The organism is Mycobacterium sp. 3519A (assembly GCF_900240945.1).
In the GTDB taxonomy this organism is placed as follows: Bacteria; Actinomycetota; Actinomycetes; order Mycobacteriales; family Mycobacteriaceae; genus Mycobacterium.
Genome location: NZ_OESG01000014.1, coordinates 115,344 through 171,539, shown reverse-complemented (window position 1 = coordinate 171,539; position 56,196 = coordinate 115,344). Strand labels below are relative to the sequence as shown.

57 protein-coding genes and 1 riboswitch (2 of these 58 running past the window's edge) are annotated in these 56,196 nt (G+C 66.9%); of the genes, 23 read left to right on the top strand and 34 right to left on the bottom strand.

The annotated features are described in order from the left end of the window. Positions 1–146 carry the 3' portion of an ATP-binding cassette domain-containing protein gene (locus tag C1A30_RS22000; RefSeq protein WP_101950523.1) on the top strand. It extends 631 nt beyond the left edge of the window, so 146 of the gene's 777 nt are visible here — the last part of the coding sequence; the start codon falls outside the window, past its left edge; its stop codon occupies positions 144–146. A gap of 10 nt (positions 147–156) precedes the next feature. After that, on the top strand, positions 157–1,422 hold the full coding sequence (locus C1A30_RS21995; RefSeq protein WP_101950522.1) for a sugar ABC transporter permease: 1,266 nt from the start codon (positions 157–159) through the stop codon (positions 1,420–1,422). On the opposite strand, the gene C1A30_RS21990 is transcribed toward C1A30_RS21995, so the two are convergent. Next, the gene (locus tag C1A30_RS21990; protein ID WP_101950521.1) at positions 1,419–2,621 is read right to left on the bottom strand and encodes an FAD-binding oxidoreductase; all 1,203 of its coding nucleotides are present in this window, start codon (positions 2,619–2,621) and stop codon (positions 1,419–1,421) included. The genes C1A30_RS21995 and C1A30_RS21990 overlap by 4 nt on opposite strands. A gap of 52 nt (positions 2,622–2,673) precedes the next feature. On the opposite strand from C1A30_RS21990, the gene C1A30_RS21985 reads away from it, so the two are divergent. Continuing rightward, entirely contained in the window at positions 2,674–3,834 is a 1,161-nt protein-coding gene (locus tag C1A30_RS21985; protein ID WP_101950520.1) for an acyl-CoA dehydrogenase family protein, read from the top strand. Positions 3,835–3,986: 152 nt separating this feature from the next. Beyond that, on the top strand, positions 3,987–4,988 hold the full coding sequence (locus C1A30_RS35415) for a hypothetical protein (RefSeq protein WP_142392645.1): 1,002 nt from the start codon (positions 3,987–3,989) through the stop codon (positions 4,986–4,988). Here C1A30_RS35415 and C1A30_RS36120 read toward each other — a convergent pair whose 3' ends face one another. The 3 genes from C1A30_RS36120 to C1A30_RS21960 form a co-directional block, all read right to left on the bottom strand. Beyond that, a complete protein-coding gene (locus C1A30_RS36120; RefSeq protein WP_235010141.1) occupies positions 4,989–5,534 on the bottom strand; it encodes a hypothetical protein in 546 nt (181 codons plus the stop codon). It abuts the gene before it with no gap. 10 nt (positions 5,535–5,544) lie between these two features. Beyond that, entirely contained in the window at positions 5,545–6,789 is a 1,245-nt protein-coding gene (locus tag C1A30_RS21965) for a peptide synthetase (RefSeq protein ID WP_142392644.1), read from the bottom strand. A 130-nt stretch (positions 6,790–6,919) separates the two neighbouring features. Next, positions 6,920–8,185, bottom strand: a complete 1,266-nt coding sequence (locus C1A30_RS21960) for a uracil-xanthine permease family protein (protein WP_101950517.1) — start codon at positions 8,183–8,185, stop codon at positions 6,920–6,922. Position 8,186: 1 nt separating this feature from the next. On the opposite strand from C1A30_RS21960, the gene C1A30_RS21955 reads away from it, so the two are divergent. Next, on the top strand, positions 8,187–9,857 hold the full coding sequence (locus C1A30_RS21955; protein WP_101950516.1) for a SulP family inorganic anion transporter: 1,671 nt from the start codon (positions 8,187–8,189) through the stop codon (positions 9,855–9,857). Here C1A30_RS21955 and C1A30_RS21950 read toward each other — a convergent pair. The 3 genes from C1A30_RS21950 to C1A30_RS21940 are packed head-to-tail and all read right to left on the bottom strand — an operon-like array spanning position 9,833 to position 11,648. Continuing rightward, positions 9,833–11,059: an APC family permease gene (locus tag C1A30_RS21950; protein WP_101950515.1), complete on the bottom strand. Its 1,227-nt coding sequence runs from the start codon at positions 11,057–11,059 to the stop codon at positions 9,833–9,835. The genes C1A30_RS21955 and C1A30_RS21950 overlap by 25 nt on opposite strands. A gap of 17 nt (positions 11,060–11,076) precedes the next feature. Further along, positions 11,077–11,412: a hypothetical protein gene (locus C1A30_RS21945; protein ID WP_101950514.1), complete on the bottom strand. Its 336-nt coding sequence runs from the start codon at positions 11,410–11,412 to the stop codon at positions 11,077–11,079. Positions 11,413–11,423: 11 nt separating this feature from the next. Continuing rightward, positions 11,424–11,648, bottom strand: coding sequence for a hypothetical protein (locus C1A30_RS21940; protein WP_101950513.1), 225 nt, complete (start codon positions 11,646–11,648; stop codon positions 11,424–11,426). Positions 11,649–11,729: 81 nt separating this feature from the next. Here C1A30_RS21940 and C1A30_RS21935 point away from each other — a divergent pair, with 81 nt between their 5' ends. Continuing rightward, positions 11,730–12,992: a TetR/AcrR family transcriptional regulator gene (locus C1A30_RS21935; protein WP_369974169.1), complete on the top strand. Its 1,263-nt coding sequence runs from the start codon at positions 11,730–11,732 to the stop codon at positions 12,990–12,992. On the opposite strand, the gene C1A30_RS21930 is transcribed toward C1A30_RS21935, so the two are convergent. The 7 genes from C1A30_RS21930 to thiC all read right to left on the bottom strand — a co-directional run bounded on the left by C1A30_RS21930 (position 12,959) and on the right by thiC (position 18,981). After that, entirely contained in the window at positions 12,959–13,225 is a 267-nt protein-coding gene (locus C1A30_RS21930; protein WP_101950511.1) for a hypothetical protein, read from the bottom strand. The genes C1A30_RS21935 and C1A30_RS21930 overlap by 34 nt on opposite strands. Positions 13,226–13,240: 15 nt before the next feature. Beyond that, complete coding sequence (locus C1A30_RS21925; RefSeq protein ID WP_101950510.1) at positions 13,241–14,725, bottom strand: NAD(P)/FAD-dependent oxidoreductase; 1,485 nt, start codon at positions 14,723–14,725, stop codon at positions 13,241–13,243. A gap of 43 nt (positions 14,726–14,768) precedes the next feature. Then, a complete protein-coding gene (locus C1A30_RS21920) occupies positions 14,769–15,281 on the bottom strand; it encodes a septum formation family protein (protein ID WP_369974168.1) in 513 nt (170 codons plus the stop codon). A 160-nt stretch (positions 15,282–15,441) separates the two neighbouring features. Next, on the bottom strand, positions 15,442–15,978 hold the full coding sequence (locus C1A30_RS21915; protein ID WP_101950508.1) for a DUF4190 domain-containing protein: 537 nt from the start codon (positions 15,976–15,978) through the stop codon (positions 15,442–15,444). Next, positions 15,975–16,592 carry an alpha/beta family hydrolase gene (locus C1A30_RS21910; protein ID WP_101950507.1) on the bottom strand — a complete coding sequence of 206 codons (618 nt, stop codon included), beginning with the start codon at positions 16,590–16,592 and terminating at the stop codon, positions 15,975–15,977. The genes C1A30_RS21915 and C1A30_RS21910 overlap by 4 nt, the downstream gene beginning before the upstream one ends. Next, complete coding sequence (gene thiD, locus C1A30_RS21905; RefSeq protein ID WP_101950506.1) at positions 16,589–17,425, bottom strand: bifunctional hydroxymethylpyrimidine kinase/phosphomethylpyrimidine kinase; 837 nt, start codon at positions 17,423–17,425, stop codon at positions 16,589–16,591. The genes C1A30_RS21910 and thiD overlap by 4 nt, the downstream gene beginning before the upstream one ends. Continuing rightward, a complete protein-coding gene (gene thiC, locus C1A30_RS21900; RefSeq protein WP_101950505.1) occupies positions 17,422–18,981 on the bottom strand; it encodes a phosphomethylpyrimidine synthase ThiC in 1,560 nt (519 codons plus the stop codon). Before thiC ends, thiD begins: the two co-directional genes overlap by 4 nt. Next, positions 18,970–19,084, bottom strand: a riboswitch (TPP riboswitch). (Overlaps the previous gene by 12 nt.) Positions 19,085–19,209: 125 nt before the next feature. On the opposite strand from thiC, the gene C1A30_RS21895 reads away from it, so the two are divergent. From C1A30_RS21895 to C1A30_RS21885, 3 genes are all read left to right on the top strand, one after another. Continuing rightward, complete coding sequence (locus tag C1A30_RS21895; protein WP_369974167.1) at positions 19,210–20,979, top strand: MFS transporter; 1,770 nt, start codon at positions 19,210–19,212, stop codon at positions 20,977–20,979. A gap of 75 nt (positions 20,980–21,054) precedes the next feature. Continuing rightward, the gene (locus C1A30_RS21890; RefSeq protein ID WP_101950504.1) at positions 21,055–22,893 is read left to right on the top strand and encodes a long-chain fatty acid--CoA ligase; all 1,839 of its coding nucleotides are present in this window, start codon (positions 21,055–21,057) and stop codon (positions 22,891–22,893) included. A 43-nt stretch (positions 22,894–22,936) separates the two neighbouring features. Then, positions 22,937–23,875 (top strand): lysophospholipid acyltransferase family protein, encoded by a 939-nt coding sequence (locus tag C1A30_RS21885; protein WP_101950503.1) that lies wholly within the window; start codon positions 22,937–22,939, stop codon positions 23,873–23,875. Between the two features lie 501 nt (positions 23,876–24,376). Here C1A30_RS21885 and C1A30_RS21875 read toward each other — a convergent pair. From C1A30_RS21875 to C1A30_RS21865, 3 genes are read right to left on the bottom strand one after another with little or no spacing between them, the layout of a single operon-like run. Continuing rightward, positions 24,377–25,177, bottom strand: coding sequence for an exodeoxyribonuclease III (locus C1A30_RS21875; RefSeq protein ID WP_101950502.1), 801 nt, complete (start codon positions 25,175–25,177; stop codon positions 24,377–24,379). Positions 25,178–25,180: 3 nt separating this feature from the next. Next, positions 25,181–26,056 (bottom strand): N-acetyltransferase, encoded by an 876-nt coding sequence (locus C1A30_RS21870; RefSeq protein ID WP_101950501.1) that lies wholly within the window; start codon positions 26,054–26,056, stop codon positions 25,181–25,183. A 3-nt stretch (positions 26,057–26,059) separates the two neighbouring features. Continuing rightward, the gene (locus tag C1A30_RS21865; protein ID WP_101950500.1) at positions 26,060–26,653 is read right to left on the bottom strand and encodes a peptide deformylase; all 594 of its coding nucleotides are present in this window, start codon (positions 26,651–26,653) and stop codon (positions 26,060–26,062) included. A 137-nt stretch (positions 26,654–26,790) separates the two neighbouring features. Here C1A30_RS21865 and C1A30_RS21860 point away from each other — a divergent pair, with 137 nt between their 5' ends. From C1A30_RS21860 to C1A30_RS21840, 5 genes are read left to right on the top strand one after another with little or no spacing between them, the layout of a single operon-like run. Continuing rightward, entirely contained in the window at positions 26,791–27,099 is a 309-nt protein-coding gene (locus tag C1A30_RS21860; protein WP_101950499.1) for a DUF3263 domain-containing protein, read from the top strand. 42 nt (positions 27,100–27,141) lie between these two features. After that, entirely contained in the window at positions 27,142–27,609 is a 468-nt protein-coding gene (locus C1A30_RS21855) for a LytR C-terminal domain-containing protein (protein WP_101950498.1), read from the top strand. A 10-nt stretch (positions 27,610–27,619) separates the two neighbouring features. Next, a complete protein-coding gene (locus C1A30_RS21850; RefSeq protein WP_101950497.1) occupies positions 27,620–28,330 on the top strand; it encodes a superoxide dismutase family protein in 711 nt (236 codons plus the stop codon). Continuing rightward, positions 28,311–29,450, top strand: coding sequence for a glutamate--cysteine ligase (locus tag C1A30_RS21845; RefSeq protein WP_101950496.1), 1,140 nt, complete (start codon positions 28,311–28,313; stop codon positions 29,448–29,450). The genes C1A30_RS21850 and C1A30_RS21845 overlap by 20 nt, the downstream gene beginning before the upstream one ends. A gap of 2 nt (positions 29,451–29,452) precedes the next feature. Continuing rightward, a complete protein-coding gene (locus tag C1A30_RS21840; RefSeq protein WP_101950495.1) occupies positions 29,453–30,085 on the top strand; it encodes an LON peptidase substrate-binding domain-containing protein in 633 nt (210 codons plus the stop codon). On the opposite strand, the gene C1A30_RS21835 is transcribed toward C1A30_RS21840, so the two are convergent. The 8 genes from C1A30_RS21835 to C1A30_RS21800 all read right to left on the bottom strand — a co-directional run bounded on the left by C1A30_RS21835 (position 30,086) and on the right by C1A30_RS21800 (position 37,842). Beyond that, a complete protein-coding gene (locus C1A30_RS21835) occupies positions 30,086–30,991 on the bottom strand; it encodes an SAM-dependent methyltransferase (protein ID WP_101950494.1) in 906 nt (301 codons plus the stop codon). Continuing rightward, positions 30,978–31,340, bottom strand: a complete 363-nt coding sequence (gene mnhG / locus C1A30_RS21830; RefSeq protein ID WP_101950493.1) for a monovalent cation/H(+) antiporter subunit G — start codon at positions 31,338–31,340, stop codon at positions 30,978–30,980. The genes C1A30_RS21835 and mnhG overlap by 14 nt, the downstream gene beginning before the upstream one ends. Then, positions 31,337–31,624 carry a monovalent cation/H+ antiporter complex subunit F gene (locus C1A30_RS21825; RefSeq protein WP_101950492.1) on the bottom strand — a complete coding sequence of 96 codons (288 nt, stop codon included), beginning with the start codon at positions 31,622–31,624 and terminating at the stop codon, positions 31,337–31,339. Before C1A30_RS21825 ends, mnhG begins: the two co-directional genes overlap by 4 nt. A 31-nt stretch (positions 31,625–31,655) precedes the next feature. Beyond that, positions 31,656–32,189 (bottom strand): Na+/H+ antiporter subunit E, encoded by a 534-nt coding sequence (locus tag C1A30_RS21820; RefSeq protein WP_101950491.1) that lies wholly within the window; start codon positions 32,187–32,189, stop codon positions 31,656–31,658. Further along, on the bottom strand, positions 32,186–33,781 hold the full coding sequence (locus C1A30_RS21815; protein WP_101950490.1) for a Na+/H+ antiporter subunit D: 1,596 nt from the start codon (positions 33,779–33,781) through the stop codon (positions 32,186–32,188). Before C1A30_RS21815 ends, C1A30_RS21820 begins: the two co-directional genes overlap by 4 nt. After that, positions 33,778–34,248, bottom strand: a complete 471-nt coding sequence (locus C1A30_RS21810; protein WP_101950489.1) for a Na(+)/H(+) antiporter subunit C — start codon at positions 34,246–34,248, stop codon at positions 33,778–33,780. Before C1A30_RS21810 ends, C1A30_RS21815 begins: the two co-directional genes overlap by 4 nt. Continuing rightward, positions 34,245–37,121, bottom strand: a complete 2,877-nt coding sequence (locus C1A30_RS21805; protein WP_101950488.1) for a Na+/H+ antiporter subunit A — start codon at positions 37,119–37,121, stop codon at positions 34,245–34,247. The genes C1A30_RS21810 and C1A30_RS21805 overlap by 4 nt, the downstream gene beginning before the upstream one ends. Positions 37,122–37,182: 61 nt before the next feature. Then, positions 37,183–37,842 carry a TrkA family potassium uptake protein gene (locus C1A30_RS21800; RefSeq protein ID WP_101952789.1) on the bottom strand — a complete coding sequence of 220 codons (660 nt, stop codon included), beginning with the start codon at positions 37,840–37,842 and terminating at the stop codon, positions 37,183–37,185. A 105-nt stretch (positions 37,843–37,947) separates the two neighbouring features. Here C1A30_RS21800 and C1A30_RS21795 point away from each other — a divergent pair, with 105 nt between their 5' ends. From C1A30_RS21795 to C1A30_RS21785, 3 genes are all read left to right on the top strand, one after another. Beyond that, a complete protein-coding gene (locus tag C1A30_RS21795) occupies positions 37,948–39,444 on the top strand; it encodes a potassium/proton antiporter (protein WP_101950487.1) in 1,497 nt (498 codons plus the stop codon). Positions 39,445–39,463: 19 nt separating this feature from the next. Continuing rightward, positions 39,464–40,888, top strand: coding sequence for an FAD-dependent monooxygenase (locus C1A30_RS21790; RefSeq protein ID WP_101950486.1), 1,425 nt, complete (start codon positions 39,464–39,466; stop codon positions 40,886–40,888). A gap of 346 nt (positions 40,889–41,234) precedes the next feature. Next, on the top strand, positions 41,235–42,629 hold the full coding sequence (locus C1A30_RS21785) for a hypothetical protein (RefSeq protein ID WP_142392643.1): 1,395 nt from the start codon (positions 41,235–41,237) through the stop codon (positions 42,627–42,629). A 67-nt stretch (positions 42,630–42,696) separates the two neighbouring features. Here the strand turns inward: C1A30_RS21785 and C1A30_RS21780 are convergent, their stop codons facing one another. Continuing rightward, a complete protein-coding gene (locus tag C1A30_RS21780; protein ID WP_101950484.1) occupies positions 42,697–43,983 on the bottom strand; it encodes an SLC13 family permease in 1,287 nt (428 codons plus the stop codon). 12 nt (positions 43,984–43,995) lie between these two features. Then, a complete protein-coding gene (locus C1A30_RS21775) occupies positions 43,996–44,490 on the bottom strand; it encodes a CBS domain-containing protein (protein WP_235010140.1) in 495 nt (164 codons plus the stop codon). Between the two features lie 132 nt (positions 44,491–44,622). On the opposite strand from C1A30_RS21775, the gene C1A30_RS21770 reads away from it, so the two are divergent. Together C1A30_RS21770 and C1A30_RS21765 are read left to right on the top strand one after the other, a co-directional pair. Beyond that, entirely contained in the window at positions 44,623–45,477 is an 855-nt protein-coding gene (locus C1A30_RS21770) for a sensor histidine kinase (RefSeq protein ID WP_101950483.1), read from the top strand. Next, positions 45,477–46,133 (top strand): response regulator transcription factor, encoded by a 657-nt coding sequence (locus C1A30_RS21765; protein ID WP_101950482.1) that lies wholly within the window; start codon positions 45,477–45,479, stop codon positions 46,131–46,133. The genes C1A30_RS21770 and C1A30_RS21765 overlap by 1 nt, the downstream gene beginning before the upstream one ends. Here the strand turns inward: C1A30_RS21765 and C1A30_RS21760 are convergent. Then, positions 46,100–46,564: a DUF1707 domain-containing protein gene (locus C1A30_RS21760; protein ID WP_101950481.1), complete on the bottom strand. Its 465-nt coding sequence runs from the start codon at positions 46,562–46,564 to the stop codon at positions 46,100–46,102. The two genes, C1A30_RS21765 and C1A30_RS21760, sit on opposite strands and share 34 nt — an antisense overlap. 43 nt (positions 46,565–46,607) lie before the next feature. On the opposite strand from C1A30_RS21760, the gene C1A30_RS21755 reads away from it, so the two are divergent. Continuing rightward, the gene (locus C1A30_RS21755; protein ID WP_101950480.1) at positions 46,608–47,093 is read left to right on the top strand and encodes an SRPBCC family protein; all 486 of its coding nucleotides are present in this window, start codon (positions 46,608–46,610) and stop codon (positions 47,091–47,093) included. A 73-nt stretch (positions 47,094–47,166) separates the two neighbouring features. Here C1A30_RS21755 and C1A30_RS21750 read toward each other — a convergent pair whose 3' ends face one another. The 5 genes from C1A30_RS21750 to C1A30_RS21730 are packed head-to-tail and all read right to left on the bottom strand — an operon-like array spanning position 47,167 to position 53,104. Next, entirely contained in the window at positions 47,167–49,368 is a 2,202-nt protein-coding gene (locus C1A30_RS21750) for an AAA family ATPase (protein ID WP_200828396.1), read from the bottom strand. 1 nt (position 49,369) lies between these two features. Further along, entirely contained in the window at positions 49,370–50,224 is an 855-nt protein-coding gene (pssA, locus tag C1A30_RS21745) for a CDP-diacylglycerol--serine O-phosphatidyltransferase (RefSeq protein WP_101950479.1), read from the bottom strand. Next, complete coding sequence (locus C1A30_RS21740) at positions 50,221–50,919, bottom strand: phosphatidylserine decarboxylase (RefSeq protein ID WP_101950478.1); 699 nt, start codon at positions 50,917–50,919, stop codon at positions 50,221–50,223. Before C1A30_RS21740 ends, pssA begins: the two co-directional genes overlap by 4 nt. Positions 50,920–50,960: 41 nt before the next feature. Then, a complete protein-coding gene (glp, locus tag C1A30_RS21735; protein ID WP_101950477.1) occupies positions 50,961–52,184 on the bottom strand; it encodes a gephyrin-like molybdotransferase Glp in 1,224 nt (407 codons plus the stop codon). Beyond that, entirely contained in the window at positions 52,184–53,104 is a 921-nt protein-coding gene (locus C1A30_RS21730) for an SDR family NAD(P)-dependent oxidoreductase (protein ID WP_101950476.1), read from the bottom strand. Before C1A30_RS21730 ends, glp begins: the two co-directional genes overlap by 1 nt. A 47-nt stretch (positions 53,105–53,151) precedes the next feature. Here C1A30_RS21730 and C1A30_RS21725 point away from each other — a divergent pair, with 47 nt between their 5' ends. The 3 genes from C1A30_RS21725 to C1A30_RS21715 are packed head-to-tail and all read left to right on the top strand — an operon-like array spanning position 53,152 to position 55,531. Further along, positions 53,152–53,625 carry a nitroreductase family deazaflavin-dependent oxidoreductase gene (locus C1A30_RS21725; protein WP_101950475.1) on the top strand — a complete coding sequence of 158 codons (474 nt, stop codon included), beginning with the start codon at positions 53,152–53,154 and terminating at the stop codon, positions 53,623–53,625. Continuing rightward, positions 53,622–54,104, top strand: coding sequence for a PH domain-containing protein (locus tag C1A30_RS21720; RefSeq protein ID WP_101950474.1), 483 nt, complete (start codon positions 53,622–53,624; stop codon positions 54,102–54,104). The genes C1A30_RS21725 and C1A30_RS21720 overlap by 4 nt, the downstream gene beginning before the upstream one ends. 32 nt (positions 54,105–54,136) lie before the next feature. Then, a complete protein-coding gene (locus C1A30_RS21715) occupies positions 54,137–55,531 on the top strand; it encodes a PH domain-containing protein (protein WP_101952786.1) in 1,395 nt (464 codons plus the stop codon). Here C1A30_RS21715 and C1A30_RS21710 read toward each other — a convergent pair. Then, positions 55,441–56,196 carry the 3' portion of an NAD(P)/FAD-dependent oxidoreductase gene (locus C1A30_RS21710; RefSeq protein WP_142392642.1) on the bottom strand. The gene runs 672 nt beyond the window's last position, so the window shows 756 of its 1,428 coding nt (coding positions 673–1,428); its start codon lies off the right edge, out of view — the gene reads right to left on this strand; it ends in the stop codon at positions 55,441–55,443. The two genes, C1A30_RS21715 and C1A30_RS21710, sit on opposite strands and share 91 nt — an antisense overlap.

Genomic DNA, 56,196 nt, shown 5'->3' with positions numbered 1-56,196 from the left:
ACCGGATATGCGCGCTCTACCTCGGCCGGGTGGCCGCTGAAGTGAAAGCCGCCGAGGTCAGCCACAGCCAGGTGGTGGAACTGATCACCGCAGGCCGCTCCGGTGACCTCGGCCTGGCGCAGGCCGAGGCCGCACAGTCGATGTGAGGACCGCCAAATGACAACTCTGAACGCGAAACTCGCCGACGCCGACTTCGCCGCCGACACCCGTGCCGACGAAACGTTTGCCGAGGCGGTGCGCAGTTATCTGCGGCGGGGGCGGGGCGGCGACATGGGTTCGTTGCCTGCGATCCTCGGCCTCGTCGTGCTGTTCGTCGTGTTCGGGCTCGCCAACGAGCGATTCACCTCGCCGCTCAACCTAGCCAACCTCGTCACCCAGGCCGGTTCGATCTGCGTGCTGGCAATGGGATTGGTGTTCGTGCTGTTGCTCGGCGACATCGACCTGTCCGCGGGGGTGGCGGGGGGTGTCTCGGCGTGCGTGATGGGCTTGACCATCGTCAACCTCGGCTGGTCGTGGTGGGCCGCGATGCTCGCGGGCATTCTGTGCGGTGCGCTGATCGGGCTGGCGATCGGCGTGCTGCGTGCCAAGTTGGGCATCCCGTCATTCGTCGTGACGCTGGCGTTTTTCCTTGGGCTGCAAGGCGTGACGTTGAAGCTCATCGGCGAGGGCGGATCGATCCGGGTGGACAACCCCGTCATCCGCGGCATCACGATCGACAACATGTCGGTCACGGCGGGTTGGTTGTTCGCCCTTCTCATCGTCGCCGGTTTCACGTGTTTGGAGTTGTATCGGCATCGCACCAAGGTGGCCCGAGGGCTGGTGCACCCGCCGTTCGGTGTGGTGATCGCGCGCATCGTCGGTGTGGCGGTGGTGGCCCTCGGGGTGGCCTACGTGCTGAACCTCAACCGCAGCGTGAACCCGAACATCGAGATCCGCGGCATCCCTTACGTTCTGCCGCTCGTCGGGGTGCTGCTGATCGTGTTGACGCTGGTGCTCAACCGCACCTCCTACGGTCGGCACATCTACGCGGTGGGCGGCAACGCGGAGGCCGCGCGGCGGGCCGGTATCAAAGTCGCCCGCATCAGGATGTCGGTCTTCGTGGTGTGCTCGTCGCTGGCGGCGGTCAGCGGCATCATCGCGGCGTCCTACGGCGGCAAGGTGTCAGCCTCGTCGGGTGGCGGCAACGTGTTGCTGTACGCCGTCGGCGCGGCGGTGATCGGCGGCACCAGCCTGTTCGGCGGTAAGGGCCGCGCCATCGACGCGGTGGTCGGCGGGGTGGTGGTGGCCACCATCGCCAACGGGCTCGGATTGCTGAACCAGGCGTCGTACATCAACTTCCTGGTCACCGGCGGGGTCTTGCTGCTCGCGGCGAGTGTGGACGCGATCTCCCGCAGGCGCCGATCGGCGACCGGCTTGTCCTAGTGCGCGGCCTTCTCCGGAAACGGCAGTGAAATCGGTTCTGGCGCAACGCGACTGTTGCCCTCTGCGTCGAAGCGGTCCAGCCCGAGGTCGGTGAGATCCAGCCACGTGCACTCACCGGTGGTGGTGAGGTCGGCAGCCACCTGTGCGACGGCGGGGCCCCACATCATGCCGTGACCGGCGGGGCTGGCCACCACGGTGCCGTCGACGGGACCGTCGTCGGTCAGCAGCGGGCCGAGGATCGGCAGATGGTCGGGGGTGTAGTCGATGGTGGCCGCCCACATCCGCCGAAGGCCCAAACCCTTGACGCCGGGCAGCAATTCCTCGATGCGGTCACGGGCCTTGAGGTAGTACACCTCGTCGAAGTCGGCGGCCACCCCCGGCGGCTCGTCGGGATTGCTCATCCCCCACAGTAGGCCGCCGGCTTCGCCTGGCCGCCAATAGATTCCGGAGGTGATGTCGAACACCATCGGCACGTCGTGCACGTCGAATGCGGACACGGGCGCGGTGACCACCACCTGGTGGCGGGTGCCGCCCGCGGGCACCCGCGCGCCCGCCGCCGCGCCGACATCGGCGAGCTTGGGCCCGCCGGTGAGCACCACGCGGTCGGTGTCGATAGGCACGTCGGAGGTGTCGACGCCGACCACGCGGCCGCCCGCGGTCCGCAGCCCGGTGAACCGGCACCGCTCCCGGACGTCGACGCGATGTGCGGTCAGCGCCGCGGTGTAGGCCAGCACATTGCGCGGCGCGTCGATGTAACCATCGCCCGGCGCGTAGGACGCGCCCAGCGTGACACCTGGTGCCAGACCGGTGTTTCGGTCGTCGATCTCGGCGCTGGACAGCCACTGCACCGTGAGGCCGAGTCGCTGTTGCAGCGCGATGCGGTCATGGGCCTGCGCGACCTCCGCGTTGGTGAAACACGGCATCAGGTAGCCCTGCGGCACGAAGCCGCAGTCCAGCGGGAAGCGGTCGCCGCTGGCGGCATAGAACTCCTGGCTACGAAGGCCGAGCTTGATCGCGGTCTCGGTGCCGCCCTGCGCGCGGACCATGCCCGCGGCCCGGCTGCTCGCGCCGTCACCCAACGTCGATTTCTCCAGTAGGACGACTCTTTCGACGCCGCTCTCGGCGAGCAGCACGGCCGTCCACGCGCCGACCGTTCCGCCGCCCACCACCACGACATCGGCGCTGCGGGAGCTGGTCATACCACGAAACGCTGGCATAGACTGAACGCTCAGTCAAGAGGCGGAGGCGCGGATGTATGGACTGACCGAGGACGACCTTCGGATCCGGAACACGGCGCGCGACTTCGTCGAGACGCTGATGCCGCACGAGGTGGAGGCCGAACTCGCCGAAGGGACTCTGCCCAAGGAGTTGACGGCCGAACATCAGGCCCGCGCCATCGAATTGGGCTTGTACGCAACGAATATGCCGACATCTGTCGGCGGTCCTGGTTGCACCGCCCTGCAACAGGTGCTCGTGCAGGAGCAGTGCGGGCGGGTGACCAATGGCCTCGGCTGGGTGATGGCCACCCCGCCGCAGTGGTGGGTGGGGGTGGCGACCGACTATCAGCGGGAGCGCTGGTTGCTGCCGTCGGTGCGGGGTGAGAAGCACGAGGCATATGCGATCACCGAGGAGTTCGCCGGTTCCGACGTGTCCGCGCTGCAGACGACCGCGCGGCGGGACGGCGACGAGTACGTGGTCAACGGTGTCAAATGGCACGTCACATCGTTCAATCTCGCCGATTACGTCTTCGTCGAAGCGGTGCTCGACAGTGGCGAGCACGTGCTGCTCGTGGTCGATCTCCCGTGGCCCGGGGTGGAAGTGGTTCGCACACCGCAGTATTCGCACAACATCGCCGACGAGCACCCGATCGTGGCGTTCAACGACGTCCGCGTGCCCGCAGTCAACCGCGTCGGGACCGAAGGTGATCCGATGACCTTCACCCAGGACTGGTTCCGGTTCGAGCGGATGATGGTGGCCGCGAGATGTGTTGGTGCCGCCCAACGTCTGCTGGACGAGGCCACCGCGTTCGCGCAGACGCGGGTGGTCGCTGGGCGACCGCTGGGCGAACACCAGTTGGTCGCCGGCATGCTGGCCGACAGCGCGACCGAGTTGTTCGCCGCCAGGACGATGCTCTACGAGGTGGCCCGGTCGATCGACGCGGGCCACGATCGCAAGACGGTGCACGGCCAGGCGTCGATGGCAAAGCTGTACTGCTCGGAGATGGCGGGCCGGGTGGCCGACCGTGCCGTGCAGATCTTCGGCGGCCGCGGCTACATGCGCGAGAACGTCGCCGAGCGGATGTTCCGCGAATTGCGGGTGGAGCGAATCTGGGAAGGGGCGAGCGAGATCCAGCGGATCATCGTCGGCCGTCAGCTGATGAATCGGGGGCCGGGGGCGCTGCTCGACGCCTGACGCGAGTAACCTTGATGCAGGTCGGGGTGACAATCGAAAGATCGCATCGGACCGGGCACACCATGTTGACAAAGCCACAAGTTGCTGTAGCGACCGTCGCCGCTGTTCTCGCCGTATCGGCAGGTTTACCACTGGGCCAATCGGCTACCGGTATGGGCGTCGGGGTCGCGGCCGCGTCGCCGTGCCCGCCGTTCCTTCCGTGTCAGGGACCACCGAAGCCACCCAAGCTGCCTGGCTTTGGTGGCGGTGGTGGCGGTCCAAAGGGGCCCAAGCTGCCTGACTTCGGTGGTGGTGGCGGGCCGAAGGGGCCCAAGCTGCCTGACTTCGGTGGTGGAGGCGGGCCGAAGGGGCCCAAGCTGCCTGACTTCGGTGGTGGAGGCGGGCCGAAGGGGCCCAAGCTGCCCGACTTCGGCGGTGGTGGCGGGCCGAAGGGTCCGAACCTGCCCGGCCTGGGTGGTGGCGGTCCGAAGGGTCCGAACCTGCCCGGCTTTGGTGGTGGGCCGAAAGGGGTGAAGCTGCCCGGGCCTGCCGACGTTCGGCATGCTTTCACAGTCGGCGGCCCACACGGCGCAGTAAACCTCAATGTGCCCGGCGCCCTTCGTATTCCAAAGAATCTGCGGCCAGATTTCCGGGTCCATGTGCCCGGGCTGGGCCGTCTCGGTCCGGACGCGCGCTTCGACGTGCGGTGGCCGGGTGGTCCTGCCGCACGGCTGCGTGGGGACTGGAAGGCCGGTTGGCCATGGCTGGCGCGACCACACGTCGACCTCGGTCCGAACTTCCGCTGGCTATGGCCGGGTCGGGTGCCTGGCGATTTCCGCAGGGGCTTCCACTGGCTGGCGTCGCCGAGGGATCTGCGCGTCGATTTCCGGGTAGGCCCTCTGCTCGACTTCAGCGCCGACTGGCGCGGACTGCGGCTGCGACTCGGCGTGCCGCCGTGGCACGGCGGGGTCGCGCCGTGGGGCCTCGGGCCTGCGCCGTGGGGCTGGGGCCCGCCGCCGCCGCCGAATTGGGCAGGCTGGATCCCGCCGCCGTGGGGTCCAGCCCCGGCGCCGTTCGACTACTGGGGCATCACCGTGATCCCGGTGTGGGATCCGTATTTCCAGCAGTGGGGCTTCTGGGAATTCGGCATCTGGGTGCCGTTGCCCGGCCAGTAGCTACCACTGGACGCCGAGCGCCTGGCAGATCGCCAACGGTCCGCCGTAGGCGACGATGCTGTCGGTCCACGCGGCCTCGTCGTACTTCGTCCCGGGGCCGGGACGGACGCTGGCCACGAACAACTGCATGTCGTCGATGTAGCGTTGCAGCGACCGCGTCAACAGTCGCGGCGGATTGGCGTTCGCATCCAACACCTGCTGCGTGCGCCGCGCCCAATCCTGGGTGTCGGTAACGAATTTGGGCAGCGCTGCATCCTGCTCCGGTGACCCCGGCTGGCCTGTCGCAAGAAACGCGTTGCTGCGGTCGTCGTTCTCCTTCATCAGCGGGGCAATGGCCTCGCACAGCTTGCGATCCGCGTCGGGATTCGGTGCTTGCTGATTGGGAGATGCCGCGGGCGGCGCAGGCGGTGGTGGTGGCGGTTCTTTGTTCAACGCGATGATCGCGACGATCAAAGCAGCGATGGCAACGAGGATGGCCAGTACCGCTGGAAGGGTTCCGGCAATCCCGCGTCTGCCCGGCTGCGCCGGCGGGCCGTATGTGCTCATGGCCTCCAGGTTAGGACGGGCGGTACCCACTGAAGTGGACCAGTGTCTCTTTGACTGCTGCAGTGAACGCAGTGCTCGGGAGGTAACCGGTCACGACCATCCGCATTTGTCCGCCGTAGGTGGTGACACCGATGACATGGTCGTCGATCTGAGATTGCAGAATCGGCCCCCACACCGTCGTCGGCCTGATCGGTCCGCAGACGTCGAGCTCTTGCACGCCGAGATTGGTGATCAACAAGTCGAACGGAAACGCCTCGGTGAAAAGCTGTTCTGCGACCGCGGATTCCGCGTCAACGGTCATCGCCTGCTCGATCGCCGCCGAGACCTCCGCAACGCCGGAAGCAGATCTCGCGATCGTGAGGTCGCCGGTCACCGCCCTGGCCTGATCCCAGAACGCGGTGCCGTCCCAGGGTGTCATCCCCGTCACCGTGCACACGAAATAGTCCGCGCAATCTCCGACACCGCCGAGCAGCGGCCGAGTGTTGATCGGACTCAGCGTGCGGACGAACTGCGTGCCGAACATCTTCGCGTGCGCGCGCGAAGCCGCGGCCACCAGCGCGGCATGCACGGTGGTCCGCTCGGCTCGACACCGCTGCAGCAAGCGGGCGGTCTGGTTGGTGTCCAACGTCGCGGTTCGGACATCGGGGTGGGTGCCGTCGAACGGCCTGATCGAAGCGGGCTGCGCCATGCGCGGATCACGGCTGTCACCGGCCGCTGGGGTCTCGCTGTAGGGAACGGTGCAGGCGACCAACTCTTCCATCGACGGCGGCACGTCGCGGCGCGCCAACGGTTGTCCGTTGAGCGCTTTGACGAGGTCGTTCATCACCGTGACCGACGAAATGCCGTCAGCGGTGGTGTGGTCGAACGTCAGCAGAATCGTCGAACCGGTTCGATGGTTGATGAGCACGGCCCTCATCAGCGGAGCAATGGACCGGTCGAATTTGTGTGCCAACTCCGCGGCCGCGAAAGACGCCCAGGAACACTCACTTTCGTGCACCGTCAGGTCGATCGGTGCCACGGACTCGGCGCGATACAACCCGAGTCGGCAGCCGGGGCGGTCTTCGACGTGTACCGACAACAGCGGATGACTTGCCTGGACGGCCGCCAGCGCCGTGCGCACCTGCGTCTCGGTGAGTCTCACGTCGAATTCGGCGGCCTGGCCGAAGTGCGCTGCATTGCGTTCTGCGTAACGGTAGAACAGCCGTTCCAGTGCGTCGACGGACCGAACGAACTGGGTCGTCGCTTGGTCATTCATGCGTGTGGCTGCGCGTGTCGGAGCAGGCATCGAAACCTCCTGGAGTCTGAACTTTTCCGCGGTCAAAAGACCCGACGATTCAGACCCGGTTTCTCCTCGCCATTGAGTCCTACATCACAGGCGATAGGTTTCACTGGCGAAGGCGTACTGCACCTTTCCTGAGTCCCAGCAACCGCATGCCGTGGTACACCACCAGAGCGGCGATGGATCCCAACGCGATGCCGGTGAACGTGAGTTCGCCTGCTTGCCACGTGAAATCAGCGATGCCGATGATCAGCGGGATGGCCGCCGTCATCTGGTTCAGCGGCTTGGAGAAGTCGACGTCGTTGGTCAGCCAAATCCGAACGCCCAGCACACCGACCAACCCGTACAGCACCACCGTGGCGCCGCCCAGCACGCCCGGCGGAATCGCGGAGATCGCCGCACCCACCTTGGGACACAAGGACAATGCGATGGCCACCGCAGCGGCGATCCAGTACGCAGCCGTCGAGTACACCCGCGTCGCCGCCATCACCCCGATGTTTTCCGCGTAGGTGGTGGTGGCCGACCCGCCGCCGAACCCGGCCAACGTCGTCGCGACCCCGTCGGCCGCCAGCGCGCGTCCCATCACCGGGTCCACGTCGGTGTCCGTCATCTGGCCCACCGATTTCACGTGCCCGATGTTCTCGGCGACCAACGCAATGACGGCGGGCAGGAACATCGGCAGCACCGCGATCGTGAACGTGGGGGTCTGGAATTCCGGCAGCCCGAGCCACGGTGCGGCCTTGATCGCCGAGGTGTCGACTTCGCCGAGGATCAGCGCGAGCACATACCCCGCGACGACGGCGAGGAAGATCGCCAGCCTACCGATGATGCCGCGGAAGAACGCCAACGTGCCGACGAGCAGCACCAGCGTGACCATGCCAACCAACGGGCCCTTCTCGAAATTCGACTTCGCGGCGGGCGCCAGGTTGAAACCGATCAGCGCGACGATCGCGCCCGTCACCACCGGCGGCAGCGTGACGTCGATCCAGTGGGTGCCGACCAGATGCACGACCGCGCCGATGATGATGAGGACGACGCCGACCGCGACGAGGCCGCCAAGGGCGCTGCCTGTCCCGTTGGATGCGACCGCGGCCGTCACCGGGGCGATCACCGAGAAACTCGAGCCGAGGTAGCTGGGCAACCGATTTCCGGTGATCAGCAGGAACAACACAGTGCCGACGCCGGAGAACAACAGCGTGGTGGCGGGCGGGAAACCGGTCAGCACCGGGACCAGGAACGTGGCACCGAACATCGCCACCACATGCTGCGCGCCGATGCCGATCGTGCGCGCCCAGCTCAGCCTCTCGTGGGGCGCAACGACGAAGTCATCGTCGGACTGTGTCTCGACGTGTTTCCATGTCAGCGGGATCACGATGAGTATCTTGCCTGGCCTGACGCAGTTCCGCGGCTATCAAAGGGACTGGCTGCGCGGTGACGTGGTGGCGGGCCTCACCGTCGCGGCGTACCTCGTCCCGCAGGTGATGGCGTACGCGACCGTCGCGGGCCTGCCGCCGGTGGTCGGGTTGTGGGCCGCCCTGGTGCCGCTGGCCGTGTACGCGGTGCTCGGTTCGTCGCGGCAACTGTCCGTCGGCCCCGAGTCGACGACCGCGTTGATGACCGCGACCGCGCTCGGACCGCTGGCGGCGGGCGATCCCGGGCGTTACGCGGCACTGGCCGCTGCGGTCACGCTCCTGGTCGGCGCAATCTGCTTCATCGGCGGGCTGGTTCGGCTCGGGATGCTCGCGGAGCTGCTGTCGCGACCCGTGCTGGTCGGCTACATGACCGGGGTCGCGGCCATCATGATCGGCAGCCAACTGGGCAAGGTCACCGGGATCTCGGTCGAAGGTGATGAATTCGTCGATCAGGTCCGGTCATTCGCGGCGGTCCTGGATCAGGTGCACTGGCCGACGCTGGCGTTGTCGGCGGCGGTGCTGGTGGTGCTGCTGGCGCTCGACCGGCTGGTGCCACGCCTGCCGGGGCCGCTGATCGGGATTCTGCTTGCGACGGCCGTGGTGGCCGCATTCTCGTTGGACAGCAACGGGATCAAGGTGATCGGCGACATTCCCGGCGGCCTGCCGACGCCCAGCGTGCCGGGTGTCCCGCTGGCCGACATGACGACCCTGCTGCTACCGGCGGTGGGCATCGCGATCGTCGCGTTCTCCGACAACGTGTTGACCGCACGCACGTTCGCGGCCAGGCACAACCAGCGTATCGACGCCAACGCGGAGCTCCGTGCGCTCGGCGTCTGCAACGTGGGTACCGGTCTGATGCATGGCTTTCCGGTCAGTTCGAGTGGCAGCCGCACCGCGCTCGGCGACGCGCTCGGCAGCCGGACCCAGCTGTACTCGGTGGTCACGCTCGTCTTCGTGGTCATCGTGATGCTGGCGGGCCGCGGTGTGCTGTCGCACTTCCCGATGGCTGCGCTGGGGGCATTGGTGGTCTATGCCGCGCTGCGACTCGTCGATGTACCGGAATTCAAGCGGCTGGCGCGGTTTCGCCGCAGCGAGTTGGTGCTGGCGCTGGCCACCACGGTGTCGGTGTTGCTGTTCGGCGTTCTCTACGGCGTGCTCGTCGCAATTGCGCTGTCGATCCTGGACCTGCTGCGCCGGGTGGCGCGGCCGCATGACGCGATCCTCGGCTTCGTGCCCGGCGTGGCGGGCATGCACGACATCGACGACTATCCCGCCGCCAAGCCGGTGCCCGGCCTTGTGGTGTATCGCTACGACGCACCGCTGTTCTTCGCCAACGCGGAAAACTTCCGCGAGCGGGCGCTGGCCGCAGTCGACGACAGTCCCGTTCCCGTCGAATGGTTCGTGCTCAACGCCGAGGCCAACGTGGAAGTCGACCTCACCGCGCTCGACGTCCTGGACCAGTTGCGCGCCGAGTTCGCAAGTCGCGGCATCGTCTTCGCGATGGCCAGGGTGAAGCAGGACCTGCGCGACGCCCTCGACGCCGCAGGATTGGTCGACCGAATCGGCGAGGATCGTATCTTCATGACCCTGCCGACCGCCGTCGAGGCCTACCGCAATCGCCGGACGCCGTAAGTGAGCGCACCGAGCGCAACGACGGCCGCACCTACCAGCACCGACGACGGCGGCAACAGCACAGCCAACACCAAGCAACCGACCAGCCCAAGCACGGGAATGACCTTGCGGCCCAGGGTAAACGCCGACGCATTCGCGATCGCGTAATACAACAGCACCGCGAACGACGAGAACCCGATCGCCCCACGCACATCCGCCAGCGCCGCCACCACTGCGACCACGAGTCCGACCACCACCTCCGCGCGATGCGGCGTGTCGAACCGGGGATGTACGGCGGCGAGCGCGCGTGGCAAGTGACGATCGCGGGCCATCGCCAGCGTCGTCCGCGAAACACCGAGAATCAACGCAAGCAGTGAGCCGAGAGCGGCCACCGCCGCACCGGCCCGCACCACAGGTTCCATCGCGGGGAACCCGGCCGCCCGCACCGCGTCCGCCAACGGTGCGGCCGCCGAAGCCAATGCGGCGCTGCCCAATTCGCTCAGCAACGCGACGGCGACTACCGCGTAGATCACCAATGTGATGCCCAATGCGACGGGGATGGCCCTGGGAATGGTGCGGGCCGGATCGCGCACCTCTTCGCCGAGCGTCGCGATCCTGGCGTAACCGGCGAACGCGAAGAACAACAATCCCGCCGCCTGCAACACGCCACGCACGGTCACGTCGTCGCCAAGAGCCAACCGTGAGGCCTCCACGTCGCCGAAGCCGAGCACGACGACGACCACCGCGGCCAGCACCGCAAGCACCAGCGCCACGATCACGCGGGTCAGCAACGCCGACTTCTGGATGCCTGCGTAGTTGACCGCGGTCAACGCCACCACGGCGGCCACCGCGACCGCGTGCGCATAGTCCGGCCACACGTAGTACCCGACGGTCAGTGCCATCGCCGCGCACGAGGCGGTCTTGCCGACGACGAAGCTCCAGCCCGCGGTGTATCCCCAGAATTCGCCGAGACGCTCACGCCCGTAGACGTAGGTGCCGCCGGACTCCGGATACAACGCCGCCAACCGTGCCGACGCCGTCGCATTGCAGTAGGCGACGACGGCCGCGACAGCAAGCCCGATCAGCAGACCCGAGCCTGCGGCCGCCGCGGCGGGTGCCAGTGCGACGAAGATGCCTGCGCCCACCATCGAACCCAATCCGATGGTCACCGCGTCGAAGGTGCCGAGCCGACGGCGCAGCGCAGGGCCGTCCGGCGTGCTCACGTCACGATGCTATTTCATCAAGCTGACTCTTCCCCGAAGACGGTCTCCCGGCCCCACACCGTGGCCGCGACCGCGACGACGATCACGAGCACTATCCCGCCGACCACCACCAACGGGATCGTCCACAGCCGTCGCAGCATCAGAGCGGTCTCGCACTGGTCGACATAGTCGTGCTGGCCGGCCGCGGCGGCCTGACTCAGATCCGACACGTAGCCCGTTCCGCACTTGATCTGAAACCCGTACTGGTCGAAGGCATCCAAGAAGACGGGAAAGTTCAGCGCCAGCAGTCCGACGCCGATCAAGGCGAGGCAAACGACGCCGATGTAGAACGCTCGGTGATGGTAGTGGTGCATGGGTTCCCCGTTCAAGTCATACAAATGTCGGCGAACAGCAGCACCGGCCACGACACGATCGACCCGAGGTAAGACACCACCAGGTCGATGCCGGCCATGTGTTGGAGATGCGCCGTATGCGTGCTCGACCAGACCACCCCGACGATCAGGTACGGAACACCGACAACCACGGCGATGATGATCAGCTGAGCTATCGTCACCTGGAATGCCAACAGTCGTCGCACAGTGTCGAGCACGCCACTATGTTAATGTCCATTCTTGACGTACGCGACGAATTTCTCGTGATACTCCAACTGAACTGGGCATGTTATGTATGCATGCCGTCCGTTATGGTGGTGGCCATGGCGCGCAGCAGGCCCACCCGCGTCGAGGGCGTCCGGCGCAGGCCGAAGGATCGCAAGGCGCAGATCGCGCGTGCGTCGGCCGAGGCGTTCAGCGCGCTCGGCTACCACGGCGTCAGCATGGAGACCATAGCCGCCAGGGTGGGCATCTCCGCCGCGGCGTTGTACCGCCACTACACGGGCAAGTACGAACTCTTCCGCGACGCGGTGCTCAACCTCGGCCAGCAGTTGGTCGACTGCACAGCATTCGCCGACGAGGACGACAGCGATGCCGAGGTGACGCTGCGGCGTCTGGTGTCGGCGCTGATCGACACCGCAATGGCCAACCGCGAGTCCGGCGGGCTGTACCGCTGGGAGGCCCGCTATCTACGCGGTGACGACCAAGCCAGCCTGTTCGCGCAGATGCGCACCGTCCATCATCGGATTCAGCGGCCGCTGACGGCAATTCGACCGGATCTGACGTCGCGACAGCGTTGGACGTTGTCCACGGCGGCGCTTTCGGTGATCGGCAGCATCGTGGACCACCGCGCCAAGTTGCCCGCCATCCAGGTGCGCGCGTTGCTGGCCGATCTCGCCGACACCGTGCTCGCGGCAGAACTGCCGGACGTCGACGACGCCGTCGCCGAACCGCGTCAGCAGGTGCCCGCAACCGCCGAGGTGTCGAAATACGAAGCGCTGCTCAACGAATCGATGCGGTTGTTCAACCTCAAGGGGTACCGCGACACCAGCATGGAGGACATCGCGGCCGCGGTCGGGATGCCCGCGTCCGGCATCTACCGGTACTTCTCGGGCAAGAGCGACATCCTCGCGGCGGCGTTCCGCCGGGCCGCGGACCGGTTGTCGGCGGAGCTGTCCGAAATCGTCGGCAGCACACCGGAACCCGCAGAGGCGTTGACGGCGGTCATCGACGCCTTCGTGGTGAGGTCCTTCGACGGTCCTGAACTCGACTACGTGTACTACACCGAGCGGCTCAACATGACCCAGGGCGACCAGAAGATCTTGCGTAACCTGCAGCGCGCCAATGTCGAGTCCTGGGTTGACCTCGTGGTGGCAGTGCGACCCGATTGGACGCCTGGCCAGGCGCGGTTCGCGGTGCACGCCGCGATGTCGCTGGTGATCGACCTGGGCCGGTTGATGCAGTACGAGAATTCAGCGCCTGTCCGCGCAGTCGTGGAACGGCTACTGGACCTGACGCTGCTCGGTCGTCACCGGTTGCGTACTGCGTTGCCCGCCAAGTAGGCCAGGTATCCGAGGGTGCCGACGGCCGCCAGCGGACGCGTCTTCGCCGAACTCAGGCCAAGCCCGAGCGCCGTCTCGACACCGCCGTGTAAGTAGACGCGCTGGCGGGTGTTGCGCGGAAACGCCGAGCGCGTGATCCCGTCGAACAACTGCGGGCTGGTGAAGTGGGACAGCCCGACGCCTGCGACCGCCAGTCCGGCGAACTTGGCCAGACGCGAACTACTCTTCGGCACTGCTATCCTCTCGAGTCAGGCGAGCTTGTAGTCGCTCAACGGGAAATCCGACGCTTCTTTGATCGCCCTGCTCGTCGACATGGGGCGCAGCAGCGTGGGCTCGCCCTGCGGGTTGAAGTAGTACGACCGCGACGATGCGCAGTTGCCGATCGTCCACAGCGAATCGCCGAGCAGTTCGGTCATCCGGTCGCGGTATCTGGTGTTGGCCTCTTCGGTCACCTCGAACGTGGTGGCGTTGCGCCGCTTGAGTTCGCCGAACAGTCGATCCATGTGCCGCATCTGGTATTCCATCGTGTTGAAGAAGTTCAAGCCGAGGAATGCGAACGGGCTGGCGAGGCTGAGGTAGTTCGGGAAGTAGGGCATGGTCATACCCTGGTAGGCCTGGAATTTGGTCTCGCGCCACCACTTTCCGAGGTTGCGGCCCTCCCTGCCGATGACCTCGATGGCGGGGAAGTTGGCGTCCCACAGATCGAATCCGGTGGCCAGCACCAGCGTGTCGATGACCGTCTTGGTGCCGTCGGCGTTGACGATGCCGTCGGCCTCGATGCGGGTGATGCCGTCGGTCTGCAGGTGCACGTTGGGTTTGGTGAACGCGCGGTAGTAGCCGTTGGAGAATGTCGGCCGCTTGCAACCGAAGTCGTAATCCGGGGTGAGCCGCCTGCGCAGTTCCTTGTCGCGGATCGAAGCGAAGCGGTGGATCTTCGACAGGTCCGCCGCGGCGATGTTGAGCCGCCGGAAGTACCGGTGGTGAATGATCGCGGTGTTGATCATGAACTCGTAGATCGAGTCGGTCACCCACCGAATAGCGCGCTGGGTCAACGGGACTCGCGCGAACAGCCGCTTGGCGCGTTCGCCGAACCGGATGTCGATCTTGGGCACCACCCAGATCGGTGTGCGCTGGTAGACGGTGAGGTCGGCGACCCGCTTCGCCAGTTCCGGAATGAGCTGGACGGCGGTGGCGCCGGTGCCGATGACGGCCACCCTGCGGCCCTCGAGCGGATAGCTGTCGTCCCATGCGGTGGTGTGGATGACCTTGCCCGCGAACTCCGTCACGCCGGGAATGTCGGGGACCTTCGGTTGGGACAGGAAGCCCGTCGCGGTGATCAGGAAACGCGTTGACAGCACGTCACCGTCGGCGAGGGTGACCTTCCAGACGCCGGCCTCCTCGTCCCAGCGGGCGCCCTCGACGACCGTGTTGAACCGCATGTGTTTGCGGATGTCGAACTTGTCCGCGACGTCGTCGGCGTACTGCTTGATCTCCGCGCCGGTGGAGAACAGCCGCGACCAGTTCGGGTTGGGCTCGAAGAAATACGAGTAGGTGGTGGTCGGGACGTCAACGGCCAAGCCGGGATACCGGTTGACGTGCCACGTGCCGCCGAGGTCGTCCTCGCGATCCAGGATCACGAAGTTGTGGTAACCCATCCGCTTGAGCTGGATGCCCGCGCCGATGCCGCCGAAGCCGGCTCCCACAATGACCGCGTCGTAGAGCTCCGAAGTCATGCTGCAGACGGTACCTCAGGTACCGGAAACTTTGCCGACCGGCTCAGCCCTTGAGCGATCCGGTTCGCGGTGGATCCAACGTCGCCACGCACGTCACCGCCCGGTCGCCCTGCGCCCAGGTCTCGGCGGTCGGGTACAGCACGTACATCTGCACCGAGTCGTCGACGAGTGCCTGCGGCGAGTAGGTGGCCAGAGCGGGTTCGCATTTGTTCTGGAACTCCTCGATGGCCGACTGGCCGGGGAAGTCGCCTTCGGGCATCTGCAACACCGCGAACACCTCGCCGGCGTGTGTTTCCTCGCAGCCGACGGTGTCTACGGTAAGCACCCGCATGCTGTCCGGGATCTCCTTGAGGCAGTCCCCGACCTTCACGTCGGTCGCGGTGACCGTGCCCTTCCACACCGTCAGCGCCAGGGTCAGTCCGATGATCAGCCCGATCACCCAGAGGCCGGACAGCACCAGACCGGCGATCGCCAAACCGCGGCCGCCCTGGCCCTGTTTGGCCTTCTTCAGCCCGACGATGCCGCAGACGACGCTGATCAGGACGCCGCCGATCACACCGAAGATCAGCGAGACGATCGCCCACCAGTTCGTCTGCTGGGCAGGCGGCGCAGGGTAGTAGCCGCGGCGGCGGATACGGGCCGGGGACAGGCTGGCCGTACGGTCCCGGTGGCGGCGGGTAATTGCCCGGCGGTGTGGTCACGGGCTGACAGTAACGTCAATCGCGCAGCGATGACGACCGTTCATGCTTGGACATTGCGACGCAGACGACGCCGCTGTTGGTGTTTGCCCATGCGACTTCGAACACCGGGCCGTCCGGCGAATCCGGCGCGTAGCTGAAGAACTTCGACCCACAGTCGGCGGGGCGCGCATCGGGTGGCGTCAGCACCGCGAACACCTCACCGTAATGTGGCCGGTCGCAACGTACTCGTTTCACCAAGGTCGGTAGCTGGTCGTCGTAGCTGTCCTTGACGCAGTCACCGGTGACGAGATCCGCCGCGCGCACCGATTTCCCTTGTGCGGAAACGGCATACGCGATGACCGACGTGATGGCGGCAATCCACAGCGTCGAGATGACCAGCGCCGCGATGGCAAGTCCGCGCCCGCGCTGGTGGCGTCCGCGCATCTGCACCAGGGCGACGATCGCGAAGATCACGGACAGGATGGTGCCGCCCAGTATGCCGACGACGAACGCGGCGATGGCCCACCCGTTGGTTCCGCCACGCCGATTCGGGTCGGGCGGCGGGGCGGTCACGCAAGTAACCGTAGCGCCGCGTCGACCGCCAGCACCGGCACGTCGAGCGTCTTGGAGCCGAGGTCATGGCGGGCGCCGGTGACTTCGACGATCTCGGTGGCGGCGCCGATGAGGGCGGCGGCCGGGCGGAGTTCGTCGATGGTGCCGAAGGGATCCGCGGTGCCGTGGGTGAACACCGTCGGCACCGTGATGGCGGGTAGGTGCTCGGTGCGCGCCCGTTCCGGCTTACCGGGTGGATGCAGCGGATAGGAGAAGAGTGTCAGCACGTCGACGGCGGCCGCCTGATCGGCCACGACCATCGACGTCATCCGGCCGCCGTAGGAATGACCGCCCGCGATGACCGGTCCCTTGGTCAGCGTGCGGGCCAGCGTGACGGCCTCGACGACGCCCGCCTGGTCGGTGGTCGCCGAACCCGAGGGCGGCCCCTTCGGCCTGCGCCGCCGGTACGGCAGGTTGTAGCGGATGGCCAGCCAGCCGCGACCGGCCCATTCGTCGCAGATCTTGACCAGTAGCGGTGACTCGCGACTGCCCCCGGCCCCGTGGGTGAGGACGACTACTCCTTTGGCTTTGCCTTTGGGTTCGTGCGCGATGCCTGCGATCTGGTCGAGGGTCATTGCTCCAGTCTGAACAACGCCGAAACGGGGCCGTGACCGTGGCCCAACGGGTATGCGGCCCGCAGGCATTCGGTGACCCAGCGTTTCCCGAAATCGACGGCATCGGGCACGGTGTACCCGTGGGCGAGCGCGCTGGCGACGGCGGCGGCCAGAGTGTCGCCTGCGCCGTGGTCGTTGCCGGTGTCGATGCGGGTGGTGTCGAACTCGTAGAAGTCGGTGCCGTCGAACAACAGGTCTGGACTGTGCGTCGATGCGCGCAGATGCCCGCCCTTGACCAGCACCCACTGCGGGCCGAGCGCGTGCAGGGCGCGAGCGGCGCCGCGTTGGCTGGAGGAGTCGATGACGTCTATATCTACCAGCAGGCGGACCTCGTCGAGGTTAGGTGTCACCAGTGTGGCGAGCGGAAACAGTTGTGTTTTAAGGGAACTCAGCGCACTGGGGTGCAGCAGCGGGTCGCCGTGCATCGACGCGCACACCGGGTCGACCACCAACGGCACCGTGCCAGCCAGGCCCTGGGCGCGCCAGGTGTCGGCGATGACGTCGATGATCGCCGACGATGCCAGCATGCCGGTCTTGGCGGCCTGCACGCCGATGTCCTCGGCGACGGCGGTGATCTGCCCGGCGATCACCTCGAGCGGTATCTCGTGAAAACCTTTGACGCCGACCGAGTTCTGCACGGTCACCGCTGTCATGGCGACCAGGCCGTGCATGCCGAGCATCGCGAAGGTGCGCAGGTCGGCCTGGATGCCTGCGCCGCCGCCGGAGTCGGATCCGGCGATGGTCATCACCCGAAGTGGCGTTTGGCCCGGCGGCGTCAGCGGCAAGAAGGTCATGTCGCCAAGGGTAGGTAGATCTGGTTGCCGTGGTCGGCGAATTCCTTGGACTTCTCGGCCATCGCGTCGCGAATGTCCTGGGTGATGCGCATCGAGCAGAACTTCGGCCCGCACATGGAGCAGAAGTGCGCGGTCTTGGCGGGCTCGGCGGGCAGGGTTTCGTCGTGGTATTCGCGGGCGGTGTCGGGATCCAGGGACAGCGCGAACTGGTCGTGCCAGCGGAACTCGAAGCGTGCCTTGGACAATGCGTCGTCACGCTCCTGTGCCCGCGGATGCTGTTTGGCGAGATCGGCTGCGTGCGCGGCGATCTTGTAGGCGATCACCCCGTCCTTGACGTCCTTGCGGTCGGGAAGGCCGAGGTGTTCCTTGGGGGTGACGTAGCACAGCATGGCGGTGCCTGCCTGCGCGATGATCGCCGCGCCGATCGCGCTGGTGATGTGGTCGTAGGCGGGGGCGATGTCGGTGGCCAGCGGGCCCAGCGTGTAGAAGGGCGCCTCTTCGCACAGCTCCTCTTCGAGCCGGACGTTTTCGACGATCTTGTGCAGCGGGATGTGGCCGGGGCCTTCGATCATCACCTGCACGCCATGGGCTTTCGCGATCTTGGTGAGTTCACCCAGGGTGCGCAGTTCGGCGAACTGCGCCTCGTCGTTGGCGTCGGCGATCGAGCCCGGACGCAGGCCGTCACCGAGGGAGAAGGTCACGTCGTAGCGGGCCAGGATCTCGCACAACTCGGCGAAGTTGGTGTAGAGGAACGACTCGGTGTGGTGGGCGAGCATCCAGGCGGCCATGATCGAGCCGCCTCTGCTGACGATGCCGGTGACCCGCTTGACGGTGAGCGGGATGTAGCGCAGCAGCACGCCGGCGTGCACGGTCATGTAGTCGACACCCTGCTCGCATTGCTCAATCACGGTGTCGCGGTACATCTCCCACGTGAGTTGAGTGGGATCGCCGTTGACCTTTTCCAGTGCCTGATAGATCGGCACGGTGCCGACCGGCACCGGCGAGTTGCGCAGGATCCACTCGCGCGTCTCGTGGATGTTGCGGCCGGTGGACAGGTCCATGATGGTGTCGGCGCCCCAGCGGGTGGCCCAGACCATCTTGTCGACTTCCTCGGCGATGGAGCTGGTGACGGCCGAATTGCCAATGTTCGCATTGACTTTCACCGCGAATGCTTTGCCGATGATCATCGGCTCGCTCTCCGGGTGCTTGTGGTTGGCGGGGATCACCGCGCGACCGGCGGCCACCTCGTCGCGAACCAGTTCGGCGGGCATGCCCTCGCGGGCGGCGATGAACGCCATCTCCGCGGTGATCTCGCCGTTGCGGGCGCGCTGCAACTGCGTGCCCCTGTCACTGACCACACCGGGCCGTGAAGGCAGGCCCCTGTGCAGGTCGATCTCCGCGTGCGGATCTGTGTACGGCCCCGAGGTGTCGTACAGGTCGAAGTGCTCACCGTTGGTCAGGTGCACCCGTCGAAAGGGAACCCCGTCGACGTAGATCTTGGTGCTGCCCATGATGGGGCCGGTGGTGACAGACGGATTGACAACAGCGCTAACCATTTCATCTCCCTACGCCGGCATTACCCGGTCAGGTTCGTACGGTCGACGGCACCATTCAGCCGTCCTCTCAGCGCACTCGGCGTGCGCTCCCGTGTGTGGACAGTATGCAGGCTAGCGCAGGGGCCTGAGATCCGCGCAGCGGGAATACGAATTGCCCGCAGTTCCTTTGTATAGCTAATATATGTGTTTTGTGGCTTGTTAGCTGGCATGGATACGTGAGCAAAGTAGATGACGACCGAAATCGATATGACCAAAACTCCAGGCGTCGAGGACGTCGACACTGCGCAAGCCGTCACGGCCGACCGGCGCCGCCGGATGGACCACGACCACCCGTTCTACAAGTGGATTGTGTTGTCCAACACCACCTTGGGCATGCTGCTGGCCTCGATCAACGCGTCGATCGTGCTGATCTCGCTGCCCGCGATCTTCCGTGGCATCGGGCTGAATCCGCTGGCCCCTGCCAACGTCAGTTACCTGCTGTGGATGCTGATGGGCTATCTGGTGGTGACCGCCGTCCTGGTGGTCTTCTTCGGCCGCCTGGGCGACATGTTCGGCCGGGTCCGCATCTACAACCTCGGGTTTGCCGTGTTCACCATCGCGGCGATCGCGCTGTCGTTCGATCCGTTCCACATGGGTCCGGGAGCACTGTGGCTGATCGGCTGGCGGGTCGTCCAGGGCGTGGGTGGCGCGATGCTGATGGCGTCGTCGGCGGCGATCCTGACCGACGCTTTCCCGGCGCGCCAGCGCGGTATGGCGTTGGGGGTGAACATGGTGGCCGCGGTCGCAGGGTCGTTCCTTGGCCTGCTGATCGGCGGTGTGCTCTCGGAGATCCACTGGCAGGCCATCTTCTGGGTGGGCGTGCCGATCGGGGTGCTCGGAACCGTCTGGAGTTATCGGTCGCTGAAGGAGCTGGGTGTGCGGACGCCGGGCCGACTCGACTGGGCGGGCACCCTGACGTTCGGGATCGGGCTGACGGTGCTGCTGACCGGCATCACGTACGGCATCCAGCCGTACGGGGACTCGACGACCGGGTGGACCAACCCGTGGGTGCTCGGCGCGATTGTTCTCGGCGTGCTGCTGCTGGTCGCGTTCTGTCTGATCGAGCTGCGGGTGCCGCAGCCGATGGTGGACATCCGGCTGTTCCGGTCCGCGTCGTTCGGGATGGGCAACCTCGCGGGGTTGATGTCGTCGGTGGGCCGCGGCGGTCTGCAATTCATGTTGATCATCTGGCTGCAGGGCATCTGGCTTCCGTTGCACGGCTACAGCTTTGAGTCGACCCCGCTGTGGGCGGGCATCTATCTGTTGCCGGCGACGTTCGGCTTCCTGATCGCGGCGCCGATGGCCGGTTCGCTGGCGGACCGCTATGGAGCGCGAGTTTTCACGGTCGGCGGCATGGTGCTGATGGCGGCTTCGTTCATCGCGCTGGTGTTGATCCCTGTCGACTTCAACTACTGGGTGTTCGCGATCCTGGTCTTCCTGAATGGCCTCGGCGGTGGCATCTTCACTGCGCCCAATACGGCGGCGATCATGTCGAGCGTGCCTGCGGCGCAGCGCGGTGCGGCATCGGGTGTGCGGGCGACGTTCTTCAATGCCGGCTCGTCGCTGTCGATCGGAATCTTCTTCTCGCTGATGATCGTCGGGCTGGCGAACACGTTGCCGTCGGCGATGAGCGCCGGCCTGCAGCAGCAGGGGGTATCGGCGACGGTGGCGCATGAGGTCGCGAACCTGCCGCCGGTCGGCAGCTTGTTCGCGGCGTTCCTCGGCTACAACCCGATGGCCGAGTTGTTGGCGCCGTCGGGCGCGTTGCATCACCCCGGCGTGCATGCCGATGTGCTGACGGGGCAGACGTTCTTCCCGCATCTGATCACCGAACCGTTCCACTCGGGTCTGGTCGTGGTGTTCAGCGCCGCCGCGGTGATGATGGTGATCGGCGCGATCGCGTCGCTCTTCAATCCGGGTCGGTATGCGGACGAGCCGGGGGCTGATAACGAGGCGTGACGCGAGGACCATCGCGGTGGCCATAGGGTCATAAGACCCTGCTGGGGAAGCGTCGCTCCCCTTTAGTCTCCGCTCATGGCAGCGGCGCCTGTTGTGGAGAAAGTGTCGGGCACGCGGAAGATCGAGGGTCGTGCACCGTCGGTCGCGCGCATGATCGTGGACCGGGTCAAGGCAACGCCGCGTGACGAAGCCTTCCGGTTCCCAATGGATCACACGTGGCGGAGCGTCACGTGGCAGGAAGTCGGCGACAGGGTTGAGCGGATCGCCGCAGGCCTGGTTGCGGTGGGAGTTGCGCCCGAGGACAGGGTCGCCCTCGCGTCGTCAACGCGGTACGAGTGGGTTCTCGTCGACTTTGCGATCATGTGCGCGGGTGCGGCCACCACCACGGTCTACCCGACGACCAACGCAACCGATGTCGCCTACATAGTCGGCAATTCGGGCAGCCGCGTCGTCGTCGCCGAGGACCAAGGCCAAGTCGACAAGTTGCGCGAGCATCGGTCCGAACTCCCCGATGTGACCAACGTCGTCATCATCGACGGGCAGGGCGACGGCGATTGGGTGATCACGCTCGACGACCTCGAGGAGCGTGGCCGACGACTACTCGCCGAATCGCCCAGCGTCGTCGACGACCGCATCGCCGAAATCGGACCCCAGCGGCTGGCCAGCGTCATCTACACCTCGGGCACGACCGGTAGGCCGAAGGGGGTCCGGCTGACCCACTCGGCGTGGACGTATACCGCCGCCGCCATCGATGCCCTGGACGTGCTTGGACCGGACGACCTGAATTTTCTTTGGTTGCCGCTGGCACACGCGTTCGGGAAGGTGATGCTGGCGTTGCCGTTGTTGATCGGCTTTCCGACGGCCATCGACGGTCGGGTGGACCGCATCGTCGAAAATCTCGCGTCCCTCCATCCGACCGTGATGGGAGCGGCGCCGCGCATCTTCGAGAAGGCGCACGCGCGCATTCTGGCGACGATCGACCAAGAGAGCGAACTCAAGAAGCGAATCTTCCACTGGGCGATCGGCGTCGGGCTCGAGATGTCTCGCGCCAGGCAAGCCGGGCGGAAGCCGTCGCGGCGACTGACCGCGCAGCACAAGCTCGCCGACAAACTGGTGTTCTCGACCATCCGTAAGCGATTCGGTGGTCGGTTGCGGTTCTTCGTGTCGGCGGCGGCAGCTCTTGACCGCGACGTCGCCCAGTGGTTCGACGCGGTCGGCATCGTCGTGTTGGAGGGCTACGGGCTTACCGAGACGGCAGCGGCCTCATTCATCAACCGGCCCGACGCGTACAGGTTCGGCACCGTCGGGTGGCCGTTCCCCGGCACTGAGGTGAAGATCGCCGCGGACGGTGAAATCCTTCTCCGCGGGCCGGGAGTGATGACGGGTTATCACGATCTGCCCGAGGCCACTGCGGAGGCGCTCGACGCGGACGGTTGGTTCCACACCGGTGACATCGGAGAGCTCGACGCCGACGGATTCCTGCGGATCACCGACCGCAAGAAAGACATGTTCAAGACATCGCAGGGCAAATATGTGGCCCCGTCGCTGATCTCCGCGTCATTCAAGGGAATCTGCCCGTATGCAGGCGAGTTCATCGTGATCGGTGAGGGCAGGCCTTACTGCGTCGGGTTGGTGAGTCTGGACGGCGAGGCGATCAACGATTGGGCGGCGAGAAACGGCCTTGCCGGGAAATCGTTCGCCGAGATCGCGCGCGACGACAACACCCGCGAGCTGATCGGCGGCTACGTCGACATGCTCAACGCCCAACTCAACAGGTGGGAACAGATCAAGAAGTTCGCCATCATCGACCGCGAACTGACCGTCGAGGCAGGCGACCTGACGCCGAGCCTGAAGCTCAAGCGCAACGTCGTCGTCAAGAACTTCAGCGATGAGGTTTCCGCGCTGTACGCCTGAAAGAGCCGTGTAACGCCGCACACATTTGGGGTACCCGGCCCACATGACTACCGGAGTAGACGGCAGACCGCCCGAGGTGCGCAGGCAGGCGCGCGAACACGCCGACGAAGCGCGCCGTCGGATGGACGCGCGGCGCCGCCAGCAGGACGAAGGGCTGGTCGGCTGGCTGAACGAGCGCGCCGGGGAGTGGGAGCTGAGTGGTCCCTACGAGGCCACCATGCAGCGACAGAAGTACTTCTGGAACTTCCTCGTCGACCATTGGTTCCGAATGGAATTCGACGGCTGGGAGAACCTGCCGGACCCGCCGGTGCTGTTGGTCGGCATCCACTCGGGTGCGCCGTTCGTATGGGATGCGTGGACGGTCGGCGTGCAGTGGTGGCGGCGGTTCGGCCAAGATCGGGTCCTGCATGGCACGGCACACGACGTGCTGATGGCCATGCCGCTGATCGGACGCTACTTCCGCGCGATGGGCGTGCTGCCTGCCGCTCCCGACTCGATGGCGACCGCTCTGGCGGAAGGCCGCGACGTCGCGGTGTGGCCCGGTGGAGAGGTCGACTCATTACGGCCGTGGACCGAACGCGATCGCGCAAACCTTGCCGGCCGCAAGGGGTTTGTGAAGATGGCGATCCGCGCGGGAGTACCGATCGTGCCGATCGCGACCGTCGGCGGTGCGGATGCGATGCCGGTGCTGATTCGCGGCGATCAGCTTTCGCACACGCTTCGACTGGACAAGCTGTTGCGGCTCAAGGTTTTTCCGATCGCGGCGTCACTGCCGTGGGGGATCGCGCCCGCCGCGCTGCCACAGTTCCCGCTGCCCGCGAAGATCCGGACACGGCTGATGCCTGCCGTCGAACTCGACCACGACCCCGACCGCGCCGACGACGACGAGTACCTCGAGCAGAAGTACTGGGAGGTCCAGGACAGTATTCAGCACGGGATGGATGCGCTGGCGCGTAAGCGCGCACTACCGCTGTTCGGGTGACGGTGCGGGCAACAGCGCGCCACGCAGGAAGAAGCTGTCCAGTTTTCGCACGATGATGGCTCCCGGAGGGCAATTGGGCTGCGAGCACCAGGTTGTCGTCGGCAACCTCGTCGGCCGCCTCGGCCGGCCAGCCGGCGTCCGCCAGGCGCCGACACCTCGGCGGTGGTACGGGCGAACCCGGTGATCATCGACCACCCCGGATCCGGATCCGCAGCCTCAGCCTCGCCGGTGCGCAGCGCCAACAGTGCTGCGATCGCCGCACACCGGCGGGCCATCAACACCGACTCGTCCCGCACAGTGTCCTCGATCGCGGCGACCAAACCCCCCGCCGAACTATCGAACATAGGTTCGACACTGCCACACGACTACGACACGCGTTGACTCTCCAGATATGCGCGCGAAAAGGTGATTCGTTGCCTCATCGAAAATGCGCGCGTACGCCCAATGGAACGGTTTGACGTTGGCAGGGCGCAGAGCAATCACGCTTGCGACAGCGCCGATTTAAGCCAACTCCACCAGCACCGGAGCATGATCGCTCGGCGCCTTGCCTTTGCGTTCCTCGCGGACGATCTCGGCATGCGTCACGCGCTGCGCCAGCGCAGGCGATCCGAGGATGAAGTCGATGCGCATGCCGCGGTTCTTCGGGAAACGCAACTGCGTGTAATCCCAGTAGGTGTACACGGCAGGCCCCGGCGTGAACGGGCGAACCACATCGGCATACCGCGCGTCGACGATCGACTGAAACGCCGCGCGTTCGGACCGCGTGACGTGGGTGCTGTTGGCGTAGAACTCCGGGCTCCAGACATCCTCGTCCGTGGGCGCGATGTTCCAGTCGCCGACGAGTGCGATCTGCGACGACGGATCCTCGGTCAGCCACCCGTGTGCGGTATCACGAAGCGCCGCAAGCCATTCCAACTTGTAGTCGTAGTGCGGCGAGCCGACGAACCGGCCGTTGGGCACATACAGGCTCCACACTCGCACGCCGTCGCAGGTTGCCCCGAGCGCGCGAGCTTCCGCGGCGGCCTCGACATCGGGTTTGTCACTCCACGTCGGCTGGCCCTCGAAGCCCACCTGCACGTCGTCGATTCCGACCCGCGACGCGATGGCCACGCCGTTCCACTGGTTGAAGCCGCAATGCACGACCTCGTAGCCCGCGGCAAGAAACGGCATGACAGGGAATTGCTCGTCGGAGCACTTGGTCTCCTGCATCGCCAGCACGTCGACGTCACCGCGCTCCAACCAATCGGTGACCCGGTCAACGCGGGCGCGGATCGAATTGACGTTCCACGTGGCCAGCCGCATGGCCTACAGGCTACGGGCGTCCAGATAGCGCGACCGGTGGTGAACGGTGAAGCCCATCGACTCGTACAGCCGGATCGCCGTGGTGTTGTCCGTCAGCACCTGCACGTAAGCCCGCGTCGCGCCACGTTCGCCACCCCACGCCAGCAACCCCGCACACAAATCGCGCGCCAGCCCCCGCCGCCGCGCCTGCGGCACCACGTGCACGGCGGAAAGCCCCACCCAGCGTGTGCCGTCGGGCGCGGTCGTCACCGCGGCCCTGCCCACGGCCGCGCCCGCGATGGCGCCGAACGCCACCTCGCCGTCGACGACGGCGGTCAGCACATCGACCGGGACCTCGCGCCGGTACAGCCGCAGCCACTCGTCATCCGGCGCATCCGCGATGTCCACAGCAGCGGCCGCAACAGCCAACTCGCCTGCCATGACCAGGTTTTCGCCATCCGTCGGCACTGCCGGTGGGACGCGCAGCAGCCGATCCGGCGCGGCCGCCAACGGCGGCAGCCCACGCGCCGCATACCAGTCGACGATCGCGCCGACCGCGCCAACTGAAAAGTCCAGCGGGACAGCCGAATTCGCACGTCGAGTGCTGCCGTGCCCGAATCGCAGCAGCCAGCCGTCGACCCACTCGTGCTCCGCGCCAGGCCACGCCAGCGCGGCGGCGTGCTCGAGGTTTCGGATGTCCCCGGTCCGCACCGGTGCCGCCGCAAGGGTTTTCATTGTCACGACATCTGCGGCCGCGACGGAAACCACGTCGCCGCGTTTGGTGCGTACCGACAAGATCTCACCAACCGACACCAGGTGTCCGATCACGTCGGTCAACGGCGGCGTCGACCCGGCGGGCAGTCGGTAGCGCACAACGACGCGATCACCGACTTCGGCCACGGCTCAGTGACCGAACGGATCCGGGTCCTCGCCCGGCATCCACGTCAGCCCGGGCACACCCCAACCGTGCGACTTGACCGCCCGCTTCGCGCTGCGCGCGTGCCTGCCGACCAGCCTGTCCAGGTACAGGAAGCCGTCCAGATGGCCGGTCTCGTGTTGCAGCATCCGTGCGAACAGGTCGGTGCCTTCCAGCGTGATCGGCGTGCCGTCGGCGTCCAGGCCGGTTACCCGCGCCCAGTCGGCGCGCCCGGTCGGGAACGACTCGCCGGGCACCGACAGGCAGCCTTCGTCGTCGTTGTCGGGGTCCGGCATGGTCTCGGGAACCTCGGACGTCTCGAGGACCGGGTTGACCACGACACCGCGTCGCCGCGCCGTGCGGCCACGCTCGTCGGCGCAGTCGTAGACGAACACCCGCTTGGCGACACCGATCTGATTCGCCGCCAGTCCGACGCCGTTGGCGGCGTCCATCGTGTCGTACAGATCCTTGATCAAGTCGGCGAGATCCGCCGGCAGCGAACCGTCGTCGGCGACGGGCACCGGTTCGGTCGCAGTGTGCAAGACGGGATCTCCGACTATGACGATGGGTCTGACAGCCACGGGGGAAGCTTAAGTCGGCAATGCTTCTAGCCCGACTCGCGGGTCTGGGTAACGCTTGCGCCTGCGATCCCGTGATTGAATGTTCGCCGACACGTCAGCTATGTCATTTCGATTGTGGGGAAGGGTCCAGGGGCAATATGGACGGCGCGATCGCGCGGACTGAGCAATCCGGGGATGACTCTGAACTCACCGATGGGCTGACCAGACGCGAGCACGACATCCTGGCGTTCGAGCGCCAGTGGTGGAAGTACGCGGGTTCCAAAGAAGACGCCATCAAGGAACTCTTCTCGATGTCGGCCACCCGGTACTACCAGGTGCTCAACGCGTTGGTGGACCGCCCCGAGGCGTTGGCGGCGGACCCGATGCTGGTCAAGCGGTTGCGCCGGATGCGGGCCAGCCGGCAGAAGGCCCGCGCGGCTCGTCGGCTGGGCTTCGACGTCACCTGAGGTTTTCGGGCCAGTACGGCTCTCTCGATAGAGTGGGCGGCAATGAATCAGCGAAACTCGTCCGGGCTGCCGCTGCGCGCCATGGTGATGGTGTTGCTCTTCCTCGGCGTGGTGTTCCTGCTGGTCGGGTTCCAGGCGATGGGCTCCGACGACTCGGACAACGACCAGTCGTCCGCGATCGCCACCACCATCAGCAGCACCCCGTCGACCACGTCGCCCTCACCGAAGGCCGCGCCTGCGAAGGCCGACGTGCGCGTCTACAACATCTCGTCGACCGAGGGCGCCGCCGAGAACACCGCCAACCGGCTGCGCGAAGCAGGCTGGAACGTCACCGAGACCGGCAACCTGGAGCTGCCGGAGATCTCGGCCACCACCGTGTTCTTCAGTGACGCGCCGGGCGAGCGCGAAGCCGCCGACGAAGTGGGCAAGCTGCTCGACGCGCCGGTGCAACCGCGGGTTCCCGAGCTGACGGAGCAACCGCCGGGCGTGGTCGTGGCGGTCACCGGCTAGGCTCTTGCGCATGCTGAAGACCGTCGCTGCCGCTGCCTTCTTCGCCGTTCCCCTCGTCGCACTGACCGCGTGCAGCCCGAACGAACCCATCGCCACTCAACCCGGCACCACACCGTCGGTGTGGACCGGTTCACCGTCGCCGTCCCCATCGCCCACTGAGGCCGGGGGCGGACATGGCGCCCAGGGGCAGGCCGCCGCCAGTGGTGAGAAGCTCACCGCACAGCTGAAGGCGGCCGACGGCACCACGGTGGCCACCGCCGACATCGAGTTCGCGGGTGGCTTCGCGACCATCACGGTCGAGACCACCACACCCGGCAAGCTGGCCCCGGGCTTCCACGGTCTGCACATCCACTCGGTCGGCAAGTGCGAAGCCAATTCCGTGGCGCCGACCGGCGGTGCGCCCGGTGACTTCAACTCCGCCGGTGGACATTTCCAGAAGGCGGGACACACCGGTCATCCCGCGAGCGGCGACCTGACGTCGCTTCAGGTTCGCGCGGACGGCACCGCGAAGCTGGTGACAACGACCGACGCGTTCACCGCCGAGGATCTGCTCGGCGGCGCGAAGACCGCGATCATCATCCACGAAAAGGCGGACAACTTCGCCAACATCCCCGCGGAGCGCTACCAGCAGGTGAACGGCGCGCCGCCGCCAGACGAGACCACCATGGCCACCGGCGACGCCGGAAAGCGCGTGGCTTGCGGTGTCATCGGCACCGGCTAGCCACCCAGGCCACATAGATTTCGCCGGCTCACCCCGGCCGACTCTCGGCGTCGAGTGGGAGTTCGCGTTGGTCGACGCCGAGACCCGCGACGTCAGCAATGAGGCCGCGGAGGTGATCGTCGAACTCGGCGAGAACAATCCGCATGTCCACAAGGAACTGCTGCGCAACACCGTCGAGGTCGTCACGGGCATCTGCGATTCGGTGCCTGAGGCGATGGACGATCTGCGGTCGACATTGCGGGCCGCACGCAAAATCGTCCGCGGCCGCGGGATGGAATTGTTCTGCGCGGGCACCCATCCCTTTGCGAAGTGGTCGCCGGGCAGCCTCACCGACGCACCGCGCTACGCCGAGTTGATCAAGCGCACGCAGTGGTGGGGCCGCCAGATGCTGATCTGGGGTGTGCACGTCCATGTGGGCATCTCGTCGGCGCACAAGGTGATGGCGATCAACACGTCGTTGCTCAACCACTATCCGCACCTGCTGGCGCTGTCGGCCTCGTCACCGTTCTGGGACGGCGAGGACACCGGCTACGCCTCCAACCGCGCGATGATGTTCCAGCAGTTGCCCACCGCCGGTCTGCCGTTCCATTTCCAGACCTGGGCGGAGTGGGAAGGGTTCGTCTACGACCAGAAGAAGACCGGCATCATCGACCACATGAACGAAATCCGCTGGGACATCCGGCCGTCGCCCCACAAGGGCACGGTCGAGGTGCGGATCTTCGACGGGGTGTCGAACATTCGCGAACTCTCGGCGCTGGTCGCGCTGACGCACTGCCTGATCGTCGACCTCGACCACCGTCTGGACGCCGGTGAGCGCCTGCCCACCATGCCGCCGTGGCATGTGCAGGAGAACAAGTGGCGCGCGGCGCGTTACGGTCTGGACGCCGTCATCATTCAGGACGCCGAGAGCAACGAGCGCCTGGTGACAGAGGATCTCGACGAACTGCTCAACCGGCTCGAACCGGTTGCCAAGTCGTTGAAGTGCGCCGACGAACTCGCCGGGGTGTCCGACATCTACCGCTCCGGGGGTTCCTATCAGCGTCAGCGCCGGGTCGCCGAGGAGCACGACGGTGATCTGCGCGCTGTCGTCGACGCTCTGGTTGCGGAGCTGGACATCTAGCCGTGCTCGTCACGCCGATGTTCCCGCTGGAGGTGGCGATGCTGCCCGGCGAGGAGCTGCCGCTGCGGATCTTCGAACCTCGCTATACCGCAATGGTTTCGGATTGCCTCGGCGCCGACGACCCATCGTTCGGCGTCGTGTTGATCTCGGCGGGCCGCGAGGTCGGCGGCGGCGACACCCGCAGCGATGTCGGCGCGATGGCGCACATCACCGAATGCGCCGATTTCGGCGACGGCCGCTACCGGCTGGGCTGCCTGATGGCCGAGCGGATCCGGGTCCTCGAGTGGCATCCCGACAATCCGTATCCCCGTGCGGCCGTGGAATTCTGGCCCGATCAGCCCGGCCCGCCCGTCGACGTCGACGCGATCCGCGACATCGAGGACCGGATGGTCGCGCTGTTCGAGCGGATCGCGAGGGCCCGCGGCGCCGAGGTCGATCCGAGGGACATCGTGGCCGGCGCCGACGATTCCGGAGACACCGCAATGTGGTTGTACGCGTTGGCTTCCCGCGTGCCGATGGGGCAGGCCGACCGCTATGCCGTGCTGGCCGCACCCACGGTCGCCGAGCGCGTGGTGGCGCTTCGCGACGCAGTGGACACCGTCACGGCGATGGTCGAGTTCCAGCTGTCCGAGTAGTCAGCTGAGCCGATGGCCCTCGATGAACACGCTGCGCGGAATGGTGGCTTCGTCCTGATCCGGTCCGCAGCGGCCGTACCGGGTCATCAGATCGCCCGCCTCGACCGTGGAAACCTCCCAGCCGTGCTCGCTGAGCCAGTCGGCCACATCCGTGCGGTCCTCGACGTACCACAGATCCTGAACATCGGGTTCGGAGCGTTCCGCCTCACCGGCCTCCTCGCGTAACCGGCGCATCTGTTCCCGACGGGCGGCCAGGTAGTCCCGGTCGAAGAAGCCGCGGCCGAAGGACTCGACGGCGACGCGGCTACCCCTGGCGCTGAGTTCATGGATCCGTTCGAACAGCAGGTCCTGGCCTGCGGCGGGCAGGTAGGGCAGCAGCCCCTCGGCCGTCCACGCGGTGGGCACCGTGACGTCGAATCCGGCGTCCCGCAACGCTTTCGGCCAGTCCTGCCGCAGGTCCACCGGCACCGCGACGTACCGGGACACGCTGGGCTTGGCGTCGTTGCGGGCCAACGTGTCGGCCTTGAATTCGAGCACCTTGGGCTGGTCGATTTCGTAGAGCACGGTGTCGGCGAGCCACGGCAATCGCCATCCCCGCGCGTCGAGGCCTGCCGCGAGGATGACTGCCTGGTCGATACCGTTGGCGCCTGCGGCGATGAAGAACTCGTCGAACCACTTGGTCCGCGACGCGGCGTAGTTGCCGATCGACCGGATGCGTTCGAGCATCGAACCGGGCGGCAGTTGCCAACCCTTGGCGACCGCTGCATCGACGAACATCTGGGCATACGGGTCGGTGAACAGCGGACAGCCCGACGTCGCCTCCTGCGACCGCGACCATGCAACACCGAGCGCGGTCGCGCCCACACCCTCGGTGATGTCCCAGCTGTCGTCGTCAGTTCTCGCCATTGCCACGGGATTCCCTTTCCAGGACGAACTCAAGCATCTCGTCCTTGGTCAACAGGTCGTCGCGAATGTTCTGCTCACGGTAGGCCAGTTGGCCCACCCGGTTGGCGATCACCGGAGCGGTGAACAACGTGAACAAGCCGGTGAGGATCACCATGCCGACGTCGGCGTGGCCGCGCAGTCGGATCGCGGCGCCCGCCAACACCAGCAACAGGCCGAGCACCTGCGGCTTGGTCGCGGCGTGCATGCGCGTCAGCGTATCGGGGAAGCGGACCACCCCGATGGCCGCCGTCAGTGCCAGGGTCGACCCGCCGAGCACCAGCACGGCGGTCAGTACATCCAGTATGTTCATCGCAAACCCCTTGATGCTCTGGGCTTTTCGATGTCAGGGACGCGGAAGCGTGCGACGCTGACCGAGCCGACGAAGCTGATCAACGCCAGAGCGGTCAGCCCGTAGGTCACCGTGGTGTCCAGGCTGTAGGCGGCCCAGGTGCCGATCGCGCACATCGCCACCGCGACGAGGGCGTCGAGCGCGACGAGGCGGTCCAGTGTGCTGGGTCCGGCGAGCAACCGATACATGGTGAGTGCGGCGGCAGCGGTCAGCATCACCGCGGCAATGATCCAAACGCCGTTCATGCGCGATCCGCCTTCGCTACTCGCTCGGTGTTCATGCGGTTCCCCTCTCCTCGATTGGTCGCCAATCCTCGTCGCGCTCGAACGACGCCACCAACAACCGTTCGATCTGGGCGATCTGGCGGTAGAACCTGGCCACCGCGCGCTCGGATCCGACGTCGATCACGTGCACGTAGATCATCCGGCGAACCTGGTCGATCTCCAACACGATGGTGCCCGGCGTCAGGTTGATCATGTTGACCGCCAACGCCAGCACCAGATCCGACTTGAGCGCCAGGTGGGCGCGCAGCACCGCGTTCAGTGGCGGCGGTCCCGGCTTGACGGCGAGAAACGCCAACTGCACAGACGACACCACCAGGTGCCACGCCACCAGGAGCACCAACCGCAGCAACGACAGCGGGTGCAACTTGCCCTCGACCGGCACCGCGGGCAGCGGCAGCAGCAATGTGATGCACAGTGCGACGGCCAGCCCTGAGACGATGTTGGCCGCAGAGAACGTGCCCCACAACAGAATCCACACCAGCATCAGCCAGATCAGCACCCACACGCGCAGCGCGATACTTCTCATTCTGTGCTCCTCAGCACCGCGCTGATGTAGTGGTTGCGGTCGAGCACCTCGTCGGCGGCGCGACCGCTGTACGAGAAGATCGGCCCCGCCAGCACCGTCAGGGTCAGGCCGACGGCGATCAGCGCGCCCGTCGGCAGCACCATGCCGACCGGCATCCGGCCGACGTGATCGCGGTCGACGAACTGGATGTCCTCGGGTTCGTCGAGCAGCGCCGACGGCGACGCCGCGGACAGTTGCCCTTCCGGCGCGTCCGCACGCGACCGCCAGAACGCCTTCGTCCACACCCTGGCCACCACGTACAGCGTCAGCAGGCTGGTGACGACGCCCCCGCCGACCAACAGCCAGGCGAGCACCGAACCGCTCTGCGCGCCCGCCTCCAGCAGCGCCACCTTGCCGATGAACCCGGAAAACGGGGGAATGCCACCGAGATTCAGTGCGGGCACGACAAACAGGAACGCCAGCAGCGGGCTGACCGCGGCCAGTCCGCCGAGCCGCTGCATCGTCGACGCACCGGCCTGCCGCTCAATCAAGCCGACCACCAAGAACAGCGTCGTCTGCACCACGATGTGGTGGGCCACGTAGTAGATGGCACCCGACATGCCGAGCTGACTGGACAGCGCGATGCCGAACACCATGTAGCCGATGTGGCTGACCAGTGTGAACGACAGCAGACGTTTGATATCGCTCTGCGCGATCGCACCGAGGATGCCGACCAGCATCGTCAGCAGCGCAGCCACCAGCAGCAACGGATCGAGCCCTCCGCTGGGGAACAGCAGCGAATGGGCCCGGATGATCGCGTAGACACCGACTTTCGTCAGCAGGCCGGCGAACACCGCGGTGACCGGAGCGGGCGCGGTGGGGTAGGAGTCCGGCAGCCAGCTCGACAGCGGGAACACCGCCGCCTTGATGCCGAACGCCACCAGCAGCACCGCGAACATCGCCGTGCGGGTGCCCGGCGTCACGCCGTCGAGCCGGACGGCCAGCTCGGCCAGGTTCAATGTCCCCGTCGCCGCGTAGACCAGTGCGATGCCGAACAGGAACACCAGCGACGACACCATCGACACCATCACGTACGCGATGCCCGCCCTGACCCGGTCCTTGCTTGCGCCGACGGTCAACAGCACGAAGCTCGCCGAAAGCAGCACCTCGAACCCGACGAACAGGTTGAACAGGTCACCCGCCAGGAACGCGGTGCACACCCCGGCGGACAGCACCAGGTAGGTCGGCAGGAAGATCGAAACCGGTTGGCGGTCATCGCCGTCGCGGATGCCCTGCCCGATGGCGTAGAACACCACCGCCAGCAACACGATCGACGACACCACCAGCATCAGTGCCGACAGCCGGTCGACCACCAGGCTGATCCCGAGTGGGCCCAGCCCGGGCTCGGTCGGCCCCCACCCGCCGACGTGCAGCACCAGGGTGCCGCCGCGGTCGGTGAGGTGCAGCAGCATTCCGCAGACCGCCGTCACCACGCACAGCGCGACCAGGGTGATCAGCCGCTGCAGCCGCGGCCTGCGCCCGGCGACCAGCGTCGCCGCCGCGCCGACCATCGGGATCAGCACCGGCAGCGGCATCAGGACTGCGGGGTTCATCGCGATCCCTCGTGTCCAGGCAGCGCATCCAGTTCGTCGGGCGCGTCGGTGTCGATCCTCAGGTCGGGCTCCGGGCGGTCGTCGGCCAGCGGGCCACCGTCGGCGCCTGCGAGTTGCGAAACCCGCGCATCTTCCGGGTCGTCGGTGACTTCCTCGGCCGTGTTCAGTCGATACGAGCGGTAGCTCAACGCCAGCACGAACGCCGCGATGCCCATCGCAATCACGATGGCCGTCAGGATCATGCCCTGCGCCAACGGATCTGCGGTGGTGGTCTCGCCGTCGCTGACGCGACCCCTGATCGGCGGATTGCCGGACGCGCCGCCGACGTTGAGGATCAGCAGGTTGATGGCGTTGCCGATCAGCAACAGCCCCAGCAACATTCGTGTCAGATTGCGTTCCAGCAGCAGGTAGACACCCGCGCTGGTGAGTCCGCCGATCAGCACGAGGGGAACCAGATAGGTGGTCATCGCGACATCACCGCCGCGGCACGCTGACTGATCTCCACATCCACCCTGGCGCCGAGGCTGCGCAGCACGTCGAGCACCAGTCCGACGACGATCAGGTACACCCCGAGGTCGAAGAACAGTGCGGTGACGAACTTCACGGTGCCAAGCACCGGCACGTCGATCTGGATCAGCGCCGACGACAACGCCGGTGCGCCGACGAGAAGCGAGGCCACCGCGGTGCCTGCGGACAGGGCGAGGCCGACGCCGAGGATCTTGCCCGCATCCAACGGCAGCGTCTCACCGAGTTCGTACCTGCCGCCCGCCAGATACCGCAGCACCAACGCCAGACCCGCGGTCAACCCGCCCGCGAACCCACCGCCGGGCGTGTTGTGCCCGGCGAAGAAGAAGTACGCCGACAACACCATGATGAGCGGGAAGATGATCCGGGTGGCGACCTCGAGCACCAGCGACCGGTGCCGCGGATCGCGCAACTCGCTGCCCCGCAACCAGGTCACGTCACCCGCGGCCGGGCTGCTCGCGAACGCCGGTAGCTGGCCGATGTCGGGCTGGCCCACGTCGGAAACCCGCGGCGCGGCGCCGAAACGCCTGTGCCGGAACACCATCGACGCGACGCCGGTGGCCGCGACCAGCAGCACCGACACCTCGCCGAGCGTGTCCCATGCCCGAATGTCGACCAACAGCACGTTGACCGTGTTGGCGCCGTGTCCGCGGAAGTACGCCGCGTCGGGCAGCAGGGAGGCGATCGGCGTGCCGGTGCGCGCGGCCATGGCGTACACGGCCAGCGTCGTGACGGTGGCGCCGACCGCGAGCGCGAGCACGGCGCGCGGCAGCCGCAACCGCTTGATGTTCTCTTCGTCGGCTTCGGCGGGCAACGTGCGCAGCACCAGCACGAAGATCACCAAAGTCAGTGTCTCGACCAAAAATTGGGTGAGCGCCAGATCGGGTGCGCCGTGGAACGCGAAGATCACGCCGCAGCCGTAGCCGGTGACCCCGATCAGCAGCACCGTGGCCAGTCGATTGCGCATCACGGTCGCACCCAGGGCCGCTGCGAGCATCAGCAGGCCGACCACGACCTGCAGCGGCGAATCCCACAACGCGAACTCGGGCCTGTCGCGGGCGCCCACCGCGAGCGCGACGACGGGCACCAGCACCAGCGTGCACAGGATCGTCGACTGGATGGCCGGGATCGAACCGCGCTGGGTCAGGCCGGTGAGCCGCACCGACAGCAGATCCAGCCCGCGCAGCGCGGCGTCGTAGATGTGGTCGGCGTTGCCGAGCGGCTTGTTCACGGTGCGCATCTGCCGCAGCGTGGCGCGGCCGAAGTACGCCGCCGTGCCGACAGCAAGCACCAGCACCGACAGCAGCAGGGGCGTGCCGAAGCCGTGCCACAGCGCCAGGCTGTACCGGTCGCTGCCCGGCACGGTGTCGGCGTAGGTGTCGAGCACCCGGTCCAAACCGGCAGGCCACACCCCGAACACCAACCCGGCGGCGGCCAGTATCGCCGGGGAGATCAGGAAAGTCGTTGCCGGACGGTGCATTTCGGCAACCAGCTTGCTCGGCTCGGCCCGGCCCTTGCGGCTGAACGCGCCCAGTAGGAACCGGAGGCTGTAGATGGTGGTGAACACCGAGCCAAACACGATGCCCGCCAACACGTACGGCGCAGCGGCCCCGAGTGACGGCGCGTGCGCGATGGTTTCGAAGTCGGCTTCCTTGGCGACGAAGCCGAGGAACGGTGGCAGCGCGGCCATGCTCGCGGTCGCGCCGACGGCGATGATCAGCAGTGGCCGGCTGCGGTCACCGAGCCACGCCAGCCTGCGGATGTCGCGGGTGCCGGTGGCGTGGTCGATGATGCCGACGACCATGAACAGCGACGCCTTGAACATCGCGTGCGCGCACAGCATGGCCAGCCCGGCCAGCATCAGGTCACCGCCGCCTGCGCCCACCATCACAGTGATCAGGCCGAGTTGGCTGACCGTGCCGAACGCCAGGATCAACTTCAGGTCGTATTCGCGCACCGCGCGCCAGCCCGCCAACAGCATGGTGAGCAGGCCGAGCACCACCACCGTCGGCCGCCACGGTGGCGAGTCGGCGAAGCCGGGACTCATCCTGGCGATCAGGTAGACGCCGGCCTTGACCATCGCGGCGGCGTGCAGGTATGCGCTGACCGGGGTGGGCGCGGCCATGGCGCCGGGCAGCCAGAAGTGCATCGGCACGATCGCGGACTTCGACAGCGCACCGACAAGGACCAACACGATGCCGACGGCGGCCGCCGCGCCCGTCGGCGGTGCGGCGACCAGTTCGCTCAACAGATAGGTGCCCGCCAGATTGCCGAGCACGACGATGCCGACCAGCATGGCCAGCCCGCCGAACGTCGTCACCAACAGGGCCTGGGTGGCGGCCCGGCGACTGGTGGCGCGTTCGGCGTAGTGGCCGACGAGCAGAAACGACAACACCGTGGTGAGCTCCCAGAACACGTAGAGCACCAACATGTTGTCGCTGCAGACCAACCCGAACATGGCGCCCGAGAACGCGACGAGTTCCGCGGCGAAGCTGGGCAACCGCTTCTCGGTGTGCCCGTCATGGTGATGGAAGTAGTCGGTGCAGTAGAAGAGCACCAGCGCGCCCACCCCGAGCACCAACACGCTCATGATCGCCGCGAGCGAGTCGAAGCGAAGGGTGATGTCCATCGACAGTTCGGGCAGCCACGAGACGTTGACTGTCGTTCCGCCAGGGGCGGGCCAGTTCGCTACCACCCAGATCAGGGAGCCCAACGGCACCAGAGCCAGGGGATAAAACGCGAGCCGGCCCCATCGGTAGACGAGCAGCGGTGCCAAGGCGGTCGCGACCGCGTGGACGAAAAGGACGGCGAGCATGGCACTCCGATTTCTGTCGGGGTGTCAGCCTTGTTTTTACTGACTCTGGATTGATCCCACTCTACGGGCCGTGCACGATCGCCCGTATCTTGGCTTCGACCTCGTCGTTCGCGACGAACAACATCTCATCGCCCTCTTCGAGGACATCCTCGGGCGTGGGAAGGATGACGCGATCGCCGCGCAACACCGTGACGAGCGCGTTGTTCGCGGGGTTGGCTAGGTCTCCGACGCGCGTACCGACCAGCGGGTTGTCGGCAGGCAGCGTCAACTGCGCCAGGTTCGCGGCGCCCTTCCGCAGCCCCATCAGCCGCACCACGTGGCCGACGTCGATGGCCCCCTCAACCGCGGCGACCATCGCGACCGGGGTGGACACCGCGACGTCGATGCCCCATGCGTCGGTGAACAGCCACTCGTTGCGGAAGTCGTTGACGCGGGCGACCACCCTTGCGACCCCGAACTCGGTCTTGGCCAGCAGCGACATCGTGATGTTCGACTTGTCGTCGCCGGTCGCGGCGATCACCACGTCGCACAACTGCAGCCCGGCCTCTTCCAGGGACGTCAACTCGCACGCGTCGGCGAGAAACCACTCGGCGCCGGGCACCGCGGACGGTTCGTAGCGCGCCCACTGCTGCTCGATCAACAGCACTTTGTGCCCGTTGTCGACCAGTTCCTGGGCGACCGAACGACCGACCGCACCCGCCCCGCCGATCGCGATCCGCATGACCCCGTCCAATCCGAGCACCGCGCTCATAGTCGTTCGTACTGATTAACTAGCACCTACACAAGTCCAGACGCAGCGGCCGCTGGGAAGTCCGAGGAGGTTGCCATCACCCTGCACCAGCTGTACCTGGCCTTGCTCGCCGGTGGCTTGGTCCTGCTGGCCAGCATCATCGCGACCCGGCTGGCGACCAGAGTCGGCTTTCCCAGCCTGTTGCTGTTCCTCGCGGTCGGCGTGGTGCTCGGTGAGAGCGTGCTGGGCATCCAGTTCGACAACGCACAACTGGCGCAGGATCTGGGCACCGCGGCGCTGGGCGTGATCCTCGTCGAGGGTGGTCTGACGACGAAGTTCGGCGACATCCGCAAAGTGCTTGCGCCCGCGACCATTCTCGCCGTCGTCGGTGTCGCCGTCAGCACGGCGGTGACCGCGGTGGGGACGCATTACCTGCTCGGCATCGACTGGCAGTTGGCGCTGCTGCTGGGCGCGATCGTGTCCAGTACCGATGCCGCCGCGGTGTTCTCGGTGCTGCGGGTGGTGCCGCTGCCGAGGCGGTTGGCCGGCCTGTTGGAGGCGGAGTCGGGTTTCAACGACGCGCCAGCCGTCATCCTTGTGCTGTTGTTCGCCGCGACCCCGTTCAAGCTGGAGCCCGGGACCATCGTGGCAACCGTGTTGTACGAGTTGACGATTGGCGCGGTGATCGGTATCGGGTGCGGGTTCCTCGGGGTGGCTGCGCTGCGCCGCATCGCGTTGCCCGCTTCGGGTCTGTACCCGATCGCGATCTTCGGGCTGGGCATGGTCGCGTTCGCCGCCGCAGGCTCTGCGCACGCCAGTGGTTTCCTCGCGGCTTACCTGGCGGGGCTGGTGCTCGCGAATTCAGGGCTGCCGCACCGCTCGGCGACCAGGTCGTTCGCGGAGGGCGCGGGTTGGCTGGCGCAGATCGGATTGTTCGTGCTGCTCGGGTTGCTGGTCTCGCCGGGTGAACTCGTCGACCAGGTGATCCCCGCCATCGTCATCGGCCTCGTTCTGCTGCTGCTGGGGCGGCCACTGTCGGTTGTGTTGTCGCTGATCGGCTTTCGGGTGCCGTTCCGCGAACAGGTGTTCCTGTCCTGGGCGGGGCTGCGCGGCGCGGTTCCGATCGTGCTCTGTACCTACCCGATCGTGGCAGGGGTGCCAGGCAGCGACAGATTGCTGTCCATCGTGTTCATCCTCGTCGTGGTGTTCACCTTGGTGCAGGCGCCCAGCCTGCTGCTGGTGGCGGAACGGTTGGGGCTGATCCGCCGCGACACCGCCCGCGAGATCCAGGTCGAGGCGGCGCCGCTGGACGTGCTCGGCGCCGAACTGCTCACCATGACGGTGCTTCCCGAGTCGCGACTGCACAACGTCACCGTGCTGGAGTTGCGCCTACCCGACCCCAGCGTCATCACGCTGATCATCCGGGACGGGCATTCGTTCGTGCCGCAACCGGATACGCACCTGCGGACCGGCGACGAAATCCTGATCGTCACCACCACGAAGTCGCGCGAGAACGCCGAACGGCGGCTGCGCGCGGTCAGCCGTCGCGGCAAGCTCGCCTACTGGTTCGACGAGTACGGCGAGTCGGAGTGAGCGGACTACGATCCCGCTTGTGGCCACCACCGACGCGGTAGTCGTAGGCGCGGGGCCGACGGGGCTGATGCTCGCGTGCGAGCTGGCGCTCGGCGGCGCCACGGTCAAGGTGCTCGACGAGCGCACGGACACACCCAACATCACCAGAGCGTTCGCAGTACATGCCCGAACACTGGAGTTGCTCGACGCACGCGGTATGGCCGACGAGTTGTTGTCGAGGGGAGTGCCGGTCCACGAAATCGTGCCGCCCGGTGGCGGGTCGGTGAAGCTGGGGGACCTACCAACCCGATTCGGGATGGTTCTGATCGTGCCGCAAAGCGGAACGGAGAAAGTGCTACAGGCGCACGCCGATGACCTTGGCGTCGAGTTCGTCCGTGGTTCCGAGGTGGTCGGCCTGACGCAGGACGACGAGGGTGTCACGGTCGAGTGCGCACGCGGCGACAATGTGCGGGCGAGTTACGTGATCGGATGCGACGGCGCCCACAGCGCGGTGCGCAGTCAGCTAGGCATCGACTTCGTCGGCAAGCAGTACGAGACGCACATCCTGCTGGCCGACGTGCAGTTGACGCGGGCGCCCGGTGACACGTTGACCGGCATCCCCAACGAGAAGGGCGTTTCGCTGCTGATCCCGTTCGGCGACGGCTGGTTCCGCGCCATCGTGTGGGACCGGCTGCGCGAACAGGCGCCGCTGAGCGAGCCGGTGACGTTGGACGAAGTCCGAGACTCGTTCAACAGGATCGCCGGGCACGACTTCGGAATGACCGAGATACGCTGGAGTTCAAGGTTTCTCAGCGAACGCCGGCAGGCGAGGCATTACCGGAAAGGTCGGGCGTTCCTGGCGGGCGACGCCGCCCACGTGCATTCCCCGCTCGGCGGGCAGGGCATGAACACCGGAATCGGCGACGCGATGAACCTCGGCTGGAAATTGGCTGCCGCCGCGCGGGGATCCGCGCCGCCGTCGCTGCTGGACACCTACGAGGCTGAGCGCCATCCTGTCGGCGCGAGCGTCCTGCAACTCACCGATGTCTTCAATCAAGTGGTGCTGGGTCACTCCCGGCTGCGACGCCTCGTCCGCACTGCGTTCGTCGGCACCATCACCCGGATCCCCCGCACCAGAAGGCTACTCGCCGAACGGCTGAGCGGTATCGGCGTCGCCTATCCACATGCGAGGGACGAGGACTGGTTGGTCGGCCGCCGGATGCCCGACATCGTCTGCGAGGGCAAGCGCGCGTATGAGCTGCTGCGCGACGGCAGGTTCGTATTGGTGACCGCTGCGCCGGTGCAACTGGATCGGCCGGACATCGTGCACGCGGTCGACGATCATCCGGAGCTACCCGACGCGGTACTCATTCGACCCGACAGTTACGTCGCGTGGGCAAGCGAACGGCTTCCCGAAGCGTCCGAACTGGCAACGGCGGTCGATCGCTGGAGCCGAGCAGGCTAACAAATCGTCTGCGATCTCACGATGTGATACGCGGCCGAGCCCCGGCAACAACTGAACCACGCCTCTTCGGCGAACCTGGACACCAGCTGTGAACGCCTGCGGGCGCCGTTGCTCACCGGAGCGCGAACCGCTCGCAGCGGAGGATGTCCGGTGCGCGAAATACCGCGACGGGGCGTTGTGGAATCCCGCTCGTGACCTGCATTGTTTGCTGTGTTGATCTTGATACGAACTGACCCACTGGTAAGTTGGCGGGCTGCGCAGCACCATAACCTGACTTATGGCAACGTAGCCCGCCACCGTTTGCTGATACTGGTAGAAACCAGCTCTAGCAGCAACGATTCCATCCGTGGTCGTCAGCTGGCAACGAGGAAAAACGCCGCAATCGGGGCTTGACCGGAATTTACTAGTCGGTAAGTTATCGGCGCACAGCGTAATTCCAGGTTCAGAAAGGTCTCACATGCAATTAGCTGCTGCTCGGGCATCGATCGCGACGGGCGTTGCGATCGTCGGAGCCAGTGTCCTCGTCGCGTCCCCGGTGGCACCCCCGGTGCCCGACCTCTCGGACGTGCCCGCGGTTAACTCCGTAGCGACCGAGCTCACTGCGCTTGTCAACCCGATCGAGGTGCTGACGCCGATCTTCCAGCAGGCCTTCGAGAACGCAGGCGCGCTCGGGCAGCAACTGCTCCACGCCCCGGCGGAAGTGGCACAGCAGATCATCACGGGGCAGCTGAGCACTGTATCGGAGCTCATCAGGATCGCGGGGGTGTTCGGCGAGCAGTTCGCCACCGCCCTGGGTGATGCGCCGGCAATGCTGCAACATGCGATCGGCCAGATCTCCGCCGGGCAGATAACCGCAGGGTTGAACACACTTGCCGAGATCGTCCTCACGCCGGTCTCCGGCCCGATTCTCGAAGCGATCTTCACCGGTAGCGGACCCCTCGTCGATTTGGTCGACGTGCTTTCGCAATCGCTCAGGTTCGTCCCGGGCGTATCGAATGCTGTTGAGTTGCTGGCGGATCCGGATTTCCTGCTCACCGTCGGCCTCGGTCCCCTGCAGTCGATCTACGCTCTTAATACTGCGGTCGGCGGCACCGCCGAGACGCTGGTGGGCGCCGCCAAGGCAGGCGACCCGATAGCCTTCGTCAACGGTGTCACCAATGGCGTCGCAGACATCACCTCCGCGGTACTCGACCGGTTGCTCAATCCCGGCACCCCGCCCTATGGATATGACCGGGGTCTGATCGCTGCAGTCATCGAGGCGGGCAAGATGATCGTCCAGGCTCTGGTCTCACCTGCCCCAGCGGCCGGCATCGCCGCGATCAATGCCACCAAGGCCGCCCCACCGGCGACGACGTTGACGCTGTCCACGGGTCCCGTCGACACCTCTGTCGACGGGCAGACCGCAGCTGAAACCAAAACGGGCGCAGACGAGTCCGGTGAGTCCGAGGGCGGTAAGTCGACGACTGAGGCGGTGGAAAAGAGCTCCGAGGAGTCGAAGGCAACCGCGAAGGTCAACGTCGCGAAGACGCCGAAGACTCCGGCCGTCCGCACCGGCCTGGTCGCGGTTCCGGGCGAGGTGACCGTGGGCATTAGCGACAAGTCGACGAGCGAGTCTGAGCCGCAAACGGATTCGACCTCGTCTGCGAGTGAGGGCCCAGCGACGTCAGACACCTCGACGACCGGTTCGAACACGGCCGACGAGGGCAGTTCGAAGGACACCGATAGCGGCGACGACGACTGACGACAGAACCGGTTTGGGGCCTCGCCACGACGGGGAGGCCCCACCGGCGAGTCGGAGTGAGCGGACTTCAGAAGTAGCGCAGCCAGACGTAGAGCCATGCCAGCGCCGTGCTGAGCAGCGTCACGATGATGCCGTAGCGGGTGAACCGCCAAAAGCTGATCGGGTGGCCCGCGCGCTGCGCGATGCCGACGGCGACGACGTTGGCGCTGGCCGCGATCGCGGTTCCGTTGCCGGAGAAGCACGCCCCCAACGCAAAAGCCCACCACAGCGCCCTGCCGGTTTCGACGTCAGGAGCCTGCGCCGCCATCCCTTCGACGACCGGTGTCATCGTAGCCGTGTACGGGATGTTGTCGACGAACGCACCGAGCACCGCCGACCCGAACAGCAATCCCGTTGCGGCAAGGAAGAAGTCGTCGCCGAACAGCGTGATCGCCGCATCGCCCAACCATCCGATGACGCCGGTGTGCACCAGACCGGCGACCATCGCGAACAGTCCCATGAAGAACACCAACGTCGACCACTCCACCTCCGGAAGCACCTCGCCGACATCGATGTTCGTCACCAGCAGCATGGCCCCGGCGCCGAGCAGCGCGACGATCGACGGGGCCACGTGCAGCACCGAATGCAGACCGAACCCGACGATCACCACGGCGAGGACGGCCAGCACACGCACCAGCAACCGCGGGTCCTTGATGGCCCGCCGCTCCTGCAGCGCCATCACCTCTTCGAGTTGAATATGGTTGCCGCGCATGTCTTTTCGGAACAAAAACCTGGTGAACACCACGAACAGCGCGAAGATCACCGCCACGACCGGCGCCATGTTGACCAGAAAGTCGTTGAACGTCAATCCCGCTCGGCTGCCGATGATGATGTTCGGCGGGTCGCCGATCAGGGTGGCCGCACCGCCGATGTTGGACGCCAGCACCTCGGCGATGAGGAACGGCTGCGGCGCGATGTGCAGGCGATCGCAGATGACCAACGTCACCGGCGCCACCAGCATGATGATCGTGACGTTGTCGAGGATGGGCGAGGCGATCGCGGTGATGACCATCAGCATCACCATCAGCCGGAACGGTTTTCCCCGCGAACGCTTGGCGGCCCAGATCGCGAGGAAGTCGAACAGGCCGGTCTGTTTGACCACGCCGACGATGATCATCATGCCGAGCAGCAGGAAGATGACGTTCCAGTCGATGCCCTCGTGTTCGGAGTAGAAGATCTTCGAACCCGGGGTGAACCCGAGGATGGTCATCAGTCCCGCCGCGACGAGGACCGTCTTGACCTTGGGCGCCCGTTCGGTGGCGATGAACCAGAACGCGCCGACGAATATCGCTAGGGCGAGTACCGGGGCCAGCACGGCGCCGGCGACTCAGTCGTTGGGGCCGGCTACTGCCAAGCTGGTGAGCAACCGCTCGAGGGTGACCGCACCGGTGAGACGTCCGCTGCGATCGACCACGGCGATCAACGGGCTGCGTTTGTTCGCCATCACCGTGGCGACCTCGAGCAGCGTGGCCTCCGGCGCCACCGTGGTGGGCTTGGCCGCGGGCTTGGGCAGGCAGTCGCCGACGGTGAGCTTGCCCGGCCCGTGCCAGAACAGATCGGCATGGATTTCGTCGACCGTGCGTACCAGCGCGGGATCGTCCCGGTAGGACTCGGGGATGGTCAGGCGCAACACCTGCGTGCCGGGCAGCACGGCGACGGGACGGTCGTCCTCGTCGACGACCACCAGACCCGGCAGGCGGTTGACCACCATCAATTGCACGGCCTTGGAAACCGGGTCCTCCATCCGGACCGTCGGTGGGGTCACCGCAATCTCGTGTGCTTGCATGACTTCGTTCCGTTGAATGCCGACTGTGATTGTCATGGTCCTCGTTCTCCTCGCTCCAGGTGATCAGTGTCGGGAACCCGGCGGCGGGTGACCATTGGGTCTGACACCCATTCGGCGTGGGTTTCGGACTGTATGGACAAACCCGTTTCCGGCTATCACGCTGGGGCTATGAGACGGGCGCGCACTCCCGCGACCGCGCTGATTCGGCGGGTCGTGGTGATCAACGGCCTGATCTTCACGCTGGGCACGCTGATCCTCGCGTTGTCGCCGGCGACGGTGTCGTCGCGGATCAAGCTGACCGAGATCCCGGTTCTGGTGGTCGGACTGGCGATCATGTTGACGGCGAACGCATTACTGCTGCGGTCGCGGCTGGCGCCGATGCTGAAGTCCGAGCGGTCGACGGCCAATGCGTCGGCGCTCGCGGCGCAGGAGAACGAACGTCAGCGCATCGCCCGCGAACTGCACGACGAGATCGGTCAGACGCTGACCGTGGCGTTGTTGTTCCTGAAGCGCGCCGTCGACCGGGCGCCCGCCGAGATCCGCGGGGAACTCGAGGACACCCAGGAGGCAGTCAGGGCCGGCCTCGACGAGGTGCGCAGCATTGCCCGTCGGTTGCGCCCGGACGCGTTGGATGACCTCGGATTACACAGCGCGCTGAATGCGCTATGCAGCGAGTTCACCCAGGCGACAGGAATCAACGTCGTCAAAAACGTTGCGCCGCAGGAGAATCGGCTCAATCAGGACATCGAGTTGGTGTGCTATCGCATCGCTCAGGAGAGCCTGACGAACATCGCACGCCACGCGAAGGCGTCGAAGGTCTGGCTGGATCTGCACACGTCGACCGAGCAGTTGGTGCTTCGCATCGCCGACGACGGGCGCGGCGGCGTCGACAAAGAAGGTGCCGGGATCAACGGTATGCGGGAGCGCGCGCTGTTGGTCAGCGCCGAACTCGCCATCGCCTCGCCGCCGGGCGAAGGCACCGAGGTGCGGCTGACGATTCCGCTGGCCGGGGGACACGAGTGATGCTGGCACAGCCCGCCCGGATCCTGTTGGCCGACGACCATGCGCTGGTGCGCAGCGGGCTGCGCAGGATCATCGACGCCGAACCCGATCTGCAGGTGGTGGCCGAGGCTGCCGACGGGCACGAGGCGCTGGACGTCCTCGAGCACACCCCGGCCGACCTGGCCATCCTCGACATCGCGATGCCGCGGATGACCGGACTGCAGGCTGCCCGCGAGATCAACCGCAGGCATCCGCACCTGCGGATCCTGATCCTGTCGATGTACGACAACGAGCAGTACTTCTTCGAGGCGCTCAAGGCAGGCGCGTCGGGGTACGTGCTCAAATCGGTGGCCGACCGCGACCTGCTCGAGGCGTGCCGGGCGACGTTGCGCGGTGAGCCGTTCCTGTACGCCGGTGCGGTGACGGCGCTGATCCGTGACTACCTGCACCGCGCCAGGCAGGGCGACGACCTGCCCGACACGATTCTCACGCCACGCGAAGAAGAGGTGCTCAAACTGATCGCCGAGGGATACTCGACGCGGGAGATCGCCAACACGCTGGGCATCAGCGCCAAGACCGTCGACCGGCACCGGACGAACACACTGGCCAAACTCGGCCTCAGGGACCGCCTCGAGTTGACCCGCTATGCGATCCGGGCGGGGCTGATCGAGCCGTGACGCCGGCACGGCGCCAGCACCGCGTATCGAATCGGTAGTGCGTGGCCGGCCACGCCGATGCCTGCGCCGAGGATCGGCCAGATCGGCCAGAAGTACCACGCCCCCGCGGTCAGGCCGACCGCCAACCACACCGTCAGCACGATGACGACCATCGCCAGGTAGGCGCCCAGATGGATGCGCACGCCGAGTCGGGCGGCACGCTGCCGCGCTGCCTTTCGCTCGGGGTCGTTGCGGTGCAGTTGCGCGAGCGGTAGATCGGCGACGAGTTGACGCAGTTCAGCGGTGCTGTGCGCGGCGAAGGTGGCCTGCAGTCGGTGGTCGTACTCGTCGAAGGCGAGGTAGCCCTGGGACAGCGCCAGCCCCAACTGCTTGGCGGTCCTTTCCCGGTCGCGGTCGCCGGCGCGAACGGACGTGACGGCGGGTGCGGTCATGGGGCCCTCCGATCTAGGCAGTGACAAGTTCTCGGGCTCGACTATGCCCCGCGAACTTGTCACTGTCAAGATGTTGTTGAATCTGAATGTGACCTCCACCGTCGTCACTGCGAGTCGCGAGATCTCGGCGCCCGCGGACAAGATCTTCGAACTCATCGCCGACCCGGCACTGCAGCCGCAGTGGGACGGTAACGAGAACCTGGCGGAAGCGCCGACCGGTCAACGGGTTCGGACAGTCGGTGACGTGTTCACCATGAGGCTGACCGAAGGCAGCGAACGCACCAACCACGTCATCGAATTCGAGGAGGGCAGGCTGATCGCGTGGCTGCCGTCGGAACCCGGTAAGCCACCGCCCGGTCACCTGTGGCGGTGGCGGCTGGAACCGCTCGGGTCGCGCACGCTGGTCATCCACACCTACGACTGGTCGCAGCTGACCGACGAGAAGCGGTTGCCCAGGGCGCGGGCCACGACCGCCGACCGGCTGTTGGCGTCGATCGAGCGGTTGGCGGCGCTGGCCGAGCGGAGTTGATGCGAGGCTGCACTTATCGTGTGAAAGTGCGAGTAAGCCGCGCGGTAACTACAGTTTCGCGGTGCCGGCCAGGTCAGCGCGCGGCCGAGAACGCCCGCAGCGACTCGACTTGCGCCGGATCCAGTGACGGCCGGACGGTTTCGCGTGCCTTGGCGACGTCGGCGGCGGTGACGTCGGCGGCGTCGATCGACCGGCGCATCGCGGTCAGTGCGGCCTCGCGCAGCAGCGCCACGCAGTCGGCCGCGCTGTAGCCCTCCAGTTCGCCCGCCAGGGTGTCGAGGTCGACGTCGTCCGCCAGCGGAATGGATTTGCCTGCGGTACGCAGGATTTCGCGGCGCGCCTCGGCATCGGGCGGCTCGACGAACACCAGCTTCTCCAGTCGGCCCGGTCGCAGCAGCGCCGGGTCGATCAGGTCGGGCCGGTTGGTCGCGCCGAGCACAACGACGTCGCGTAGCGGTTCGATGCCGTCGAGTTCGGTCAGCAGCGCCGCGACCACACGGTCGGTGACGCCGGAGTCGAAGCTCTGCCCGCGCCGCGGCGCCAGCGCGTCGATCTCGTCGAGGAACACCAGCGACGGCGCGGAGTCGCGGGCGCGCTGAAACAGTTCGCGCACCGCCTTTTCCGACGAGCCGACCCATTTGTCCATCAACTCGGCGCCCTTGACGGCGTGCACCGACAGCCGCCCCGAACTGGCCAGCGCGCGCACCACGAACGTCTTACCGCAGCCGGGCGGGCCGTAGAGCAGCACGCCGCGCGGTGGGGCGACGCCGAGTCGCTGGAACGTCTCGGGATGCTGCAACGGCCACAGCACCGCCTCGGTCAGCGCCTGTTTGGTGGCCGCCATGTCGCCGACGTCGTCGAGTGTCACCGACCCGACCGACACCTCTTCGGTGGCCGAGCGTGACAGCGGCCTGATGACGGTTGTCGCGCCGATCAGATCGTCCTGCGTCAACTCGGGCGGCGCACCGTCGGCGCTGGCCCGCGACGCCGCCCGCAGCGCCGCCTCGCGCACCAGCGCGGATAGATCCGCGACGACGAAACCCGGTGTGCGCTCGGCGACTTCGTCGAGGTTGAGGTCCTTCGACGGCACGTCGCGCAGCAGCACCTCGAGCAACTGCTTGCGGACCGCCCCGTCGGGCAGGGTCAGTCCGAGTTCGCGGTCGCACAGATCGGGGGCACGCAGTCGCGGGTCGACACCGTCGGGTTGCTGCGTGGTGGCCACGAAGGCCACGCCTTTGGTGCCGACCGCGTTGCGCAGTTCGGTCAGAATCAGCGTGGACACCGGGTCGGCGACCGACGGCAGCAGCGCGTCGATATCGGTGATCAGCAGCACGCCACCGCCGTCGCGGACGGTGGCCACCGCCGACGACACGCTCTTGAGCCGGTCTTCTGCGCGCAGTGCGCCCACCTCGGGGCCGTCGAGTTCGACGAGCCTGCGGTCCGCGCACACCGCGCGCACCAGCGCGGCCTTGCCGACGCCGGCGGGCCCCGACACCAGCACACCGAGATTGCTTGTCGCGCCGAGCGTTTCGAGCAGCTCGGGTTGGTCGAGCGCGAGCTTCAGCCATTCCGTAAGCCGCGACGCCTGTGCGTGTGAGCCCTTCAGGTCGTCGATGTTGACGGCTGCCGACTTCTTCGGCGTCGACACCGTGTGCTGGCCTGCGGTCGCGGGTCCGCTCGGCGCCACCCCGTCGCCCCAGCTGACCACCGAATTCGGTTGCACGCTCACCGGTCCCGCGGGGTCCACACCGGTGACCGTCAACAGCTCGGAGGTCCATGTGATGCCGACCGACGACGCCAGCGCCGCGGTGGCTGTGGATGTCGGGATGTCGGGGCCGAGCTCACGCGGCAGCAGCGAGACCGTGTCGCCGACCGTCATCACCTTGCCGAGCAGGGCCTGGCGCAGCGTCGCAGGCGAAATCGACTGAGTGGCAAGGTTGGAGCCGCTGACTGTCACCGACTTGGCGCCGTAGACAGTGACGGCCGAGACGATCACGGTGGTGTCCTCACGCAGGCCCGCGTTGGACAGCGTCACGTCGTCGAGCAGTGCGGTGCCCGCAGGCGTGCCCGCTGGCGCGACCCCTGCCACCGCGGCGGTGGTGCGTGAACCGGTCAGCGAGACCGCGTCCCACTCCCGGATGCCAAGGGCCGCAATGGCTTCCGGATGCAGCCGGACCACGCCGCGCCGAGAGTCCAGTGCTGACGTGTTCAGCCTGGCGGTCAGCCGAAGATGGCTCAGCGGCGGATCGGATGCCGCGGCCTCGGTCTGAGTCATCTCAGCGGCCCGGCCTGCGCAGGCCGAGTCTCAGATTGGACCGGCGGCGCTGCGGACCTGTCGCCCGCCGGATCGCCCGCCGCGCGGCGCGCTGTTGTCGTGGCTTGTCGTCCCATATCTCCGGATGTTCGGCCAAAAACCGTCTGGTGCGAATCGCGAACGGGATGTGGATGACGTAGGCCGCGATGATCGCCAGGATCGTCAGGTAGCCGTAGAAGATCGACGCCGCGACCAGGACTACCACGCCGAGCAGCAGCAGCGGAACCATGTTGGGCGACACCGAGAAGGTGTGGATCTTGCGCATCGGCAGGGTGCTGACGACCAGCAGCGAGACGCCGATGGTCCAGATCACGACCGCCGCCTCCGACGTCCACCAGCCGTCGCCGAACTGCATCTTGGCGGCCAACGGACCGATGGCACCGATCGCGCCCGCCGGGGCGGGCATGCCGACGAAGTACTCCTTCTCGTATGCGGGCTTGTCGACGTCGAGCATCGCGTTGAACCGGGCCAGCCGCAGCACGATGCACACGGAGTACACCAGCACGACGATCCACCCGATACGCGACTGCGACAGCAGCGTCCCGTACACGATGAACGCAGGCGCCACACCGAAATTCACCGCATCGGCCAGTGAGTCGATCTCCTCGCCCATCCGCGAAGTGGCCTTCAGGATCCTGGCGATGCGGCCGTCGAGCGCATCGAGGATCGCGGCCACCGCCAGAAACGCCATCGCCTCGGTGGGGCGGTTGTCGAGCGCCATCTTCACCGACGTCAGCCCGAGGCAGATCGCTGCCACCGTCATGGCGCTCGGCAGGATCTTCAGGCTGACGACGGGCGCCTTGATGCGGGGCTTCACGGCAACTCGGCCAATACGGTTTCGCCTGCCAGCGCGCGCTGCCCGGTGGACACCATGATGTTGGCGCCAGCGGGCAGGTAGGTGTCCAGCCGCGACCCGTAGCGGATCAAGCCGTAGGTGTCGCCGATGGTGAGCTTGTCACCCGGCTTGGCATCGCACACGATGCGCCGCGCCACCAGGCCGGCGATCTGCACCGCAATCACCTCCACGCCCTCCGGCGTCCGGATCAGCACGCTGTTTCGTTCGTTGTCCTCGCTGGCGGCCTCCAACTCCGCGGACCCGAACGCCCCTGGCCGATGCACGACCGAGATCACCTCACCGCTGATCGGGGCCCGCTGCACGTGCGCGTCGAAGATCGAAAGAAAAATGCTGATGCGCGGCAACGGCGTTGCGGGCAGGCCAAGTTCGGCGGGCGGCGCCGCCTCCTCGATCAGACAGATCAAGCCGTCCGCGGGCGCGACGATCACACCGGGGCGCGTCGGTGGTACCCGAGGCGGATGCCGGAAGAACGCCGCATTGGCCGCGGCCGACGCCAGGCCTGCGCGGCGCAGCCATGGTCGGTTACGGCCGAGCGCGGCGAGCGCCAGGCTGGCGCCGACGAATGGCAGGCCCGCCGAGTGCATCGGCGGAACAGTGGTACGCACCAGCGCCGCAAGCCGCTCGGGGCCGGATTTGAGGTCGGGGCGTCTGGCCATCGTGCGCCGATTCTACGGGCGTGCCGTTTCGCCGATCGGCCTTAGGCCAAGTCCCACACGTGCACCGGCGAACCCGCCGACAATTCGGAGACGTCCTCCTCGATCTCCAGCAGGCAGTCCGCCGATGCCAGCCAGCGCAGATGGTGTGAGGCGGGCGGACCGTAACTGGTGACCGTGCCCGCGTCGCGGTCCAGCACGCCACGCCGGAACTGACGCTTACCGCGAGGTGAGGTCAGGTCTTCGGCCAGCACCGCGGTGCGGCGTGGCCGGTCCGGGTTCGGCAACCCCATCGCGGTGCGCAGCGGTGCCCGGACGAACACCTCGAACGACACCAGTGCGCTGACCGGGTTGCCGGGCAGCGTGATGATCGGCGTGCCGTTCACCGAGCCCGCGCCCTGCGGCATGCCGGGCTGCATCGCCACCTTCACGAAGTCGACCTCACCGCCGCTGCCCGATGTCGCCGGCCCTCCGGCTCCGAGCGAGTCCTTGACGACCTCGTACGCCCCGGCGCTGACGCCGCCGGTGGTGATGATCAGATCGGCGTCGCCGCTGTGCGCGGTCAACGCCTCACGAAACGCCGCCACGTCGTCGCCGACCATCGGCGCGGCGATCACTACTGCGCCTGCGTCGCGCACGGCCGCCGCGAGCATCACCGCGTTGGACTCGTAGATCTGGCCGGGCTGCAACGGCGTGCCTGGCGCCACCAGTTCGGTGCCCGTCGACATCACTAGAACCCGTTGTCGCGGAACGACTTCCAGCTCACCCAGCCCCAGCGCAGCCGCCAAGCCGAGTGCGGCGGGGCTGAGCACCTGATCGGCCCGCAGCACGGTGGTGCCCGCCGTGACGTCCTCACCGGCGCGACGGACGTGTTGGCCCGCTGCGGCGGCCGCGCGGACGGACACGGTGTCGACAGCGCCGTCGGTGGCCTCGACCGGCACCACCGCGGTGGCGCCGGCAGGCAGCGGTGCGCCGGTCATGATGCGGTGTGCGGTACCGGGTTTCAGCGTCAGCGGATCGGTACGCCCGGCCGGGATGTCCTCGACGACCGGAAGCAGCACAGGCTGCTCCTGCGATGCGCCTGCGACGTCGTCGGCAAGCACGGCGTAGCCGTCCATCGCCGAGTTGTCGAACCCCGGCAGCGACAGTGGCGCGACCACGTCGGACGCCAACACCATGCCGAGCGTCTCTGCGAGTGGCAGCGCGACGGCGGGCTTCGCGGTGATCAGCCCGGCGACCACGCGCCGGTGTTCGTCTACGGTGCGCATCAGACGGGGAACTTCACGCCGGTGAGTTCTTCGGACACCGCCCACAGCCGCCGCTGGACGTCCTCGTCGTGCGACTGTGCGCTGGAGGCAACGACTTTCGGATGGCCCCGCTGTTCGGCGAAGCCGCCTGGCCCGTAGTACTGGCCGTTGCGCGCGCTCGGATCGGTGGCGGCGCGCAGCGTGGGCTCGGCGCCCATCTCCGGCCCCTGGGCGATGAAGTTGGACCAGAAGAACTGGCTGACCTGCCTGATGCCGGTGGGCATGTTGCGCAGCAGGTCGGTATCGGCTGCGCCGGGATGGGCCGCGAGCGCGACGGTCGGGGTGCCCTTGGCGGTCAGCCGCCGGGCCAGCTCGTAGGTGAACAACAGGTTGGCGAGTTTCGACTGGCCGTATGCGACGACGCGGTTGTAGTTGCGGTCCAGGTTGAGGTCGTCGAAGTGGATCTTGGCGCGGATGCGGTGTCCGACGCTGCTGACCGTCACCACGCGGGAACCCTCGACCGGCAGCAGGTTGTCGAGCAGTTGACCGGTGAACGCGAAGTGGCCCAGGTGGTTGGTGCCGAACTGCAATTCGAAGCCGTCCTTGGTGGCGGCCTTCTCGGTGTACATCACGCCTGCGTTGTTGATCAGCAGGTCGATGCGGGGAAAGTCGGCGCGCAACTGGTCGGCGGCCTTGCGGATGCTGTCCAGCGACGTCAGGTCTAGTTCCTGCACGGTGACCACGGCGTTGGGGTGTGCCGCGCGGATCCGGTTGGCCGCGTCGTTGCCCTTGTCGAGGTTACGCACGGCCAGCACGGTGTGCGCGCCCTTGCCTGCGAGTACGGCGGCGGCGGCGTAACCGATGCCGGTGTTCGCCCCCGTCACGATGGCAACCCGGTCGGACTGGTCCGGCACGTCGGCTGCGGTCCACTTGCTGCTCATGCGCTCAACATACTCAGGCCCCAACGGTTAGTTTCGTTGTCGTGGGGATGCGAGCGGTCGCGGTGGTGGTCGGCACCGTGGTCGGTGCCGTCGTGGTGTTGCTCTCGGTGCTGCTGGCGGGGCTGCGGTGGCAGGTCGGACCGGCCGTGGACGCGATCCGGCGGATGAACCGGTCGGTGACCAATCCGCGGGTGATGCGCACCGCGGGCACCCCGCAGACCCAGACGTCGGTCATCGAACACATCGGGCGCAACTCGGGCCGCAGTTATCAGACGCCGGTCGACGTCATCGAAACGCCGACAGGTCTGCTGATCGCGCTGCCGTACCGCACCCGCGCCGATTGGCTGCGCAATGTGCAGGCCGCCGGGTCCGCCACCGTCGTGATGCAGGGCAGGCGCATCACCGTCACCCGGCCGACGGTCGTCGCCACCGCGGATGTCGCGGACCAGATTCCGAAGCGGACGATGCGGATGTTGCGGCTGTTCGGCGTCGGGCAGTTCCTCCATCTCGAAAAGTCATGAACCTGATCGAGCCTGCGAACCCGCCAAGCCGCAAGGCGCCTCTGGTGTGGGCGATCGGTGCGGCGATCCCCTGGCTGATGTTGGCGGCGGGACAGGCGGTGTGGTTCGTCCTGAGCCCTCGACCGCTGTGGGTGCACGTCGTGGCGGCCGTCGCGACCGCGCTCGCCGTCGTCGTGTTCGTGGTGGTGGTCCCGCTGTGGCGATATCGCGTGCACCGCTGGGACATCGACGCCAAAGCGGTGTACACCCGGACAGGCTGGCTGGTGCAGGAGCACCGCATCGCGCCGATCTCCAGAGTGCAGACCGTCGACACCGAACGCGGTCCGCTCGACCAGTTGTTCGGGCTGGCGAACGTGACGGTGACGACGGCGTCGTCGGCGGGGGCGGTGCGCATCGTGGCACTGGATTTCGAGGTGGCCGAACGCGTGGTGGCGCAACTGACCGACATCGCGGCGCTCGGCGGCGAGGACGCGACGTGACCGCACCGCAGTGGCAACGCCTCAGCCCGCGCATGCTGCTGGTGCATCCGGTGCACGAGGTGCTCCGTCAGATACCGCTGTTGATCGGGTCGGTGGTGCTGGGCTCGGCGACGGGCAATCCGCTGTGGACGCTGTTCGGCCTCGCGCTGATTCTCGGCTACGGCGTGGCCAGGTGGTTCACCACCAGCTACCGGATCGACGCCGAGGAGGTGCAACTGCGCACGGGTGTGCTGCAGCGCAAGGTGCTCTCCGTGCCGCGCAACAGGATTCGCTCCGTGTCGACCGATGCGCGGCTGTTGCACCGGCTGCTCGGGTTGACGGTACTGCGGCTGAGCACGGGTCAGGAAGCCAGCGGCGACACCGCGTTCGCGCTCGACGCCGTCGAGGCGAGCCAGGTGCCGCGGCTGAGGGCCATCCTGCTCGCGGAGTCGTTGGCGCCGGTCGAAGAAGCCGTCGGCCGTGAGTTGGCGCGCTGGCAGCCGTCCTGGCTGCGCTACAGCCCGCTGAGCTTCACCGGACTGGCGATGATCGCCGCCGCGGCAGGCGTGATCTATCAAGCGGGAGTCGGTGCCGCACTGCAAGATTCGCGGTTGGCCCGGTCCGGGCTGGACGCTGCGCAGCGGTTCGGCGTCGCCGCGAGCATCACGGTGGCCGCCGTGGCGATACTGGTCGCGTCGGTGGTGTTGTCGGTGCTGCGCTCGTTGGTGACGTACGGAAACCTGGTGCTGCGCCGCGACGCCGATGTGCTGCATCTGCAGCACGGCCTACTGAGACTGCGCGAGCACACCTTCGACATGCGCAGGCTGCGGGGCGGAACGCTGCGCGAGCCGCTGTTGGTGCGCATGTTCGGCGGGGCGCGGTTGGACGCGGTGATGACCGGTGTGGGCGGTGCGGGGGAGGCGTCGGTGCTGCTGCCGCCGTGCCCGCGGGCGACCGCCGAGTCGGTGCTGTCGGGGTTGATCGAGCGACCCGACGTGGTGACCGGCGGACTGCGCGCACATGGGCCGGCGGCGACCCGCAGGAGGTGGACGCGGGCGTTGACGCTGCCCGCGGTGCTGCTCGTCGCGATGGCGCTGCTGCCGACGCCGGGCTGGGTGTGGCCGCTGTGGGCGGTGCTGACGGTCTGTTGCGTGTTGCTGGCGGCCGACCGCTCGCGCGCGCTCGGCCATCGGGTCGACACCGACTGGCTGGTGGCGCGGGCAGGCAGCCTGGACCGGCGCCGGGACTGCATCGCCGCCGCCGGCATCATCGGGTGGACGGTGCGCCAGACCCTGCTGCAGCGCCGCGCGGGGGTGGCCACGTTGGTGGCGGCCACGGCGGCGGGGGTCAAGAGGTATCAGGTGATCGACGTGCCCGCCGAGCTGGCCTGGGCGATTGCGGGCTCCGCGTCGCCGTGGGTCGCCGAGAGCAGCTGGGCGGAACGCTGACGGCCTCTACCTGCCCGGAACACTCGGAACATGAAGTGCGGCAACAACAATTGCATCGGCGAGTCCATCATGCCCATCACCCGCAGAAACCTCAGCGTCACGACGGGATCGCGTTCGGCCGCAGTCATCACCCGGTCCAGATAGCGATTACTGAGTCGGATCGACAGCGGTGCCTGTCCGTCGACTTCGGGAAGCGCGAGATCTGAACCGACAGCGGTCTGCCACGCGATCCGGATCTTCTTCGCGGTGGCGCGGAAGTACCGTCGCGGAAGGTCTTTGTCGCCGCGCTGCAGACACTCTCGCAGCACAAGCGCTTCGATCGCCGCGACCGTCATGCCTTGTCCGTAGATCGGGTTGAAGCTGCAGACCGCGTCGCCGAGCACGATCAGGCCGGCAGGCAGTCGCCGCATCTTGTCGTAGCGTCGCCATCGGTTGGACGGCACACGGTAATTGGTGACCTCGCCAACCGGTTCTGCGCCCGCGAACGCTGCCAGCACGCCGGTGGGCGCCAAACCATCTGCGAAAGCCAGCATCTCGTCCGATGTGTGCGGTGGCTCCAGCCCCGCCATGGCACCCACCGCGAACATCGCCGTGTCGTTTTCATAGCGGATCGCCGCGAACATCTTGGTCCTGCCCGGCTCCGGCATGACGGCGATGAAGTTCTC

Bases quoted from the DNA above. Each gene is read 5' to 3' on its own strand.
- C1A30_RS21995 (WP_101950522.1), top strand. From the start codon at position 157: ATGACAACTCTGAACGCGAAACTCGCCGACGCCGACTTCGCCGCCGAC.
- C1A30_RS21990 (WP_101950521.1), bottom strand. From the start codon at position 2,621: ATGACCAGCTCCCGCAGCGCCGATGTCGTGGTGGTGGGCGGCGGAACG.
- C1A30_RS21985 (WP_101950520.1), top strand. From the start codon at position 2,674: ATGTATGGACTGACCGAGGACGACCTTCGGATCCGGAACACGGCGCGC.
- C1A30_RS35415 (WP_142392645.1), top strand. From the start codon at position 3,987: ATGGGCGTCGGGGTCGCGGCCGCGTCGCCGTGCCCGCCGTTCCTTCCG.
- C1A30_RS36120 (WP_235010141.1), bottom strand. From the start codon at position 5,534: ATGAGCACATACGGCCCGCCGGCGCAGCCGGGCAGACGCGGGATTGCC.
- C1A30_RS21965 (WP_142392644.1), bottom strand. From the start codon at position 6,789: ATGAATGACCAAGCGACGACCCAGTTCGTTCGGTCCGTCGACGCACTG.
- C1A30_RS21955 (WP_101950516.1), top strand. From the start codon at position 8,187: ATGAGTATCTTGCCTGGCCTGACGCAGTTCCGCGGCTATCAAAGGGAC.
- C1A30_RS21945 (WP_101950514.1), bottom strand. From the start codon at position 11,412: ATGCACCACTACCATCACCGAGCGTTCTACATCGGCGTCGTTTGCCTC.
- C1A30_RS21935 (WP_369974169.1), top strand. From the start codon at position 11,730: ATGCCGTCCGTTATGGTGGTGGCCATGGCGCGCAGCAGGCCCACCCGC.
- C1A30_RS21925 (WP_101950510.1), bottom strand. From the start codon at position 14,725: ATGACTTCGGAGCTCTACGACGCGGTCATTGTGGGAGCCGGCTTCGGC.
- C1A30_RS21910 (WP_101950507.1), bottom strand. From the start codon at position 16,592: ATGACCCTCGACCAGATCGCAGGCATCGCGCACGAACCCAAAGGCAAA.
- thiD (WP_101950506.1), bottom strand. From the start codon at position 17,425: ATGACCTTCTTGCCGCTGACGCCGCCGGGCCAAACGCCACTTCGGGTG.
- thiC (WP_101950505.1), bottom strand. From the start codon at position 18,981: ATGGTTAGCGCTGTTGTCAATCCGTCTGTCACCACCGGCCCCATCATG.
- C1A30_RS21895 (WP_369974167.1), top strand. From the start codon at position 19,210: ATGACGACCGAAATCGATATGACCAAAACTCCAGGCGTCGAGGACGTC.
- C1A30_RS21890 (WP_101950504.1), top strand. From the start codon at position 21,055: ATGGCAGCGGCGCCTGTTGTGGAGAAAGTGTCGGGCACGCGGAAGATC.
- C1A30_RS21885 (WP_101950503.1), top strand. From the start codon at position 22,937: ATGACTACCGGAGTAGACGGCAGACCGCCCGAGGTGCGCAGGCAGGCG.
- C1A30_RS21875 (WP_101950502.1), bottom strand. From the start codon at position 25,177: ATGCGGCTGGCCACGTGGAACGTCAATTCGATCCGCGCCCGCGTTGAC.
- C1A30_RS21860 (WP_101950499.1), top strand. From the start codon at position 26,791: ATGGACGGCGCGATCGCGCGGACTGAGCAATCCGGGGATGACTCTGAA.
- C1A30_RS21855 (WP_101950498.1), top strand. From the start codon at position 27,142: ATGAATCAGCGAAACTCGTCCGGGCTGCCGCTGCGCGCCATGGTGATG.
- C1A30_RS21850 (WP_101950497.1), top strand. From the start codon at position 27,620: ATGCTGAAGACCGTCGCTGCCGCTGCCTTCTTCGCCGTTCCCCTCGTC.
- C1A30_RS21835 (WP_101950494.1), bottom strand. From the start codon at position 30,991: ATGGCGAGAACTGACGACGACAGCTGGGACATCACCGAGGGTGTGGGC.
- mnhG (WP_101950493.1), bottom strand. From the start codon at position 31,340: ATGAACATACTGGATGTACTGACCGCCGTGCTGGTGCTCGGCGGGTCG.
- C1A30_RS21825 (WP_101950492.1), bottom strand. From the start codon at position 31,624: ATGAACGGCGTTTGGATCATTGCCGCGGTGATGCTGACCGCTGCCGCC.
- C1A30_RS21820 (WP_101950491.1), bottom strand. From the start codon at position 32,189: ATGAGAAGTATCGCGCTGCGCGTGTGGGTGCTGATCTGGCTGATGCTG.
- C1A30_RS21815 (WP_101950490.1), bottom strand. From the start codon at position 33,781: ATGAACCCCGCAGTCCTGATGCCGCTGCCGGTGCTGATCCCGATGGTC.
- C1A30_RS21810 (WP_101950489.1), bottom strand. From the start codon at position 34,248: ATGACCACCTATCTGGTTCCCCTCGTGCTGATCGGCGGACTCACCAGC.
- C1A30_RS21805 (WP_101950488.1), bottom strand. From the start codon at position 37,121: ATGCTCGCCGTCCTTTTCGTCCACGCGGTCGCGACCGCCTTGGCACCG.
- C1A30_RS21800 (WP_101952789.1), bottom strand. From the start codon at position 37,842: ATGCGGATCGCGATCGGCGGGGCGGGTGCGGTCGGTCGTTCGGTCGCC.
- C1A30_RS21775 (WP_235010140.1), bottom strand. From the start codon at position 44,490: ATGACAATCACAGTCGGCATTCAACGGAACGAAGTCATGCAAGCACAC.
- C1A30_RS21770 (WP_101950483.1), top strand. From the start codon at position 44,623: ATGAGACGGGCGCGCACTCCCGCGACCGCGCTGATTCGGCGGGTCGTG.
- C1A30_RS21765 (WP_101950482.1), top strand. From the start codon at position 45,477: ATGCTGGCACAGCCCGCCCGGATCCTGTTGGCCGACGACCATGCGCTG.
- C1A30_RS21760 (WP_101950481.1), bottom strand. From the start codon at position 46,564: ATGACCGCACCCGCCGTCACGTCCGTTCGCGCCGGCGACCGCGACCGG.
- C1A30_RS21755 (WP_101950480.1), top strand. From the start codon at position 46,608: ATGCCCCGCGAACTTGTCACTGTCAAGATGTTGTTGAATCTGAATGTG.
- C1A30_RS21750 (WP_200828396.1), bottom strand. From the start codon at position 49,368: ATGACTCAGACCGAGGCCGCGGCATCCGATCCGCCGCTGAGCCATCTT.
- C1A30_RS21740 (WP_101950478.1), bottom strand. From the start codon at position 50,919: ATGGCCAGACGCCCCGACCTCAAATCCGGCCCCGAGCGGCTTGCGGCG.
- glp (WP_101950477.1), bottom strand. From the start codon at position 52,184: ATGCGCACCGTAGACGAACACCGGCGCGTGGTCGCCGGGCTGATCACC.
- C1A30_RS21730 (WP_101950476.1), bottom strand. From the start codon at position 53,104: ATGAGCAGCAAGTGGACCGCAGCCGACGTGCCGGACCAGTCCGACCGG.
- C1A30_RS21725 (WP_101950475.1), top strand. From the start codon at position 53,152: ATGCGAGCGGTCGCGGTGGTGGTCGGCACCGTGGTCGGTGCCGTCGTG.
- C1A30_RS21720 (WP_101950474.1), top strand. From the start codon at position 53,622: ATGAACCTGATCGAGCCTGCGAACCCGCCAAGCCGCAAGGCGCCTCTG.
- C1A30_RS21715 (WP_101952786.1), top strand. From the start codon at position 54,137: ATGCTGCTGGTGCATCCGGTGCACGAGGTGCTCCGTCAGATACCGCTG.